The sequence below is a fragment of the Pseudoalteromonas sp. DL-6 genome (assembly GCF_004328665.1).
In the GTDB taxonomy this organism is placed as follows: Bacteria; Pseudomonadota; Gammaproteobacteria; order Enterobacterales; family Alteromonadaceae; genus Pseudoalteromonas.
Map to the genome: position 1 here is coordinate 2,998,917 of NZ_CP019770.1, position 57,671 is coordinate 3,056,587.

Annotated in this window: 58 protein-coding genes and 2 rRNA genes (2 of these 60 cut by a window edge); 17 read left to right on the plus strand and 43 right to left on the minus strand. The window is 41.4% G+C overall.

What is annotated here, in order from left to right:
• From B1F84_RS14000 to B1F84_RS14095, 20 genes are all read right to left on the minus strand, one after another.
• Positions 1-2,004: ribosomal RNA gene (locus B1F84_RS14000) — 23S ribosomal RNA — on the minus strand (it extends 883 nt beyond the left edge of the window).
• Between the two features lie 285 nt (positions 2,005-2,289).
• Positions 2,290-3,825, minus strand: a 16S ribosomal RNA gene (locus B1F84_RS14005).
• Together the 16S and 23S rRNA genes form the textbook arrangement of a ribosomal RNA operon.
• Before the next feature lie 967 nt (positions 3,826-4,792).
• The gene (gene rplQ, locus B1F84_RS14010) at positions 4,793-5,194 is read right to left on the minus strand and encodes a 50S ribosomal protein L17 (protein WP_008115370.1); all 402 of its coding nucleotides are present in this window, start codon (positions 5,192-5,194) and stop codon (positions 4,793-4,795) included.
• 39 nt (positions 5,195-5,233) lie between these two features.
• A complete protein-coding gene (rpoA, locus tag B1F84_RS14015; RefSeq protein WP_008115371.1) occupies positions 5,234-6,220 on the minus strand; it encodes a DNA-directed RNA polymerase subunit alpha in 987 nt (328 codons plus the stop codon).
• Between the two features lie 24 nt (positions 6,221-6,244).
• On the minus strand, positions 6,245-6,865 hold the full coding sequence (gene rpsD, locus B1F84_RS14020) for a 30S ribosomal protein S4 (protein WP_002959461.1): 621 nt from the start codon (positions 6,863-6,865) through the stop codon (positions 6,245-6,247).
• 21 nt (positions 6,866-6,886) lie between these two features.
• Positions 6,887-7,273, minus strand: coding sequence for a 30S ribosomal protein S11 (rpsK, locus tag B1F84_RS14025; protein WP_002959471.1), 387 nt, complete (start codon positions 7,271-7,273; stop codon positions 6,887-6,889).
• A gap of 12 nt (positions 7,274-7,285) precedes the next feature.
• The gene (rpsM, locus tag B1F84_RS14030) at positions 7,286-7,642 is read right to left on the minus strand and encodes a 30S ribosomal protein S13 (RefSeq protein WP_008115377.1); all 357 of its coding nucleotides are present in this window, start codon (positions 7,640-7,642) and stop codon (positions 7,286-7,288) included.
• A 125-nt stretch (positions 7,643-7,767) separates the two neighbouring features.
• On the minus strand, positions 7,768-7,881 hold the full coding sequence (gene rpmJ, locus B1F84_RS14035; protein ID WP_002959476.1) for a 50S ribosomal protein L36: 114 nt from the start codon (positions 7,879-7,881) through the stop codon (positions 7,768-7,770).
• 22 nt (positions 7,882-7,903) lie between these two features.
• Positions 7,904-9,232, minus strand: coding sequence for a preprotein translocase subunit SecY (gene secY, locus B1F84_RS14040; RefSeq protein ID WP_008115380.1), 1,329 nt, complete (start codon positions 9,230-9,232; stop codon positions 7,904-7,906).
• Positions 9,233-9,242: 10 nt separating this feature from the next.
• Positions 9,243-9,677, minus strand: a complete 435-nt coding sequence (gene rplO, locus B1F84_RS14045; protein ID WP_008115382.1) for a 50S ribosomal protein L15 — start codon at positions 9,675-9,677, stop codon at positions 9,243-9,245.
• A gap of 4 nt (positions 9,678-9,681) precedes the next feature.
• Positions 9,682-9,864 carry a 50S ribosomal protein L30 gene (rpmD, locus tag B1F84_RS14050; RefSeq protein WP_008115384.1) on the minus strand — a complete coding sequence of 61 codons (183 nt, stop codon included), beginning with the start codon at positions 9,862-9,864 and terminating at the stop codon, positions 9,682-9,684.
• A gap of 3 nt (positions 9,865-9,867) precedes the next feature.
• Positions 9,868-10,374, minus strand: coding sequence for a 30S ribosomal protein S5 (gene rpsE / locus B1F84_RS14055; protein WP_008115387.1), 507 nt, complete (start codon positions 10,372-10,374; stop codon positions 9,868-9,870).
• A 9-nt stretch (positions 10,375-10,383) separates the two neighbouring features.
• Positions 10,384-10,734 carry a 50S ribosomal protein L18 gene (gene rplR, locus B1F84_RS14060; protein WP_008115388.1) on the minus strand — a complete coding sequence of 117 codons (351 nt, stop codon included), beginning with the start codon at positions 10,732-10,734 and terminating at the stop codon, positions 10,384-10,386.
• 9 nt (positions 10,735-10,743) lie between these two features.
• Entirely contained in the window at positions 10,744-11,277 is a 534-nt protein-coding gene (gene rplF / locus B1F84_RS14065) for a 50S ribosomal protein L6 (RefSeq protein WP_008115390.1), read from the minus strand.
• Between the two features lie 13 nt (positions 11,278-11,290).
• Positions 11,291-11,683: a 30S ribosomal protein S8 gene (rpsH, locus tag B1F84_RS14070; protein ID WP_008115392.1), complete on the minus strand. Its 393-nt coding sequence runs from the start codon at positions 11,681-11,683 to the stop codon at positions 11,291-11,293.
• A 21-nt stretch (positions 11,684-11,704) separates the two neighbouring features.
• The gene (gene rpsN / locus B1F84_RS14075; protein WP_006794245.1) at positions 11,705-12,010 is read right to left on the minus strand and encodes a 30S ribosomal protein S14; all 306 of its coding nucleotides are present in this window, start codon (positions 12,008-12,010) and stop codon (positions 11,705-11,707) included.
• Between the two features lie 10 nt (positions 12,011-12,020).
• Entirely contained in the window at positions 12,021-12,560 is a 540-nt protein-coding gene (rplE, locus tag B1F84_RS14080) for a 50S ribosomal protein L5 (RefSeq protein WP_010392500.1), read from the minus strand.
• A 16-nt stretch (positions 12,561-12,576) separates the two neighbouring features.
• Positions 12,577-12,891 (minus strand): 50S ribosomal protein L24, encoded by a 315-nt coding sequence (gene rplX / locus B1F84_RS14085; RefSeq protein WP_004589210.1) that lies wholly within the window; start codon positions 12,889-12,891, stop codon positions 12,577-12,579.
• Positions 12,892-12,901: 10 nt separating this feature from the next.
• Complete coding sequence (gene rplN / locus B1F84_RS14090) at positions 12,902-13,270, minus strand: 50S ribosomal protein L14 (protein ID WP_008115397.1); 369 nt, start codon at positions 13,268-13,270, stop codon at positions 12,902-12,904.
• A gap of 274 nt (positions 13,271-13,544) precedes the next feature.
• A complete protein-coding gene (locus B1F84_RS14095) occupies positions 13,545-15,482 on the minus strand; it encodes an AsmA family protein (RefSeq protein WP_131691765.1) in 1,938 nt (645 codons plus the stop codon).
• Between the two features lie 215 nt (positions 15,483-15,697).
• Between B1F84_RS14095 and B1F84_RS14100 the strand changes: the two genes are divergently transcribed.
• From B1F84_RS14100 to B1F84_RS14115, 4 genes are all read left to right on the plus strand, one after another.
• Positions 15,698-16,117: a hypothetical protein gene (locus B1F84_RS14100; protein ID WP_008115399.1), complete on the plus strand. Its 420-nt coding sequence runs from the start codon at positions 15,698-15,700 to the stop codon at positions 16,115-16,117.
• A gap of 8 nt (positions 16,118-16,125) precedes the next feature.
• Positions 16,126-16,326: a helix-turn-helix transcriptional regulator gene (locus tag B1F84_RS14105; protein WP_008115400.1), complete on the plus strand. Its 201-nt coding sequence runs from the start codon at positions 16,126-16,128 to the stop codon at positions 16,324-16,326.
• A gap of 148 nt (positions 16,327-16,474) precedes the next feature.
• A complete protein-coding gene (locus B1F84_RS14110) occupies positions 16,475-17,638 on the plus strand; it encodes a hypothetical protein (RefSeq protein WP_131691766.1) in 1,164 nt (387 codons plus the stop codon).
• Positions 17,639-17,930: 292 nt separating this feature from the next.
• The gene (locus B1F84_RS14115) at positions 17,931-18,608 is read left to right on the plus strand and encodes a TorF family putative porin (protein WP_008115403.1); all 678 of its coding nucleotides are present in this window, start codon (positions 17,931-17,933) and stop codon (positions 18,606-18,608) included.
• 808 nt (positions 18,609-19,416) lie between these two features.
• Here B1F84_RS14115 and B1F84_RS14125 read toward each other — a convergent pair.
• Together B1F84_RS14125 and B1F84_RS14130 are read right to left on the minus strand one after the other, a co-directional pair.
• Positions 19,417-22,992: a M1 family aminopeptidase gene (locus tag B1F84_RS14125; RefSeq protein ID WP_131691767.1), complete on the minus strand. Its 3,576-nt coding sequence runs from the start codon at positions 22,990-22,992 to the stop codon at positions 19,417-19,419.
• A gap of 11 nt (positions 22,993-23,003) precedes the next feature.
• The gene (locus B1F84_RS14130) at positions 23,004-23,882 is read right to left on the minus strand and encodes an ABC transporter ATP-binding protein (RefSeq protein ID WP_131691768.1); all 879 of its coding nucleotides are present in this window, start codon (positions 23,880-23,882) and stop codon (positions 23,004-23,006) included.
• Positions 23,883-24,071: 189 nt separating this feature from the next.
• On the opposite strand from B1F84_RS14130, the gene B1F84_RS14135 reads away from it, so the two are divergent.
• Positions 24,072-24,749, plus strand: a complete 678-nt coding sequence (locus B1F84_RS14135) for a nitroreductase family protein (RefSeq protein WP_131691769.1) — start codon at positions 24,072-24,074, stop codon at positions 24,747-24,749.
• 137 nt (positions 24,750-24,886) lie between these two features.
• Here the strand turns inward: B1F84_RS14135 and B1F84_RS14140 are convergent, their stop codons facing one another.
• From B1F84_RS14140 to B1F84_RS14150, 3 genes are read right to left on the minus strand one after another with little or no spacing between them, the layout of a single operon-like run.
• On the minus strand, positions 24,887-25,954 hold the full coding sequence (locus B1F84_RS14140) for an efflux RND transporter periplasmic adaptor subunit (RefSeq protein ID WP_131691770.1): 1,068 nt from the start codon (positions 25,952-25,954) through the stop codon (positions 24,887-24,889).
• Positions 25,944-29,219, minus strand: a complete 3,276-nt coding sequence (locus B1F84_RS14145) for an efflux RND transporter permease subunit (RefSeq protein WP_131691771.1) — start codon at positions 29,217-29,219, stop codon at positions 25,944-25,946. Before B1F84_RS14145 ends, B1F84_RS14140 begins: the two co-directional genes overlap by 11 nt.
• Before the next feature lie 5 nt (positions 29,220-29,224).
• Entirely contained in the window at positions 29,225-29,527 is a 303-nt protein-coding gene (locus B1F84_RS14150; RefSeq protein WP_010392476.1) for a metalloregulator ArsR/SmtB family transcription factor, read from the minus strand.
• A gap of 129 nt (positions 29,528-29,656) precedes the next feature.
• Between B1F84_RS14150 and B1F84_RS14155 the strand changes: the two genes are divergently transcribed.
• The 3 genes from B1F84_RS14155 (at position 29,657) to B1F84_RS14165 (ending at position 31,251) form a co-directional block, all read left to right on the plus strand.
• The gene (locus tag B1F84_RS14155) at positions 29,657-29,845 is read left to right on the plus strand and encodes a DUF2892 domain-containing protein (protein WP_010392474.1); all 189 of its coding nucleotides are present in this window, start codon (positions 29,657-29,659) and stop codon (positions 29,843-29,845) included.
• Between the two features lie 5 nt (positions 29,846-29,850).
• The gene (locus B1F84_RS14160; RefSeq protein ID WP_076919633.1) at positions 29,851-30,195 is read left to right on the plus strand and encodes a rhodanese-like domain-containing protein; all 345 of its coding nucleotides are present in this window, start codon (positions 29,851-29,853) and stop codon (positions 30,193-30,195) included.
• Between the two features lie 159 nt (positions 30,196-30,354).
• Entirely contained in the window at positions 30,355-31,251 is an 897-nt protein-coding gene (locus tag B1F84_RS14165; protein WP_131691772.1) for a hypothetical protein, read from the plus strand.
• A 104-nt stretch (positions 31,252-31,355) separates the two neighbouring features.
• Here B1F84_RS14165 and B1F84_RS14170 read toward each other — a convergent pair whose 3' ends face one another.
• From B1F84_RS14170 to B1F84_RS14185, 4 genes are all read right to left on the minus strand, one after another.
• Positions 31,356-31,898, minus strand: a complete 543-nt coding sequence (locus B1F84_RS14170) for a PH domain-containing protein (protein WP_131691773.1) — start codon at positions 31,896-31,898, stop codon at positions 31,356-31,358.
• Positions 31,899-31,975: 77 nt separating this feature from the next.
• On the minus strand, positions 31,976-32,593 hold the full coding sequence (locus B1F84_RS14175) for a LysE family translocator (RefSeq protein WP_131691774.1): 618 nt from the start codon (positions 32,591-32,593) through the stop codon (positions 31,976-31,978).
• 9 nt (positions 32,594-32,602) lie between these two features.
• A complete protein-coding gene (locus B1F84_RS14180; RefSeq protein WP_010392465.1) occupies positions 32,603-32,785 on the minus strand; it encodes a hypothetical protein in 183 nt (60 codons plus the stop codon).
• A gap of 14 nt (positions 32,786-32,799) precedes the next feature.
• The gene (locus B1F84_RS14185; RefSeq protein WP_131691775.1) at positions 32,800-33,198 is read right to left on the minus strand and encodes a DUF3224 domain-containing protein; all 399 of its coding nucleotides are present in this window, start codon (positions 33,196-33,198) and stop codon (positions 32,800-32,802) included.
• An 88-nt stretch (positions 33,199-33,286) separates the two neighbouring features.
• On the opposite strand from B1F84_RS14185, the gene B1F84_RS14190 reads away from it, so the two are divergent.
• Positions 33,287-35,065 (plus strand): ABC transporter transmembrane domain-containing protein, encoded by a 1,779-nt coding sequence (locus tag B1F84_RS14190; RefSeq protein ID WP_131691776.1) that lies wholly within the window; start codon positions 33,287-33,289, stop codon positions 35,063-35,065.
• A gap of 14 nt (positions 35,066-35,079) precedes the next feature.
• Here B1F84_RS14190 and B1F84_RS14195 read toward each other — a convergent pair whose 3' ends face one another.
• Both B1F84_RS14195 and B1F84_RS14200 read right to left on the minus strand, forming a co-directional pair.
• Positions 35,080-35,739 carry a hypothetical protein gene (locus B1F84_RS14195; RefSeq protein ID WP_131691777.1) on the minus strand — a complete coding sequence of 220 codons (660 nt, stop codon included), beginning with the start codon at positions 35,737-35,739 and terminating at the stop codon, positions 35,080-35,082.
• A gap of 95 nt (positions 35,740-35,834) precedes the next feature.
• Positions 35,835-36,467 carry an OmpA family protein gene (locus tag B1F84_RS14200; protein ID WP_008467299.1) on the minus strand — a complete coding sequence of 211 codons (633 nt, stop codon included), beginning with the start codon at positions 36,465-36,467 and terminating at the stop codon, positions 35,835-35,837.
• 185 nt (positions 36,468-36,652) lie between these two features.
• On the opposite strand from B1F84_RS14200, the gene chrA reads away from it, so the two are divergent.
• A complete protein-coding gene (chrA, locus tag B1F84_RS14205; protein ID WP_131691778.1) occupies positions 36,653-37,804 on the plus strand; it encodes a chromate efflux transporter in 1,152 nt (383 codons plus the stop codon).
• On the opposite strand, the gene B1F84_RS14210 is transcribed toward chrA, so the two are convergent.
• The 4 genes from B1F84_RS14210 to speA all read right to left on the minus strand — a co-directional run bounded on the left by B1F84_RS14210 (position 37,767) and on the right by speA (position 42,772).
• Entirely contained in the window at positions 37,767-39,023 is a 1,257-nt protein-coding gene (locus B1F84_RS14210; RefSeq protein ID WP_131691779.1) for a mechanosensitive ion channel family protein, read from the minus strand. The two genes, chrA and B1F84_RS14210, sit on opposite strands and share 38 nt — an antisense overlap.
• Entirely contained in the window at positions 39,020-39,940 is a 921-nt protein-coding gene (locus tag B1F84_RS14215) for an acetyltransferase (protein ID WP_131691780.1), read from the minus strand. The genes B1F84_RS14210 and B1F84_RS14215 overlap by 4 nt, the downstream gene beginning before the upstream one ends.
• A gap of 17 nt (positions 39,941-39,957) precedes the next feature.
• Entirely contained in the window at positions 39,958-40,830 is an 873-nt protein-coding gene (locus B1F84_RS14220) for an acyltransferase (protein WP_131691781.1), read from the minus strand.
• A gap of 61 nt (positions 40,831-40,891) precedes the next feature.
• On the minus strand, positions 40,892-42,772 hold the full coding sequence (gene speA, locus B1F84_RS14225; RefSeq protein ID WP_131691782.1) for a biosynthetic arginine decarboxylase: 1,881 nt from the start codon (positions 42,770-42,772) through the stop codon (positions 40,892-40,894).
• A gap of 198 nt (positions 42,773-42,970) precedes the next feature.
• On the opposite strand from speA, the gene speE reads away from it, so the two are divergent.
• Positions 42,971-43,834, plus strand: a complete 864-nt coding sequence (speE, locus tag B1F84_RS14230; protein ID WP_131691783.1) for a polyamine aminopropyltransferase — start codon at positions 42,971-42,973, stop codon at positions 43,832-43,834.
• Positions 43,835-43,899: 65 nt separating this feature from the next.
• On the opposite strand, the gene B1F84_RS14235 is transcribed toward speE, so the two are convergent.
• Both B1F84_RS14235 and B1F84_RS14240 read right to left on the minus strand, forming a co-directional pair.
• The gene (locus B1F84_RS14235; RefSeq protein WP_131691784.1) at positions 43,900-45,138 is read right to left on the minus strand and encodes a hypothetical protein; all 1,239 of its coding nucleotides are present in this window, start codon (positions 45,136-45,138) and stop codon (positions 43,900-43,902) included.
• Positions 45,116-45,742 (minus strand): methylamine utilization protein, encoded by a 627-nt coding sequence (locus tag B1F84_RS14240; protein WP_131691785.1) that lies wholly within the window; start codon positions 45,740-45,742, stop codon positions 45,116-45,118. The genes B1F84_RS14235 and B1F84_RS14240 overlap by 23 nt, the downstream gene beginning before the upstream one ends.
• Before the next feature lie 174 nt (positions 45,743-45,916).
• Between B1F84_RS14240 and B1F84_RS14245 the strand changes: the two genes are divergently transcribed.
• Positions 45,917-47,959 (plus strand): glycoside hydrolase family 97 protein, encoded by a 2,043-nt coding sequence (locus tag B1F84_RS14245; protein WP_131691786.1) that lies wholly within the window; start codon positions 45,917-45,919, stop codon positions 47,957-47,959.
• Between the two features lie 60 nt (positions 47,960-48,019).
• On the opposite strand, the gene envZ is transcribed toward B1F84_RS14245, so the two are convergent.
• Both envZ and ompR read right to left on the minus strand, forming a co-directional pair.
• The gene (gene envZ, locus B1F84_RS14250) at positions 48,020-49,333 is read right to left on the minus strand and encodes a two-component system sensor histidine kinase EnvZ (protein ID WP_131691787.1); all 1,314 of its coding nucleotides are present in this window, start codon (positions 49,331-49,333) and stop codon (positions 48,020-48,022) included.
• Between the two features lie 5 nt (positions 49,334-49,338).
• The gene (gene ompR / locus B1F84_RS14255) at positions 49,339-50,058 is read right to left on the minus strand and encodes a two-component system response regulator OmpR (protein ID WP_008466692.1); all 720 of its coding nucleotides are present in this window, start codon (positions 50,056-50,058) and stop codon (positions 49,339-49,341) included.
• 183 nt (positions 50,059-50,241) lie between these two features.
• Here ompR and greB point away from each other — a divergent pair, with 183 nt between their 5' ends.
• The 4 genes from greB (at position 50,242) to B1F84_RS14275 (ending at position 54,278) form a co-directional block, all read left to right on the plus strand.
• Positions 50,242-50,715 carry a transcription elongation factor GreB gene (gene greB / locus B1F84_RS14260; RefSeq protein ID WP_131691788.1) on the plus strand — a complete coding sequence of 158 codons (474 nt, stop codon included), beginning with the start codon at positions 50,242-50,244 and terminating at the stop codon, positions 50,713-50,715.
• Positions 50,716-50,839: 124 nt separating this feature from the next.
• On the plus strand, positions 50,840-51,145 hold the full coding sequence (locus B1F84_RS14265; protein WP_008465842.1) for a hypothetical protein: 306 nt from the start codon (positions 50,840-50,842) through the stop codon (positions 51,143-51,145).
• Between the two features lie 61 nt (positions 51,146-51,206).
• Positions 51,207-51,785 carry a CBS domain-containing protein gene (locus tag B1F84_RS14270; protein WP_131691789.1) on the plus strand — a complete coding sequence of 193 codons (579 nt, stop codon included), beginning with the start codon at positions 51,207-51,209 and terminating at the stop codon, positions 51,783-51,785.
• A gap of 168 nt (positions 51,786-51,953) precedes the next feature.
• Positions 51,954-54,278 carry a Tex family protein gene (locus B1F84_RS14275; protein WP_131691790.1) on the plus strand — a complete coding sequence of 775 codons (2,325 nt, stop codon included), beginning with the start codon at positions 51,954-51,956 and terminating at the stop codon, positions 54,276-54,278.
• 62 nt (positions 54,279-54,340) lie between these two features.
• On the opposite strand, the gene B1F84_RS14280 is transcribed toward B1F84_RS14275, so the two are convergent.
• From B1F84_RS14280 to bioH, 3 genes are all read right to left on the minus strand, one after another.
• On the minus strand, positions 54,341-55,198 hold the full coding sequence (locus B1F84_RS14280; protein ID WP_008112878.1) for a putative metalloprotease CJM1_0395 family protein: 858 nt from the start codon (positions 55,196-55,198) through the stop codon (positions 54,341-54,343).
• Positions 55,199-55,204: 6 nt separating this feature from the next.
• Positions 55,205-55,513, minus strand: a complete 309-nt coding sequence (locus B1F84_RS14285; protein WP_008112879.1) for a hypothetical protein — start codon at positions 55,511-55,513, stop codon at positions 55,205-55,207.
• Between the two features lie 92 nt (positions 55,514-55,605).
• Positions 55,606-56,343: a pimeloyl-ACP methyl ester esterase BioH gene (gene bioH / locus B1F84_RS14290; RefSeq protein WP_131691791.1), complete on the minus strand. Its 738-nt coding sequence runs from the start codon at positions 56,341-56,343 to the stop codon at positions 55,606-55,608.
• Positions 56,344-56,418: 75 nt separating this feature from the next.
• Here bioH and B1F84_RS14295 point away from each other — a divergent pair, with 75 nt between their 5' ends.
• Positions 56,419-57,096, plus strand: a complete 678-nt coding sequence (locus tag B1F84_RS14295) for a phosphoribosyltransferase family protein (RefSeq protein ID WP_131691792.1) — start codon at positions 56,419-56,421, stop codon at positions 57,094-57,096.
• A 6-nt stretch (positions 57,097-57,102) separates the two neighbouring features.
• Here B1F84_RS14295 and B1F84_RS14300 read toward each other — a convergent pair whose 3' ends face one another.
• Positions 57,103-57,671 carry the 3' end of a M14 metallopeptidase family protein gene (locus tag B1F84_RS14300; protein ID WP_205988828.1) on the minus strand. The gene runs 1,981 nt beyond the window's last position, so 569 of the gene's 2,550 nt are visible here — the last part of the coding sequence; its start codon lies off the right edge, out of view; its stop codon occupies positions 57,103-57,105.

The window sequence follows — 57,671 nt, forward strand, 5'->3', positions numbered from 1 at the left end:
ATTTCAATTTCACTGAGTCTCGGGTGGAGACAGCGTGGCCATGGTTACACCATTCGTGCAGGTCGGAACTTACCCGACAAGGAATTTCGCTACCTTAGGACCGTTATAGTTACGGCCGCCGTTTACCGGGGCTTCGATCAAGAGCTTCTCCGAAGATAACCCCATCAATTAACCTTCCGGCACCGGGCAGGTGTCACACCGTATACGTCATCTTGCGATTTTGCACAGTGCTGTGTTTTTAATAAACAGTCCCAGCCACCTGGTCACTGCGGCTCCAATCAGCTTAGAGAGCAAGTCTCATCACCAATCGGAGCGTACCTTCTCCCGAAGTTACGGTACGATTTTGCCTAGTTCCTTCACCCGAGTTCTCTCAAGCGCCTTAGTATTCTCTACCTGACCACCTGTGTCGGTTTGGGGTACGATTCGGTATAATCTGAAGCTTAGAGGCTTTTCCTGGAAGTATGGCATCAGCAACTTCATCACCTTGGTGACTCGTCTCGTGTCTCAGCCTAACAGTAACCCGGATTTACCTAAGTCACTAGCCTACACACTTTCACATGGACTACCATCGCCATGCTTGCTTAGCCTGCTCCGTCCCCCCATCGCAATTATACCAAGTACGGAAATATTAATCCGTTTCCCATCGACTACGCCTTTCGGCCTCGCCTTAGGGGTCGACTTACCCTACCCTGATTAACATGGGATAGGAACCCTTGGTCTTCCGGCGTGCGGGTTTTTCACCCGCATTATCGTTACTCATGTCAGCATTCGCACTTCTGATACGTCCAGCATACCTCCCGGTACACCTTCAACCGCTTACAGAACGCTCCCCTACCACTCAGAATAAATTCTGAATCCGCAGCTTCGGTGCATAGTTTAGCCCCGTTACATCTTCCGCGCAGACCGACTCGACCAGTGAGCTATTACGCTTTCTTTAAAGGATGGCTGCTTCTAAGCCAACCTCCTGGCTGTCTGGGCCTTTCCACATCGTTTCCCACTTAACTATGACTTTGGGACCTTAGCTGGCGGTCTGGGTTGTTTCCCTCTTCACGACGGACGTTAGCACCCGCCGTGTGTCTCCCGGATATTACTTTACGGTATTCGGAGTTTGCAAAGGGTTGGTAAGTCGGGATGACCCCCTAGCCTTAACAGTGCTCTACCCCCGTAAGTATTCGTCCGAGGCTCTACCTAAATAGATTTCGGGGAGAACCAGCTATCTCCCGGTTTGATTAGCCTTTCACTCCTAACCACAGGTCATCCCCTAACTTTTCAACGTTAGTGGGTTCGGTCCTCCAGTTGATGTTACTCAACCTTCAACCTGCCCATGGCTAGATCACCGGGTTTCGGGTCTATACCTTGCAACTATTCGCCCAGTTAAGACTCGGTTTCCCTACGGCTACCCTAATCGGTTAACCTCGCTACAAAATATAAGTCGCTGACCCATTATACAAAAGGTACGCAGTCACCTAACAAGTAGGCTCCTACTGCTTGTACGTACACGGTTTCAGGTTCTATTTCACTCCCCTCACAGGGGTTCTTTTCGCCTTTCCCTCACGGTACTGGTTCACTATCGGTCAGTTGGGAGTATTTAGCCTTAGATGATGGTCCACCTATATTCAGTCAAAGTTTCACGTGCTCCGACCTACTCGATTTCACTTAAAATGCATTTTCATGTACGGGACTATCACCCTGTATCGTGGCACTTTCCAGAGCCTTCCATTAACACATAATAAGCTTAAGGGCTGTTCCGATTTCGCTCGCCGCTACTTTCGGAATCTCGGTTGATTTCTTTTCCTACGGGTACTTAGATGTTTCAGTTCTCCGCGTTCGCCTCGTTAACCTATGTATTCAGTTAACGATACCTGCAAGCAGGTGGGTTTCCCCATTCGGAAATCCTAGTCTCAAGTGCTTTTTACTAGCTTGACTAGGCTTATCGCAAGTTAATACGTCCTTCATCGCCTCCAACTGCCAAGGCATCCACCGTGTACGCTTAGTCACTTAACCATACAACCCAAACGGGTCTTTGTTTTGTGACAGTTTAACTTCGCCAGAAGTTAATATTGAATACTAAAGTAGATACCAATTAATCCGAGGATTAAATTGGCACTGAATGATACTGCTATCATTTTTTTTACTTTTGAAAACTCTGTACAAATACAATGTATTCATACGAATTTTATTATCAGCTTTTCCAAATTTTTAAAGAGCATATTAATTAGTTAACTCAAAGAGCAAACTAACTAACAATCATCTGTGTGGACACTACGAACAAATAAGTTCTAAATCGTATAAGGAGGTGATCCAGCCCCAGGTTCCCCTAGGGCTACCTTGTTACGACTTCACCCCAGTCATGAATCACTCCGTGGTAAACGTCCTCCCGAGGGTTAGACTATCTACTTCTGGAGCAACCCACTCCCATGGTGTGACGGGCGGTGTGTACAAGGCCCGGGAACGTATTCACCGCGTCATTCTGATACGCGATTACTAGCGATTCCGACTTCATGGAGTCGAGTTGCAGACTCCAATCCGGACTACGACGCACTTTAAGTGATTCGCTTACTCTCGCGAGTTCGCAGCACTCTGTATGCGCCATTGTAGCACGTGTGTAGCCCTACACGTAAGGGCCATGATGACTTGACGTCGTCCCCACCTTCCTCCGGTTTATCACCGGCAGTCTCCTTAGAGTTCTCAGCATTACCTGCTAGCAACTAAGGATAGGGGTTGCGCTCGTTGCGGGACTTAACCCAACATCTCACAACACGAGCTGACGACAGCCATGCAGCACCTGTATCAGAGTTCCCGAAGGCACCAAACCATCTCTGGTAAGTTCTCTGTATGTCAAGTGTAGGTAAGGTTCTTCGCGTTGCATCGAATTAAACCACATGCTCCACCGCTTGTGCGGGCCCCCGTCAATTCATTTGAGTTTTAACCTTGCGGCCGTACTCCCCAGGCGGTCTACTTAATGCGTTAGCTTTGAAAAACAGAACCGAGGTTCCGAGCTTCTAGTAGACATCGTTTACGGCGTGGACTACCAGGGTATCTAATCCTGTTTGCTCCCCACGCTTTCGTACATGAGCGTCAGTGTTGACCCAGGTGGCTGCCTTCGCCATCGGTATTCCTTCAGATCTCTACGCATTTCACCGCTACACCTGAAATTCTACCACCCTCTATCACACTCTAGTTTGCCAGTTCGAAATGCAGTTCCCAGGTTGAGCCCGGGGCTTTCACATCTCGCTTAACAAACCGCCTGCGTACGCTTTACGCCCAGTAATTCCGATTAACGCTCGCACCCTCCGTATTACCGCGGCTGCTGGCACGGAGTTAGCCGGTGCTTCTTCTGTCAGTAACGTCACAGCTAGCAGGTATTAACTACTAACCTTTCCTCCTGACTGAAAGTGCTTTACAACCCGAAGGCCTTCTTCACACACGCGGCATGGCTGCATCAGGCTTGCGCCCATTGTGCAATATTCCCCACTGCTGCCTCCCGTAGGAGTCTGGGCCGTGTCTCAGTCCCAGTGTGGCTGATCATCCTCTCAAACCAGCTAGGGATCGTCGCCTTGGTGAGCCATTACCTCACCAACTAGCTAATCCCACTTGGGCCAATCTAAAGGCGAGAGCCGAAGCCCCCTTTGGTCCGTAGACATTATGCGGTATTAGCAGTCGTTTCCAACTGTTGTCCCCCACCTCAAGGCATGTTCCCAAGCATTACTCACCCGTCCGCCGCTCGTCAGCAAAGGTGCAAGCACCTCTCTGTTACCGCTCGACTTGCATGTGTTAGGCCTGCCGCCAGCGTTCAATCTGAGCCATGATCAAACTCTTCAATTAAAAAGTTTTATGTCTTTCGACAGCTCAATGAATTCTGAATTTATTTAATATCTTTCGATATTGAATTGACTGTGCTGCAATTCTTTTCTTAAGCAAAACCTAAGTAAGTCATTGCTGTTGGTCACTCAGTTTAAATTGAGACTCTAAATTTGTTTGCCTCACTACCTAAGTAGCTTGGCTGTTAGAACTCAATCTGTACGAGTGCCCACACAGATGATTGCTTTATATTGTTAAAGAACGTTGCGACGTTGTCGCTAGGGATGCGTATAATACATCCTTTATTTTTCGAGTCAACACTTAATTTTGTTAAACTTGAAAGTTTTCAAAACTAAGTTTTACTCGACTCACTGAGTAGCTCGTGCCCCGCTATGCGTTGCGCTCTGCCGTCTCAGTGGGGTCGCATTATAGGGAGATCCGAAAACAGATCAACCCTTTTTTGCAGAAAACTTGAAATAAATGACTGTTCGTTGGATATTTAGACTAAACGCTTAAAAAGACAACTAAATCTAATCATATTTCGCCTTTAAAGCTATAAAAACTTATTTTTTGGAAAATCTTTTCATAGTTATTGTAGCTATTACCAAGAAAACAAATTGTTTAGCTTTATATGGCCATTTAGATTAGTGGCGAATAAGTACATCAGACAAGGGCTCTACTATATAAAGTTAATGAGCTATTAGTGGTATCAACTATTACGAACTTTTTTATATTAATAACTATAAACTGTAAAAGCCGTTACATAGTCATGTGTTTATTAGTCTAAATAGCTTTGCTTATAAATAGAAAGATAGCAGTCCTAAACGCTCGCATTATGATTCGTCGATTCTAGTTAGGCTATTTTATTAGATGAAAGGAATGAGAATAAATTTGCTATTAATAATAGAGCTAAAAGCTTTATTCATTTTGTGTGGATTTTAGATATTAAAAAGCCGAGCATAAGCTCGGCTTTTTGGTGTCTCTTTAAGACTTACTCTGCAGACTGCGCGTCTTCTTGAACTTCTTCGCTCGCCGCTGGGCGACCAACTAGTTCAATATAAGCCATTGGTGCATTATCACCAGCACGGAAGCCACACTTAAGAATACGAGTGTAACCACCTGGACGATCCGCATTACGAGGACCGATTTCACTGAATAACTTACCAACTACTTCATTATCACGCGTGCGAGCAAACGCTAAACGGCGATTTGCTACACTGTCAGTCTTAGCCAGTGTGATTAAAGGTTCAATTACACGGCGTAACTCTTTCGCTTTAGGCAAAGTAGTTTTGATGATTTCATGTTTCACCAAAGAACCTGCCATATTGCTGAACATCGCTTTACGATGGCTACTGTTACGGTTTAATTGACGACCACTCTTACGATGGCGCATGACCCTATCCTTCTAACTAAACTAATATAGTGATTTAGATTATTCAGCTAGGCTTGCAGGCGGCCAATTTTCTAGGCGCATGCCTAGAGAAAGACCACGTGAAGCTAGCACGTCTTTTATTTCAGTTAGAGACTTCTTACCTAGATTAGGCGTTTTAAGAAGCTCAACTTCAGTGCGCTGAACTAAATCACCGATATATTGAATTTGCTCGGCTTTCAAACAGTTTGCTGAACGTACTGTTAATTCAAGATCATCAACTGGACGAAGTAGAATAGGATCGAATTCTGGCTTCTCTTCTTTCTCTTCTGGCTCAGTTACATCACGTAAATCTACGAATGCATCTAATTGCTCAGCTAAGATAGTAGACGCACGGCGGATCGCTTCTTCAGGATCTAAAGTGCCGTTTGTTTCCATATCAATGATTAACTTGTCTAAGTCTGTACGTTGCTCAACACGGGCTGATTCAACCGAGTACGCAATACGTTCAACTGGGCTGAATGATGCATCAAGCAGCAATCGACCAATTGGACGCTCATCGTCATCAGAGGATAAACGACTAGATGCCGGCACATAACCACGACCACGCTCAACACGAATACGCATGCTGATCTCGCTGTTATTTGTTGTTAAATTACAAATAACATGATCTGGGTTAGCAATTGTTACATCGCCATCGTGCTGAATATCTGCCGCAGTCACAGGGCCTACACCAGATTTAGTCAGGGTCAGAAAAACTTCATCTTTGCCTTCTAACGTTACCGCTAGACCTTTAAGGTTTAGTAGTATTTCAATGATGTCTTCTTGTACGCCTTCTTTCGCGCTGTACTCATGCAATACACCGTCGATTTCAACTTCAGTTACTGCACATCCAGGCATAGATGATAACAGTATACGGCGTAAGGCATTACCCAAAGTGTGACCAAAGCCACGCTCGAGTGGTTCTAAAACTACTTTAGAACGCGTTGGGTTGATAGCGTCGATATCGACTAACCTTGGTTTTAGAAATTCTGTAACAGAACCCTGCATTTTATCCTCTCTTAACTCTTAACTTTACTTAGAGTAAAGTTCGACGATTAGTTGTTCATTAATGTCCGCAGACAGATCTGAACGCTCAGGTAGGCGCTTGAAGCTACCTTCCAATTTCTTACCGTCAACTTCAACCCAAGTCGGCTTTTCACGTTGCTCAGCCAACTCTAGAGCAGCGATGATACGTGCTTGTGTTTTAGACTTCTCACGGATTACAACAGTATCTTCTGGAGTAATTACGTATGAAGGAATGTTCACAACACGACCATTAACTAGAATCGCTTTGTGGCTTACTAACTGACGTGCTTCAGCGCGTGTGCTAGCAAAACCCATGCGATATACAACATTGTCTAAACGTTGCTCTAAAAGCTGTAACAAGTTTTCACCTGTATTACCTTTAAGGCGAGCAGCTTCTTTGTAGTAGTTACGGAATTGCTTTTCTAATACACCGTAGATACGACGTACTTTTTGCTTTTCACGTAATTGTAAACCGTAATCAGATAAGCGTCCTTTACGAGCGCCGTGCTGACCAGGTGCAGTCTCAAGTTTACACTTAGAGTCGATAGCTCTTACGCCGCTCTTAAGGAACAGGTCAGTACCTTCACGACGACTCAGCTTGAGCTTAGGGCCCAAATATCTTGCCATGTTATTTCTCCTAACCTATTGTTAAACGCGACGTTTCTTCGGTGGACGACAACCATTATGTGGTATTGGCGTCACGTCAGTAATGTTGGTGATACGGTAACCAGCAGCATTCAAAGCACGTACAGCAGATTCACGACCTGGACCTGGACCTTTGATGAAAACTTCTAGATTTTTTAAACCGTATTCTTGAGCAGCAGTACCTGCACGCTCTGCAGCAACCTGAGCAGCGAATGGAGTAGATTTACGTGAACCACGGAAACCTGAACCACCGGCAGTAGCCCATGATAGTGCATTACCTTGACGGTCGGTAATCGTTACAATAGTGTTGTTGAAAGACGCATGAACATGAGCCATACCATCAGCAACTTGCTTTTTAACCTTTTTACGACGAATTGGTGTCTTAGCCATTTTACTATCCCCTTATCGCTTAATAGGCTTACGAGGACCCTTACGGGTACGCGCGTTAGTCTTTGTTCTTTGACCACGAAGTGGTAAAGAGCGACGGTGACGTAGGCCACGGAAACAACCAAGGTCCATAAGGCGCTTGATATTCAAAGTAACTTCACGACGAAGGTCACCTTCTACAGTGTACTTGCCAACTGCTTCACGCAGTACGTCAAGTGTTTCGTCTGAAAGTTCACCGATTTTTGTGGTCTCGGCGATACCAGTCGCTTCTAAGATAGCCTTAGAGCGAGTCTTACCTATGCCATAAATAGCTGTTAAACCAATAACTGCATGTTTATGATCAGGGACGTTAATGCCAGCGATACGGGCCACTAACACATCTCCTATATTTGAATTTGGTAATCATCTGTTTGAAAAGCCCGTAAGGATACTCAAACGAAGACCAAATCACAACTAAAAACACAGGCCGAGAAACCTCAGCCTGCACGACTGTTTACTTAGCCTTGCCTTTGCTTATGCTTAGGCTCACTGCAAATTACGCGTACTACACCAGCACGTTTAATAACTTTACAGTTACGGCATATTTTCTTAACGGAAGCACGTACTTTCATTGCTCAACTCCGTAAACTGACCTTATCGACCGTAGCCTTTAAGGTTCGCTTTTTTCAGCACAGAATCATACTGATGTGACATCAGATGCGTCTGTACTTGTGCCATAAAGTCCATGATTACAACAACGATAATCAAAATTGATGTACCGCCGAAATAGAATGGCGTTTGCCATGCCATAGTCATGAATTCGGGCACCAGACAGATAAAGGTTATATACAAAGCACCTGCCAATGTCAGGCGTGTCATCACTTTATCAATGTATTTAGATGTCTGCTCACCTGGACGAATACCTGGGATAAATGCGCCAGATTTTTTCAGGTTGTCTGCTGTTTCACGCGGGTTAAAAACCAACGCTGTGTAGAAAAAGCAGAAGAAGATGATAGCCGCAGCTAAAACCATTGCATACAAAGGCTGACCTGGAGTCAACGTTGTAGCAATTGCTTGTAGCACATCAGCAACCGGACCTTCACCCTGGCCGAACCAGCTTGCAATTGTACCAGGGAACAGAATTATACTGCTAGCGAAGATTGGTGGAATAACACCCGCCATATTTACTTTCAGAGGCAAATGCGTGCTTTGAGCAGCAAATACTTGACGACCTTGTTGACGTTTGGCGTAGTTAACAACAATACGTCGTTGACCACGTTCAAAGAATACAACAAGATAAGTAACAGCGAATACTATAACCGCAACCATCAACAGTACAAAAACATTCAAATCACCTTGGCGCGCCATTTCGGCTGTCGAACCAATAGCAGACGGCAGGTTAGCTACAATACCAACAAATATTAGAACTGAGATACCGTTACCGATACCACGTTCTGTTATCTGTTCGCCCAACCACATAAGGAACATAGTACCGGTTACTAAACTCACCACTGCGGTGAAATAGAATCCCATACCTGGGTTAACAACTAACCCGTTCATCATGCCCGGTAAGCTTGTGGCAATACCGATTGATTGGATAGTAGCAAGCACAAGCGTGCCGTAGCGTGTGTACTGGCTTATCTTTTTACGCCCTTGCTCACCTTCTTTCTTAAGCTCTATAAACGGCGGATACATATGCGTTAATAGTTGCGTAATAATCGAAGCCGAGATATACGGCATGATACCCAGTGCTAACACTGAAGCTCGCTCAAGCGCACCACCGCTAAACATGTTGAACATCTCAACAATGGTGCCCTTTTGTTGCTCGAAGAAATCGGCAAGTACAGCGGCGTCAATCCCAGGGATCGGCACAAATGAACCTAGACGGTAAATTATGATAGCACCCAATACGAAGAGTAATCGGCGCTTCAATTCCGAAAGTCCACCTTGTGCACTTTGTGTATCTTGACCTGGTTTAGCCATTAGTACTTCCTTAGTCTTCTACCTTGCCTCCGGCAGCTTCGATAGCTTCGCGTGCACCTTTAGAAGCCTTAAGGCCTTTAACGGTAACAGCGCGTGAAACTTCGCCAGATTTAACAACTTTAACGAACTGAACGTTCTTTTTAACTAGACCAGCTGCTTGTAACGCGCTTAGGTCTACCACATCGCCTTCAACTTTAGCGATTTCGTATAGGTTAATTTCTGCAGATACTAAAGATTTGCGAGAAGTGAAACCGAACTTAGGTAGACGACGTTGCATAGGCATTTGACCGCCTTCGAAACCAACGCGTACTTTACCGCCAGAACGTGATTTTTGACCTTTGTGACCACGGCCACCAGTCTTACCAAGACCAGAACCGATACCACGACCAACACGTTTTGGAGCAGTTTTTGAACCTGCAGCAGGTGAAAGTGTATTCAAATGCATCGAATTACCCCTCTACCTTAACCATGTAATAAACCTGGTTAATCATACCACGCACACATGCTGTGTCTTCTAACTCAACAGTGTGATTGATACGACGTAAACCAAGACCGCGTAATGTAGCTTTATGCTTCGGTAAACGACCGATAGAGCTTTTTACTTGTGTTACTTTTACAGTTTTATTAGCCATGGTTTACCCCAAAATCTCATCTACTCGAAGACCACGTTTTGCAGCGATCGACTGAGGAGAATTCATGTTCTCAAGAGCTGAGATCGTTGCACGTACAACGTTGATCGGGTTAGTAGAACCGTAACATTTAGAAAGTACGTTCTGCACACCAGTCACTTCAAGTACTGCACGCATAGCACCACCTGCAATGATACCAGTACCTTCAGATGCTGGTTTCATAAACACTTGTGAGCCAGCATGACGTCCTTTAACAGGATGCTGTAATGTGTTGCCATTTAGGTCTACGTTGATCATGTTACGACGTGCTTTTTCCATTGCTTTTTGAATAGCAGCTGGAACTTCACGTGCTTTACCATAACCGAAACCTACTTTACCTGCGCCATCACCAACTACAGTTAGTGCAGTAAAGCTAAAGATACGACCACCTTTAACTACTTTAGACACACGGTTCACCGCGATTAGCTTTTCAGCTAAATCAGGCTGTTGTTGCTTTGCTTCTACGTTAGCCATTGTCTACTCCTAGAATTGCAAACCGGCTTCACGCGCAGCATCAGCTAGCGCCTTCACACGGCCGTGATATTTAAAGCCACTGCGATCAAAAGCAATCTTTTCGATGCCTTTGTCAGCCGCACGTTCAGCAACCGCTTTACCAACTGCTTGTGCAGCTGCAACGTTGCCTGTGCCTTTAACTGTTTCGCTAATAGCTTTCTCAACAGTAGAAGCAGCAGCCAGTACATTACCCTCAGCGTTTACAACTTGAGCGTAAATGTGACGTGGCGTGCGGTGGATAACAAGACGCGTTGTGCCTTGTTCAATATAATTTCTACGAGTGCGTTTAGCACGACGTAGACGAGCTGTTTTTTTATCCATCGTCTTACCTTACTTCTTCTTAGCCTCTTTACGGCGTACATTCTCATCTGAATAACGAACACCTTTACCTTTATAAGGCTCAGGTTTACGGTATGCACGAATGTTAGCAGCTGTTTGACCAACTAACTGCTTGTCTACGCCCTTAACTAGAACTTCTGTTTGGCTTGGAGTTTCAATCGTAATTCCTTCAGGAACTGCGAAATTAACTGGGTGCGAGAAACCAAGAGTTAAGTCTAAAACTTTGCCCTTAGCTGCAGCACGGTAACCAACACCTACTAACTGAAGTTTCTTCTCGTAACCTTCATGCGTACCAACAACCATGTTGTTGATTAGAGCGCGAGCAGTACCTGCTTGTGCCCATGCATTGGCTACGCCTTCACGAGGTAAAGTTGTAATAACGTTGTCGTTAACTTGTACTTCAACAGCATTGTTGATAGTACGAGTAAGTTCACCGTTTTTGCCTTTAACTGTGATTTCCTGGCCTTTTAATGTAACTTCTACACCGGCAGGAACGTTTATTGGTGCCTTTGCTATGCGAGACATAGTTCCCCTCCGATTAAGCTACAAAACCAATGATTTCACCACCAACGCCTGCACTACGTGCTGCGCGGTCTGTCATTAGGCCTTTAGAAGTTGATACGATAGCGATACCTAAACCACCCATTACCTTCGGTAATTCGTCACGTCTCTTATAGATACGTAGACCAGGGCGACTTACACGCTGGATATTTTCAATAACAGCTTTGCCTTCGAAGTACTTTAACTCGATAGAAAGCTCAGGTTTAACATCACCACTTACTGCGAAGTCTGCGATGTAACCTTCATTTTTTAATACATTAGCTACTGCTACTTTCAGTTTCGAATTAGGCATCGTTACAGATACTTTCTTCGCTGACTGACCGTTACGGATTCGTGTAAATAAATCCGCGATAGGATCTTGCAAGCTCATAGTCTTACTCCCATGATTCTATTACCAGCTAGCCTTTTTAAGGCCAGGAATTTCACCGCGCATAGCTGCTTCGCGAACTTTAATACGGCTCATGCCGAATTTGCGAAGGAAACCATGTGGGCGGCCCGTAATGTTACAACGATTACGTTGACGTGCAGGGCTAGAATCACGAGGTAAAGCTTGTAGCTTAAGTACCGCGTCCCAACGATCATCTTCAGATGTATTAACATCACTGATGATAGCTTTTAGTGCTGCACGCTTTTCAGCGTACTGAGCAACTAGTTTAGTGCGCTTTGCTTCGCGCGCTTTCATAGAATTCTTTGCCATAACCCTACCCTTATTTCTTGAATGGGAAGTTAAACGCTTCTAACAACGCACGGCCTTCCTCATCTGATTTCGCAGATGTAGTGATTGTGATATCCATACCGCGTACACGGTCTACTTTATCATAATCAATTTCTGGGAAGATGATTTGTTCACGTACGCCCATGCTGTAGTTACCGCGTCCATCAAAAGACTTAGCACTCACACCACGGAAGTCACGGATACGTGGGATAGCGATTGAAACCAAACGCTCAAAAAAGTCCCACATACGCTCGCCGCGTAGGGTTACTTTACAACCAATCGGGTAACCTTCACGCACTTTGAAGCCAGCAACAGATTTGCGTGCTTTAGTGATTAAAGGTTTCTGACCAGAAATAGCTTCTAGATCCGCAACAGCGTTATCTAAAATCTTCTTGTCAGCTAAGGCTTCGCCCACACCCATATTTAATGTGATCTTCTCGATCTGAGGGACTTGCATGACAGAGCTGAAACCAAACTTCTCTTGAAGTTCAGCAACTACTTTGTCTTTATATACTTCATGCAGTTTCGCCATCATTCTACTCCAACTATTAGATAGTTTTACCAGTAGATTTAAAGATACGTAATTTCTTACCATCTTCAATCTTGAAACCTACACGATCTGCTTTGCTCGTTTCCGAGTTGTAGATCGCAACGTTTGATACGTCGATAGACGCTTCTTTCTCAACAATACCGCCAGCTTGGTTCAACTGTGGAACCGGCTTTTGGTGTTTTTTGATTAAGTTAATGCCTTCGACAAATACTCGACCAGACTCGGTTACAACTGAAAGCACTTTGCCGCGCTTACCTTTGTCTTTACCTGCTAGTACGATTACTTCGTCATCACGACGGATTTTTGCTGCCATGATAGACTCCTTACAGTACTTCTGGGGCTAGTGAAACGATTTTCATGAACTTTTCATTACGAAGTTCGCGAGTCACAGGGCCGAAAATACGAGTACCAATAGGCTGCAAGTTATCATTTAAGATAACAGCCGCATTGCTGTCGAAACGGATCAATGAACCGTCTGGACGACGAACGCCTTTTTTGGTACGCACAACTACCGCGTTTTTAACATCACCTTTCTTCACTTTACCGCGAGGAATCGCTTCTTTTACAGAAACTTTAATGATATCGCCAATCGCTGCATAGCGACGGTGTGAACCACCAAGGACTTTTATACACTGCACTTTGCGAGCGCCGCTGTTATCAGCAACTTCCAGCTGAGTTTGCATTTGGATCATGTTAATGACCTCCGGTGTAGTAATTACAACTTGTCTTAAATTTGTTTAAAATCAAGACATTTCGATTGAATTCCACTCAAAAAACATACTAGATGTCTCTTAAGGGCGGGCAATTGTATCAGCATTGAGGGGGGAGTGGTAGGTTATTTTTTAATTAATTTAATGCGGATGCTAAATTAGCAACCGGTAATTTATGCTATCTACCTAAATTACAGATGGTTATAAAACAAACAAGGCACCGTAGCGGTGCCTTGTTTTTTATCAGTAATTAAAATTAGCCAAACAAACCTTTTAATTTATCTTTAATCTTGTCTTTGGCTTTTTCTTTTGCTTCATCTTTAACCGCACTGCCTATATCTAATTTTATGCCAACATCATGGAATGGGCCTTTTATTCTCAGAGGAATTTTAAAGCCAGTGCTATCATCGGTAGTACCTTGACCTTCAATAGAATCAACTAAACCTGTTACTAGGCGGTAGTTAACCAGAGTTTGCGGTAAATCAACGTCTCCTTCACCTGAAATCCGTATTAAAGGGCTGTTCAGGGATAAATCAGTATTTTTACCTACGCCATTGGTAAAGTTAAAACTACCCGAAAGTGCAGAGAAGTCAGTTTTCTCAGATTCTTCAAATCCTGAATCTAGTCCCTCAGATGCGGCATTAAAGTTACCTTTAACTAACTCTTTCCCCTTACGTACCATTTCCGCTACGTTCGCACCTTTAACCGCACCATCTGCGAACTTAAATCCTAGTTTACCATTAAGCGCATTAATAAATGTTTTTTGGCTTTGCCCAGCTGTAGTTAAATTCCAATTTAGCGACCCTTTGCCCATTAACTTATCAAAGCCTGCAGCATCGCTAAGTAATGGCTGTGCGTCTATTTTATCTAAATCGAAGTTGGTTGCTATTTTATAAGGGGTATTTTGAGCATTTACGGTCACTACCCCTTTACCTGTTCCTTCGTAAGCGGCAAAGCTGTCTAGGCTTAATTTAGCAATGCTATTTTTAAGTGCTACTGTAAACTGGTTGGCGCCGAGTTTAATGTCGTTCGCTTTTAAGCCACTTGAACGGACAATCACATTTGCATCTAATGCATTTAAGCCACTTAAATCAATTTTAGTATCATCCCACACTATTGGCTCTGCAGGCTTAGAGTCGTCTTTTGCTGGGACTTCTTTTTTAGCTACGGTTTCAGGTAAGTAAGGATTTAAATCAAGCATGCCTAAGTCAATATCCGCATTAACAGCTAAGCGACTGCCTAAATTTAACTTACTTTTACCTTTAATCTCGAGTGCATCGAGCGTTGCTACTAATTCAGTTAAGTTAAACTCTTCACCGAGTAAGTGCATTTCGGCATTGATGCTAAAGGCGTTAAACGCATTGTTTTTAGCGTTTAAGTCAACTCCTTGCCAGTTAGCAATATTTTTAACCGAATCACCGTTAAGTGTTAAAAGTCCTTTAATGTCTTGGCCTTGTTTGGCTATGCTGCCATCAAACATTAGATCTACTAAACGTGAGTTAAGCGTTTGCTTTACATTAAATGTGGCGCCTTCAATCGCTTTTGCTGGTGTGTCGAGTTTTACATCAAGCTCAAAGCGCTCTTGCATGTAAGTAATAGCTCCTTTGACTTCGAGCTGTTTGCGCAGTGAAGGCAGTAATATAGCCAGTTCTAAATCGCTAATTTGCTGTTTAGCGCTCGTTTGACCATCTAAATAAGTAAACGACCCGCCATAAATAGCGACCTCGCCTAACTGAATATCAAAGTTTTCAGGTAATTTGCCTGCCTCACCCGATTGAGTTTGCTGCTCTGATTGTTTAGCTACTGCATCAAATAACTGCCAGTTAGCTTTGCCGCTTTTATCGGTTTCTAGCAAGATATCAGGCTCATTAATAACAAACTTTTCTAGTTTTAACTCGCCACCGAGTAATGAAAGCCAAGGAATATGAACAGCAAGTTGCTGCATACTCGCCATATCAGCGCGAGAGCCGCTAGGCATATTGGCAAAATGCACATCATTAAGTTCTAACTTTAATGCAGGAAATACACTGAGGGTTTTATCGCCCTTTATGGTTAATGTGCGCCCGGTTGTTTTTTCAACCTGCTCAGACACTTTATTAAAAATGGTATCAGTAGGAATTAAAAAAGGTGCAGCAACAATTAGCGCTATGCATAGCAATAATAAAACACCAATAACTTTAAATAAGGTCTTCATGATCATCCTTTCAAACGTGCAAATAATGCTCTTATCATAGCGGGAGTTAGCGCGAAAAGCATTGTCCAGTAACGAAAAATCTACTTTCCTAAATTCTTATGTAGGTATATAAATCGTGATTGAAACATTTTGATACCTTTAGGTTACAAAAAACAATTGACCCGATGATACCCTTAGGTTACATTGAATATTAATATTTTCACAGGATGGATTTTATGAAACAACAAGATATTAAAACTGAAGAAAAACTTATGAGTCAGAACGCATGGTTTTCGGTGTTTATGGGTATCACTTTACTAATAATCAGTGGCTACCCAATTATCGGAAACACGTCAGCGCCGTTGCTGATTTTAGGAAGCGCCGCATTTCTTGGTTCTTTCCTTATGTTTGTAATTAGAGGTGGCTTTACATGGAGAATGAAATATCACCTTACTTATAAAGATGAATACTTAAATACTATAGATACTATTGCTTATAAACATGTTGTATTAGCATTGTTATTTAGTATGGGCACGGTTTATTTATTCTCTGAAGGCCTAACTTTACACATATCTCATAGCATGATGGCTACTTTTTACCTTGCTATTATGTGTTTGGCATACGGAATTTCTATTTTTTGGCAAAGCCGTGATTAGGAGTTAATGTGCAAAATCATATAGCTGAATTTCGTAAAAAGGCAGGGCTTTCACAGCAAGAGCTTGCTGATGCTATTAATGTATCACGCAAAACCATTAGCACGGTAGAAACGTCACGCTTTACTCCTTCAGTGACCATTGCTTTGAAAATAGCTCGGCAGTTTAATACTACTGTGGAGCTATTATTTACACTGGAAGAAGTAGATTAAAGCCTTTAAATGCAATCTTGTGTTAATTAACTTACCAAGATTGCATCCCCTGTATTCTCCGGTATGATGCACGCCCCTGTTGCTGCTGGCTTATTTAAGCTAAAATGAAGCGACTAAAAAGTATATCTAACCGGAGAGTCTACAAGGCATGAAGAAACTGCTAATTTCACCGTCAAAAATGGCATTAGGCGAGCAAGAAAGTCAAATTTATCAAAACATTCTGAAGCAATCTTCAGAGCTAAGCCTAAACCTGATGGCTGTGAAAGTGGAAAACCATCCAGAAGACTTTTTAGGTTGGTGTTACGAGCTATTAAATGCAAGCCGCGACCGTATTAATTACGACTTACTCGAAACCCAACAATTACCACTATTAAAAAAGCTGCATGACCAACTTATTTCAGCCATTAGCTTTTTACAGTTAAAAACATTACGGGTAGCACCTTGGCCAGTAGTGAGTATGTTTGTAGAGCAACATAAAGAACTGGTAGCACTTGATGAGCAATTACGTTTAACTACTTATATTGCAGGCCTACGCGAAAAGCCGTTAAAAGAGATGATCCCTGAAGACTTACTCGCTTTTAGCGGTAAGCATATGGCATCACTGGATCCGAGTACTTATAACTTTGATGTAGAATGGTTTGCCTCTACCAAAAGCGCCAAAGGTTTTCACCAGATGCTGGCTGATCTGCCAGGTGCCTTCGACGATGCACTCAGCAACATTCCACTTGAGGGTGATGTAGCGCAAAGTGATTACCAACAATTTGTAATTGCTTATTTGAGTGCATTTAATGGTAGTGATGAAAAACCAACTCTGGCGCCTGCAACCCGCTTATTAGCAATGCGTCGCCCTGATGTGTTTACTCCAATTAGTAACAGTCGCTTAGATGCACTTTGCTCCGCACTTGGTATCACCAAATTAAATAACCGTGACTTTGAGCGTTACTGGCAAGATGTAGTACAAAGCATTCACGCCATGTCATGGTTTAAAATGGCCAATGCTGGTAATGAACTAGAAACACAGTTGGTGGATATTAAAGCGCTTATACCTTGCTTTTTCTATTATGCAGATACTAATACTGCAGATAACTCTAACTACATTAAGCTACTTAATAAACCTACACGTAGCACTTCTAGCAGCAGTAAAGCGCCACGTCGAGGCAAAGAATCTGCTGAGATTTTAGTGGATCGCGCGCTCGCTGCTGATGATGTTCCAGAGCATATTCGTGCTAAACGTGACTCCATTATTAGCGAAGTACAAAAAGGCCGCGGTGTTAACGAAACAATTACCTTAATGCGTGCCATTTTTGGTTAATTAACCCACAAGAAAAATAAAATAGCCTAGCAGCGCTTTGATGGTGCAGTTAGGCTATTTTTTGCACCAGCAAAGTGAACCTGCTAAATAATTACTTTTCTATCCCTACCTCATATTATTTTCAATACATTGTTTTAAATAATAAAAATAATTTATAAACGAATAAGTTTAATTTGGCACACACAGTGCAAATACCCCATTAGTAACATAATAAAATGCCGCCAAACAAAAGGTTGTAGTCGTTCATAATAAAAAGCCTTGGCGTGCAAAATCATACAATGGGAAATGAGACATGCTAAAACTACAAAAAACAATATTGATCAGTGCATTGGCATTAACAGGAATGACATCAACTACTGCATTTGCTGAAGTAACAGCAAATGCAGCAGCCACTTCAAACTACTTATGGCGCGGACAAGAGCAAACTGGTGGCGATGCTGCTGTATCTGGCGGTATTGATTACGCTAATGAATCTGGCTTTTATGCTGGTACTTGGGCGTCAAATGCGTCTTGGGCCGATGAAATGACCTACGAACTAGACTTATACGCCGGTTTTGGCGGCGCAATTAATGAAAGTGTGAGTTATGACGTAGGGTATATCTATTATGCGTACCCTGATGCGGCATCAGGTGCCGATGCTGATTTTTCAGAAGTTTATGGCAGCATTAGTGTGCAAGGTTTTACATTTGGTGCAGCCGTACTTGCAACATCTGCAGCCAGTGGTGATGGTACTGATTTTGGTGATTCATTGTATTTAAATGCCGATTACAGCTTCGCTGTTGGTAGCAATGGCACAGAAATGGCGCTACACATAGGGCATTACTCAGGCGATTTCATCGGTGATGATAATATTATTGATTATGGTGTATCGGTGTCTAAAGATGGTTTTACTTTTGGCCTATCAGATAACGACATGGACGGCTCAGATGTAAAAGCTTATGTAGCCTACGCTGTCGACTTTAACCTATAAAAAGAATGTGTTACTTGCTGCAACACTAAGGGCCGAAAGGCCCTTTCTCGTTTAAGGCCACCTTTTAAATTAACCATAAATATAAAAACGACTGTTTATTCAGCTTTAAACTCGTTCTTGTTGCAATCAATTGCAACTGATTCAGAATGCTAAAATGGACCAACTTGATTGATATCTAACTATCCTAAGCCATTAGTAAAAGATTTATAAGCATGCACACTTTGCCATTGCGAGCTTGTATGTGATTGGTTACTTACTTCAGTCCACCCCTCGCTAAAAAATAAAATAAAAATTTGTGCAACCAGTTAATACCGCGAACTCACAATAATTAATTTAAAGTTCATACTGACTTTCCTGCCAACTGCATTTGAGCAACCTGAGTATCCTTACAAATTTGCTCTACATCTTCACGCTGCTCAAATACTTATCCCTATAAATAAAATGGATGGCTATCTTCAACACTTGCCTTACTTGTTATTTTTGCGCTGGCTTGCGGCTAAATTTTTACCTCATAGTAAGCACTAAAATCAAGTAAAGCAGCACCCATTATTAATGATTGGATAATCATCCTGATTAGCTCACTATTAGTAATTAACTTTATAAGAGGACAAAAAGCGTTGAGTAAAAAATTGTTTAACAAATATCATATGACTAAAAATCTTATAAATTATTCATATAAAAGGCCGCATGAATGCGGCCTTTTAAGTTTATGTTTATAAAGATAAATTTAACTCGCTCGTCTTTATCTATTAAATATAAGGTTTATCGCCAGTCTATAAAAAAACTGGCATTTTGGTCCAAGTTAACATTATAGCGCCTTGATATTATCGCCACTTTTCTTATCAATTAACTTAATGAAAGGGTCAACACCAGCAAATTTAGGTAACTCAGTTACCTTTAATGTAATGGTATTTTCACCTGTTTTTATCTCGTGCTTTTGCATGTAGATAACAGTATCCCCTTCCTGAATTTCATTTGGATCTGCGCTAAACAAAGCGACATCTATCATTTGCGCTAATGGAATATCCTCTTCATTTCCTTCACCATCTGCATGTTTTTTTGCTGCAGAAATAGTTAGCGTAACGGTATGCTCGCCATCAACAGATTCAGCCTCTTGAATATCAACATCACTGAGCTTTAACTCATACAATGTAATGGCATTAAACTGATCTTCAATGAATGCTTGCTCTTGCTCACTCGCCCCTTGCTTTAAATAAGCAATAAAGTCTAACGTGGTTGGGTAACGCTCTTGCGCATATTGGTGATCTTGTAAAAACGCTCGTAAAACGGCATTTAAACGTTGCTCACCTAACAGATCATGAATGGCCATCATAACTACAGACCCTTTGTTATAATGGATATATTGCTGCCCTACTGTACGCGCTAGAGTCCTCTCATCATAAGGCTCAGCCGTTCGCCCTAACAAATAACGATCTAGCTCATACTTTAAGAATTTACGAAGATTGTTTTCACCGTATCTCTCTTTCATCACCATGATTGCTGCATATTGCGAGAGCATTTCAGATAAAATATTCGATCCCTCAACGTTCGCACCAATCACCTGATGTGCCCACCACTGGTGTGCTAGTTCATGGGCGGTAACGTAGTAAGGAAGGTTAATATTATCAGGATCGCGTATATCGGTAATAAATCCCAAATTTTCAGAGAATGGGACTGTATTAGCAAAACTCTGCGCAAAACCACGATAGCGAGGATACTCTATAATACGCATTTGCTTATGCTGATAAGGAGCAAACTCTTTGGAAAAGTAATCTAAAGAATCTTTAGTAGATTGAATCATCGAATCTACGTTCCAAGCATGATCTTTGTGATGGTACACCTCAATATTTACACCATTGTACTGCTCTTTTTTCACCTCAAGTTCCATTGAGAGCAAGGTGTAAAAGTGCAGCATAGGTGCATCCATTTCGTATACAAACGTAGTACGGCCATCTTTAGTACTTTGTGATTGCAAGTAACCTGGAACCATCGCAACTTGCGACTCATCGGTAGTAATTGTGGCAGCAAAGCTGACATAATTATCCGCAAATAAAGGCTGAGCATGGTATTGCGTTTCTTCAATTTTATTGCCGCGTTTTAACTCTGGTAAACCTCTTTGACGACGCTCATTTTTATCTTGCAATTGTTTATCAAAGGAATAACCAAAGGTTGGAAACAGTGCAGTGTTATCTATAAATGTACCGTTATATAAAAGTTGTTCATCACTACCTCTATCTACGAAACCTTTACTATAGCGCTCTACGCTCATCACAATTTCGCGGCTTTCATTTGGTTGCATTGGCTCTGTAAACTCTAACCATGCATGACGATACTGCTCATTTAACTCGCCCAGTTGCGCACCATCTGCCACAACACTCCAGTTATGAGTATGATAAGGCTTATTCACCAGTACACGTGTAATCGGATGTTGCGACTTATTTTCTACTTGCATAACTACGCTTGCATTAATACGTCGCTCTTGAGGGTAGATATCTGCAGTAACAACAACATCTGCTGGTATAGGCACAGCCGCATCAACAAATTGACCAAACTCTCGTTCATATTGCTCTTTCAAGTCTTCACGCTGATCACTAGTAATAAATGGATTAATCACTGTTGTGTTGTAGTAAATATAACTGCCTGCGCCTACAAAAATAAGTGCACCGCACACTATAATCACTTTACCTGAGTTACCTAGCTGATAGCCAATTAGCTTTACGCGCGCTTTTAAACCCTGCCCAGCCCCACGCGGCCAAAGTGCATAGCTAAGTGCGGCAATGATCACACTAAAGCCAAGCCAGTATAAGTTATACCAATGCACTGCCGTTAAAAAGTGGCCGTATCCATTAATATCTGAATAAGGCGCATATGGAGTGGCACCTATTTTAAACATTTTATGCTCAAAGCCATAGTTACTCATAACCTGAGTAGTAATAAAGTACAGTACATATAACCCCATACCGACGTATTTATTAGGGCTAATTACTTGTAATAAAAAAGCAAAGCCGCCTTGAAAAATAAGCATGAGTACAAATAAATAACCGAGCCTGATTACATATTGTGCAATATCAAAGTTCTCCATGCCCATAATCATTTGATAAAACAGTGTCACCAAAGAGCCAAATGCACATAACAATAATAAAACAGCACTCAGCGCTACATATTTAGAGCCCCAGAACACCCAATTTACAACAGGGTAAGCATCAACAATGTCTGCCATACGTGATTCACGATCATGCCATACAAGTTCACCACAATAATAAACCAGTACAATAATCATCAATACGCTAAAGCTTTCTTGAATTAGCTCAACCATTCTAAAAGTAACTGGCCAAACATCAGTTCCGTATGCACCCATTGAACCTACTAACGCAGGAATTAATGTCGCTAAAGATAAAATAAGCAAAATACCAAACGAATAGCTTTTTATAACTTGTTTGACTTCAAAAACAGTCCGCGTTAAAAACTGCGACCATGCATTACTTCCCGTCGCCTTTGCCTTTATATTAAAACCAAGAGCAGTTGCAGAATTAGTATTACTATCTTTATTGACCTTGCCTTTCACTTTTTGCTTTTGCATTAAGTGGTGGGATGTATTTAGCACTGTGGTTGCTAATGCCACCAAAGCAACACCGACCCAAATTAGCCTATTGTGTAATAGCTGATCAGTTAACGTAATTTCCATCACGTTGCGATCAGCTATTGTCCAATATTCCATTTGGATTCCCATAGCAGACAGAGCAAACATATCTAAATAAGCTGAGATTTCGCGATATTGAATATCAGAGAAGATATTCGATCCAACCAAATAACTAATAAGTAAGGCAACGGCGACTAGATACAGTGCCACCATGCTGCGAAAGCGCATTGCGACAACATTAATTAGCGATGAGACAACAAATAAAGAAGGAACAGCAATATAAAAGAAAGGCACTAAATAATAGCTTAGTTTATTTTCACCAACCATTTCACTATCTAACCAGCCCATTAAACTACCAAAACCACTGCCAATCCACACTCCCAACATCGTAGTTGAAAATACCAATAGAGTGACCAAATAAGCCCCGATAAATCTGCCCGCCCTATATTGGGCGATATTTAGTGGCTTACTCAAAACTAATTCATTGAGTTTACTCACGTCATCACGAATAGCTGAACTGCCGACAAAATTGACCACTAAGAAAATAGCAAACACCGACATAATCGCAATAACTTGCAAAATTGCGTAAGGAGAATTTACATTCACATTGCTGCTTCCTCCTATTTGCACCGTGTCAGAAACAGACGCCATAAAAGTGAGAAAGAACAAAATAAGTGACGTTATATAGAAAGAGGGCTGACGCATAAAATAGCGCAGCTCAAATTGCATCATTTTAAACAACATAATCTGTATCCTTATGCTGCTTTATTGCGATGTTTATGCAATGTTGAAAAATAAACATCTTCTAAATCAGCGGGCTTTGCCTCAAAGCCTTGCGGGGCGTCGTCAGCAAATACGCTGAGTAATGTTTTTCCGGCAAACAAACGCTTCGCGATCACAGGTAATGACTGTTCTAGTTCGACAGCTTCAGCCTGACTCATCGCCTTGTGCCATATTTTGCCCTGTAGCGTATTAGTCAGTTCAATTGGGTTACCTTCAAGTAAAATTTGACCGCTTGCTAATACAGCCATATTTGGGCAAAGCTCAGATACATCTTCAACTATATGGGTTGATAAAATCACCACTTTACTTTCGCCTAAACCAACCAATAAATTATGAAAACGATTGCGCTCTTCAGGATCCAGCCCTGCCGTAGGTTCATCAACAATGAGTAAATCAGGGTCGCCTAATAAAGCTTGTGCAATACCAAAACGCTGACGCATACCGCCCGAAAAACCACTCACCGCATTTTTTCTATGGTCGTATAAATTAGTTTGCGCGAGTAATCCTTCAACGGCCTCTTTACGCTCAGCTTTATTGTTTAAGCCTTTTAAAACTGCCATATGATCTAATAAGTCATAAGCACTCACGCGTTGGTATACACCAAAATCTTGCGGTAAATAGCCTAAACGCTCACGTAAACTTTTGGGTTGTGCTAAGACATCAATCCCATCAAACTTTATGCTGCCGCTATCTGCTGATTGTAACGTTGCAATTGTACGCATCAATGAAGATTTACCAGCCCCATTAGGACCGAGTAATCCAAACATACCTTTAGGAATATTTAAGTCGACACCTTGTAGAGCGTGGACACCGTTGTCGTAGGTTTTTGATAACCCTGTTATTGATAGCATTTTTTACTTCCTTGAATTGTAAGTATTATTTTTATGCTGCTTTATACCACATTAAAAACAGGAACATAAGTTAGTAACTAGTTAACTTTGTAACAATAAATAAACAGAAATTCATTCTAATAACACTTGCTTAGAAATGAGCCTCTCGGTATAAAAACAAAACACTCTAAAAATAAGAAGCGAACAGCCATGCAAGATCACAAAAGCCAACCATTAACCGATTTTATAGAATACCCGTCAGAGGCAATGCTCTCGCGCGCAAAGGAGTTTTTACAAACGAGCCAGCGCCGTCATAGTATTCGCAGTTTTAGTAACCGCCAGGTGCCAAAAGAAATCATTGAAACCTGTATAAAAGCAGCAGGTACAGCGCCTAGTGGCGCAAACCACCAGCCATGGCATTTTGTAGCCATTAATAGCGCAGATGTTAAAAAGCAAATACGAGAAGCCGCTGAAAAATTAGAACGCTCATTTTATGAAGGTCGCGCAGGAGAGGAATGGCTTGATGCATTAAAACCTTTAGGCACCGATGCTAATAAACCCTATTTAGAACACGCACCATGGTTGATTGCAGTGTTTAGTCAAAAAAAGGGGGGTGTAAATACGGACGATAAAAACACTAATTACTATGTGCATGAATCAGTAGGGCTGGCCACTGGTTTTTTAATTCAAGCACTACACCGAGCAGGCCTTGCAACCTTGACCCACACGCCAAAACCAATGAGCTTTTTAACCGATATTTGTGGCCGTGATAAAGACAACGAACGTCCTTATATGCTATTAATTGCAGGCTACCCCGATGAGCATGCAACGGTGCCACTGCATGCACTTGATAAAAAGTCGCTGGATGAAATAGCCACATTTATTTAACCTGAACTCTGGTTGAGAGATTTCCAGAGAAAACAAAGCGAAATTACGCGTCAATAGCTAACCCTATTGCAAGTAAATTCAACGCAGTTAGCGCTGAAAATAGCTGCTTGAGATAGATTTATTATCCAGAGTTCAGGTTATTTAGTTATTGGTTGATAATCGACAGCTATTTTATCGCCAGCTTTAAGGCCCGTAATAATATGTTGCTGATTATCAATCTGCTCACCTAAGCGTACAAAACGACGCTCAATTTTGTCTGCATTAATGACATACATCATACTAAGCTGTCCAAAGTCATGTACCCAACGAGGATCTACCATTACGCCTTGGGTGTTTTCAAACGGTAAATGCAATTGTGCATATAACCCAGGGATCATCCCTGGCTGTGGCTCAATTTCTAGCCGGATCAGTAAGCTACGTGCAGCGTTATCAACGACTGGTACAATTTCACTGATATTTGCAAACGTTGTTAGATCGAGCGAAGGTAAACTCACGTTTAAACGATCGCCTAACTTAAGCTTTACTGCTTGTTGCTCTCGTACATTAAAAGCAAGTTGAAGTTGTTTTGGATTATAAAGCGTTAACAACGGTATGCCAGGCGAGGCTGTATCGCCAGGTTCGGCTAAACGCTCAACAACTACACCTGAGATTGGGGCTTTAATTTGCGTGTAATTAAGTGATACCTGCGCCTGGGTTTGCTGCTGTTTTGCTCCAGCTAAGTTGGCAGTTAAGTTATCAAATTTTGCTTTAGCATCATCAAGGTCACTCACTGGTACTAGCCCTTTTCCCTGTAACTCAGTTATTCTAATGAGTTGCTTTTTAGCTTGGTTTAATGAGGCTTGCACCGCATTAATATTTGCCTCACTTTGTGCCAGCATCGCTTTAAAGTCATCTTGCTTAAGGGTGATTAATAAGTCACCTTGATTAACTTTATCACCGGCACGTACTTTGAATTGCTTTACTTGTGCCATTACATTTGACGAAATTTGGGTGTTTTGTTTCGCAATTACACTCCCCGGTACATGCTCTGTTCGCGAAATAGTTTGCAGCTCAACAGTGACCACCTCACCTTGATATTGAGTAAATGGAATCTCTTTTAACCCTGCAGGCTGTTTATCACTAAAGCTACCGGCCATGTATAGCACTGCTACAATAACCACAACCAATGCACTGATTGCGCCTAAAACTTTTGATTTACCCTGCATGTGCTTCTTCCTCTGGGTTTGTAAACACTAAATAATAAACAAGCGGTACAACAAATAACGAAAACACGGTAGACGCCACGATGCCAAAAATAATTGCTATGGCTAATCCGCTAAATACGGGGTCAAGTGTGATCACTAAGTTACCTAATAAAGTAGTTCCGGCGGTTAACAATACTGGGCGCATTCGTACAGACCCTGCAGCAATAAGTGCCTCTTTTATTGCCATCCCCTGAGCTCGTGCTTGGTTAATAAATTCGACTAAAATAAGTGAGTTACGAACGACAATACCTGCTAAGGCAATCATGCCTATCATCGCAGTCGCGGTAAATAATACTGGCTCAGGAGCACCCGCTATAGTGCGCTCACCAAATTGATTGAGTAACCAAAACCCAGGCATAATACCAATCACTGTTAATGGAATGGCCGACATAATAATCAGCGACAAACTAACAGATTGAGTTTGAATGCGTAAAATAATAAATATAGCACTGAGCGCAAAGGCAAAAGCAATGCCCATATCCCTGAACACATCAATGGTGATGCGCCACTCACCTTCACCACTAAAGTTAACATCAGTTCCTTGCGGTAATTGCCATGGCGCGGTTCCGCCATTATTAAAAAAGTGTCGCGTTAACCATACGCTTTTTTCAAACCCATGATCACTTGCGTTTAAATCCGCATTTACATCCGCAATAATCTCTGCAGGCGTGCGTCCATTTAGTTCCGCCATCACATAAATAACGTCACGCTGATCTTTACGCATTAGTGTGTCGGCCACGTTTAATGGTTTAAACTCTCCCAGCTCTGAAAGCGATACTAAAGGCCTTGGTGCACTTGTTATACCTAACTCATTACTGGTTTTAGCTAAGTCCCTATCCCCTCTTACTTGCAGCGCAAGTAATTGTGAAAGCTGATTACGTTCGCTATAAGGCAATTGTAATTGTATTGGGACTGGCTGAGTTTCATTGCTTACATACAACACACCAACCTGTTGTCCCTGCGAAGCAATACTGAGTGTTTGTGCAATATTTTGGGTAGCAACAGCACTGAGCGCTGCTTTGGTTTTATCCGTAATAAAGCGCTGTAATGGGGCTGGGGCAACTAAAGATGTGTCAACCTCAACAACATGAGGCTCTTGGCGCAAACGTGCAGCAACATTTTGAGCAGCCTGCCTATGGGTATGCTTATCAACAAAGGGATCACGATACACTTCAGCGACTAAAGTGCTCAACACCGGTGGCCCAGGTGGTACCTCGACCACTTTAATAACAATGCCATTTTTTGCTAAAGGAGCAAGTTGTTCGCGTAACCGCATAACCACACCATGAGATTGATGATCTCGTGCTGATTTATCCACCAGCAATACTCTGAGCTCTGCTAAGTTAGCAGCTTCACGGCGATAATAACCACGCACCATGCCATTAAAATCCATGCTTGAGGGCTGCCCAACATATGCGGCTATTTCACTGACTTCATTTAACTGCCATGTCAGGGTTTGAACCTGCTTAGTAAATGCAGCCGTGCTCTCTAGATTAGTATCCTCTGGCATATCTATAAGTACTTGCAGCTCATTTTTATTGTCAAAAGGCAGGAGTTTTAATGGTACCAAGCGCATCACGGGTAACATGGCGCTGATAATAAACAATCCTAACGTTATCCATAGCACCCATTTAGCTCGCACTTTTGAGGCAAGTAGTGGACTAAGTAATCTTTGGTATAAACCCGCTTTAGGCTCAAGCTCAGGTTGTTCTAGGGTGTTTGGTTTAAGCAATTTCATTGCCAACCATGGGGTGACAAAAAAAGCTACCAAAGTAGACACCATGACACTAATGGGCACGTTAAACGCCATGGGTGCCATGTATGGCCCCATCATTCCGGTAATAAACGCCAGTGGAATAAACGCCACCATAATGGTGAGTGTAGACATAAGTAAGGCATTTCGAATTTCGCTCATTGCGCCAACAACATGCTGCTTTTTATCGCCTTTGTTATTTATAAAGCGACTAATATTATCAATACCCGTGATTGGGTCGTCTACCAGTAAGCCTAATGATAAAATAAGCGCAAATAAGGTCACCCGATTAATGGTGTAACCAAATGCAAAATCTAATGAGAGTGTAATGCCATAACAAATAGGAACCGCCAGCCCAACCACCACGGCAGGACGCCAGCCTAAAAACACGCCAACAAAAATTACCACAGTAAACACCGCAAACACTAAACTTGATGTGAGGTTATTTACTTTTTCATTCGCAGTTTGGCCATAATCTCTGAGCACTGTATAGCTAACTTCTGGTGGCAGTAAGGTATTTGCAAGTTCATTCATCATGGTATGAACATCATTTGCAACAGCAACCGCATTAGTCCCTGTTTGCTTGGCTACGCTTAAAGTAACCATAGGCAACTGCTGCTGATCAGTAGATTGCGCTAACCATTGGTAATGCTCAGTTTCACTAGGGCCATCGCTGACTGTTGCAATGTCCATCAAGTAAACACTTTTACCATTAACCACATTAACAACTAATTGTTCTACCGCTGATTGTGTTCTTAGTACATCACCTGCCTGAATAGCAATTTGCTGCTGATTATCAACCACATTTCCCACTTGGGTGAGTTGATTTGATACATTTAATGCGTAAAAAACATCGTTTACCGTGGTTTGATGGGCAGCCAGTGCGCTGGCATTTAAATTGATGGTAAGAGTACGCGTACGCCCAGAAATTACTTTAACTTCACTGGTATGCTCAATGCGTTGTAAACTATTAGCAATTTCGTTAGCAAAACGGGTTAGTTCATAATCACCATAGAGTTGCGGGTCTTTACTGTAGAGGGCTAACATCACAATAGGCACGTCATCTACTTCTATTGGACGAATTTGCCAACTTTTGATCACCGATGCCATTGTATGCTGATAACTATTTAGTTTTGCATAGGTATCTAAAATTGCTTGTTCGCGGTTGTGCCCTACTTCAAAGCGCAGCGTAACCACTGTACTGTTAGTTTGTGTGGTTGAGTAAATATGCTTCACTCCCCCCAACTGAGCCAGTAACTTTTCGAGCGGTTGTGTTACTAACCTAGCGACTTCAGGCGCCTCAACGTTAGGTGCTGATACATAAATATCGAGCATGGGCACAGTAATTTGCGGCTCTTCTTCTCGAGGTGTTTGATTTAGTGCAAATACCCCAAGTAACAAAGACATCACAAAAATAACAATCGGAATGCGACCACTTAAACTACTTTTTACCGCATTGTCTATTAAGCTCATCGCACTTAGCCCTTACAAAATAACCCATACAAGGTACCAAGCAAAACGACTGCATTTTCATCAATGACACGATAATAAATTGTTTGGCTCTCGCGGCGCGTAGCCACAATGTTTGCTTTACGTAGCGCTGCTAGGTGCTGAGATAACGCAGACTGCGCTAATGGCACGGCTTCATTAAGCTGTGATACGCTCATTTCGGAATCTTGCAAAGAACATAAAATCATTAAGCGATTTTTATTGGCTAAAATTTTTAATAACTGCTCAGCTTGTTCTACATTGCCGGCCATGGCAGTAAAGTCAATATTCATATTATGCTCTTATTCTAAAATAGAGCCTGAGTATAGGACGTTAGATTAGAAAAGTCTAATATTAGATTTTACTAATATAGATATATCTAATATAGTGGCTGTACTGAACTAAATAACTGGCCTACTATAATGAAACTAAACAATGCACTCAGACTAATCGCTGGCATAATGATTATTGTGTCGCTCTTATTACAAACTTATCATGATCCTAAGTGGATTTACTTTACAGCTTTTATCGCAGTAAACTTAATTCAATCAGCTTTTACTAGCTGGTGCCCAATGATCACTCTATTACGCAAACTTGGCTTTAAGGAATAAACACCATGCTAACCCCTATTCCCGATTTACTAAAAATTATTACCCCTAATCAGCGCCGTATTGATGCCGAACAAGCAAAGAAAGAACTTGAGCAAAATAAAGGCTTACTGATTGATGTGCGTGAACCCGCTGAACATGCCACCAAAGCAGCTACTGGCGCAATTAACATTCCACGCGGGTTACTTGAAATGAAACTTATGGAAATAGAAAAAGACGCAGCCCGTCCTATTTACTTACATTGCGCTAGTGGCGCGCGTGCAACATTAAGTGCTGAAGCGCTGACCCGAGTAGGCTACGAAAACGTGACAGTTATTACCTGTAAAGCAGAAGATGTTTGTCAGGCATTTTAAATGCTAAAAATTAAATTACTCGGCGATCAACCGATCGCTGAGCTTTGTAACATAATCCAAATTAGAGAATTACAATGCTCAATTAAAATCAAAGATTGAAATTAATAAACTTCAACGCTATTGTATATAAAAAAGGAACACTCGTCTAAGGAAGACTTTATGAAAAAAGTTGCAGCTTTATTATTTTTACTCGGCATTGCTCACTCTGTAAATGCTGATGACAGCATTACCTTAATGGTATGTGAAGATTGTAATAATGACAGAGCCTCTGAACTAGCAAAAAGCAATACACCTTTAACTCAATGCCACACTACACTCTCTAATCAAAAAGCAGCGATTGCTGATCAAACATGTGATTCCAATCCGCATAAAGTTATTATTGTGGATGTCTCTGGTAACAACCATTTTGCATTTTTTGTAGGAAATCATAGTAAAAATGGGTCAGGTAAATATACAAAAGCTACGATATTAAATAAAAATGATCTTATTGCTATATCTAAACAAAAAGCAATTGATGAGCGTTTCTCAACATTTAAACACACTCTTCAGACTGAACTAGGCCTAATGTCATTTCATCAAATAAGTCAGCCTTCTCCTCTAGATAGACAAAAAAACTGCCCCTCCCATATAAATAGTGCAGTAAAGGCTGTATTTGAAGAATATACATCATCACGAATTCAAAACTGGGTAAATCATAAAGTTGAACAGAATATTAAAAATCCTGATAGCTTTTTTACATCAAAACCGATCATAGTTGGTGAAACCTTGTATCGGAATCCATGGAGTGAAATAAGTAAGAATTTAAATTTAGAAGTTAACCTTAACAACGGGAGCGACACGCAATATCGTGTTATTTTTTTAGCAAAGTGGATAAAAGAGCTAGGTGCGTTCAGTTTATCGGTAAATCCTTATTTAACTTATTTAGACGGTATTGCATTAAATCACTTTAAAATATCGGCACCATCAGTCTCCCATTGCTTAGAAAGTGCTTTAGATAAAAACCTGTCATCATCAATATCTTCATATATTTCGAATACTAATACTGAAGATACCTAGGGTTAGCGTGTTGTAGGCATCATCGGATGATACCTACAAAAAACAAGCCAAAAAGTAATCTCTACTTAACCATATTCCATTAACTCCCTATTTAAATGACCTAATCATCTTTTTTCTTCAAGGAGTGTGACTAGCATTTGCTCGATATTTTTTACACTGTAGGTCAATGAGCGAATCAGTTCGACTTGGCTTTGTGATTCATCTTGCTTGGCTTTAGCAGGTTGTTCTGCTGTGAGGTTATCTTTTTGAGTTAAAATGGCTTCACGAAATTCACTGGCATCAACTACCCCCAATAAAGATACCAATGCGCCTTGCCCCGACTGCCCTGCGGTTTCAAAGCTTAAACGGTATAAGCCAAATAGTCGCATAAGCGGCCCTTGGCTTAATCCGACATCAGTGATTTTTTCAAGCGGGATGGACTTTTCTTCTTTAAACAAAATACCACGTTTAACCACTAGCTTGCGCTCTAGTAAATCGGCCGACATAGCTGCTAATACTCGCCCTGCGACTAGCCACACCAAAAGCAATACAACGGGTAAAAGCACAATAGTTACAACTGGAAAAAGGCTAAATATTGCAGCTAAACACAGCCAATACTGTTTTACTTTGTTATCAAAAGTGGCACTTTTTAAAGTTATATGAGACATAGTTTTATTACTTTTAAATTATAGTATTTTTAAGTTACATTAATTATCAGCTGCACACAATTCAACCACTTTGATAGTTACAATCCAATAACCACTTTAATTGCCAGCGCAATAAATACCGCACCTAACAGCCTATCTAACCATATATTTTGCTTAGTAAAACCAAAGCGTTTTTTAGACACCTCAGTTAGTAAGGCTACCAATAAATACCAGCCAGTATCTATTACAAAAACCGTTAAGCACATAATAATGCCAATACTTAAAGTAAGACTCTCTGGGTCAATAAATTGTGAAAATAACGCCAGAAAGAAAATTGCTAGCTTGGGGTTTAAAAATGCAATGGCAAAGCCATCTTGTAACGCCTTAGAGCTGCTCATGTCGCTTTGCTGAATGTTTAGCTCGCTGTCGTTGGGCTTTGAAAATAGTATTTTCAAACCTAAATACGCTAAATAGGCTGCCCCTAAGTACACTAAAAATTGGTACACAGTAGGAAACTGCAACATCAATGCGCCTAACCCCAACAATGAAGCCGCTGCATATAAGCCCACTCCAAAACCATGACTTAACGCTGCCAGCATGCCATTTTTCATGCCACCGCTTAAGCTATGCTTTAATACCACAGCTAAACTGGGACCAGGCGACATTGCGCCCATCATGCACACCAATGCTAAGCTCAACCATAATGATAACGCCATTAGTAACCCTTATATCTCTTCATTTTCAATAAGTAATGTATAACCATGCACTTGGCCATAAAAGCCTGTTAATGGCACTGCGTTTATTACTTTCCAGCCGTCTTGGTTTAATTCCTGTATGCGATCATTTAGTGCGACTATATCTACCCCACCCAAAAAACGGGCCTTTCTGAATTCGATTACTTTTTGCATTATAAATACCTGCTTTATAGGCTGTATTCAAAATCATAATGGTGAATACCCTGCTCTATTCGTATCGCCATACTGCCTGTTAATCCTGCGAGCTCATTGGTACCAGAGTCGGGTACGACTTTTAAAATCAAGCTATCTTGGCCTTTGTCCATCAGCCCAAAATGCTGTAATACAAAACCACCTTGCAAACCATCAAGTTCGCCTATTACTTGCTCAATAGCCACGTAACCGGCACTGCCTTGAGTGGGGGTCATGGCGCTGAGCATTTCGCCTTGGCTAGTGGCCGTTAAGCTGCCAGTAAATTGTTTATCAATCGACATCCGACCTAAATTAACGCCTTGCTGCCCGTGTGCATACCCTTCTATAGGCGCTAAGGTCACGGTAAACTCGCCTGTTATCTGTTTAGTTGTCATAATTTTTCCCTATTGATGATTTTTAATACTATTGATTTTTAATCTATTGATGCCATATCTATACATTAATCACCAATAAGAATCTACTATGCCAACAGACAAGCCTGCTTCAGATAAAGCCGCTTTTAGCGCTTTATTCCCCATATTTAATTTTATTAAGCCCTATAAGTGGGTAGTTTTAGGGGCTCTAGTGGCATTACTTGCCACCGCAGGGGTTAATTTATCGCTAGGCCAAGGCGTTAAGTTTGTGATTGACCATGGCTTTATTGCCGGCTCGCAAGCGCAATTACAACAAGCTGTTTTGGTATTAATTGGTTTGATCAGTTTATTGGCGCTGGGTACATTCAGCCGATTTTATTTAATGTCGTGGATTGGCGAGCGAGTCAGTAATGACATTCGAAAAGCTGTATTCAATCGTATTGTTACTTTGCATCCGAGTTACTTTGAAGAAAATCGCAGCGGCGAGCTGATGTCGCGACTCACCACCGACACCACATTACTACAATCTATTATCGGCTCATCATTCTCTATGGCGCTGCGAAGTGCGTTGATGTTAGTCGGTGGCTTAATTATGCTGCTTGTTACTAATTTAAAGCTTACCTTGGTCGTTGTGGCCTGCGTCCCTTTAGTACTGGTGCCTATGTTGGTTTTTGGAAAAAAAGTACGCAAACTAGCAAGCTCCAGCCAAGATGCGATTGCAGATATCAGCACCTACGCGGGTGAGATCATTCAAAATATAAAAGTGGTACAGAGTTATAGCCATGAACAGCAAGAGCAATCTGCTTTTGCTAATGAAACTGAAAAGGCCTTTAACGTTGCCAAAAGCCGCATTAAACAACGTTCGTTTTTAATTGCAGCAGTTATTTTTCTTACCTTTAGCGCTATTAGTGCCATGCTCTGGGTAGGCGGTAGTGATGTGCTCGCAGGCACTATGACGGGCGGTGAACTTGGCGCGTTTGTGTTCTATGCCATTATGGTGGCCATGTCGGTAGCGACCGTTGCAGAAGTTTACGGTGAACTACAACGCGCAGCAGGAGCAGCAGCAAGGTTACTCGAGCTACTTGCGGTTGAAAGTAAAATACAAAATCCCGAAATTCCAAAAGATGATCAGTTACATGCAACAACCAGCAACAGTGCAATTTCACTTGAAGGTATTAGTTTTAATTACCCTTCTCGCCCAGATGTAAGCGCATTAAATAATATCAGCTTAAATATTGAAACAGGTAAAACTGTGGCTATTGTTGGCCCTTCCGGTGCCGGTAAAACCACCTTGTTTGAACTGTTACAGCGTTTTTATGACCCTGCCAGCGGAGCGATTAAGTTTCATAATATAAATATTAAACTGTTGTCGTTAAACACCTTACGCAACAAAATGGGCATGGTGGCACAAAACCCGATTTTATTTAGCTCTGATGTAATGCATAACATTCGCTATGGCAACCCAAGCGCTAGTGACGAGCAAGTTTATGCGGCCGCCAAACATGCCCATGCTGATGAATTTATAAAACAGTTACCACAAGGCTATAACAGCTTCTTAGGTGAGCAAGGTGTAAGGCTATCGGGTGGGCAAAAGCAGCGTATTGTTCTTGCTCGCGCCATTTTAAAAGACCCAGAAATACTGCTACTTGATGAGGCTACCAGCGCGCTTGATGCGCAAAGCGAGCATCATGTTCAGGCTGCACTTGAGCACTTAATGCAAAATAGAACAACGCTGATTATTGCCCATAGACTGGCCACGGTAAAACATGCCGATATGATTGTGGTAATGGAAAATGGCGAAATAAAAGCCACAGGCACTCATCAGCAATTAATGGCAAGTAATCCCTTGTATCAAAAGCTATGTGAATTACAGTTTAATTTAGATTGATTGCGCTTTAGTAGTTACTTTTTATCAAGCCATTTATTCATTGCGGTATCGTAAGCCTCAGTTAGCTTAGTTTTATCGCACTGTACACCAACAATATAACTATCTGGCAAGTCATTTTTTGGCATAACTCCAGCACCAACGGATACCTTTCTAAAACAGCTATCACCTCGTTGATAAGTGGTAAATTGCATATTTTGCCGCTCTATTTTTAATAGTGGCTTTACCTTGCCTGCATGCGCTTTTGGGACTGTAATACGCATTTTCTGAGGGTCATTCTTTGCAGTATAAGAATAGCCAGTTTGTTGCTGTAAAATACTGTTGAGTCCTTTGTTTAAATCGATCTTTTTGTAAGGCTTTAAAATTACAGGCTGAGTATTATTCGTGGTGGTATTTAGCTTCTCAGTCGATTTCTCTGTTTTTCTATAATTAATATTTAGTGGTTTTGATTGGGTGCCATTAACAGACTCAATAGATTTGATTTCTGTATTTGTATGAGCGCGTTGTTGGGGGATTTGTTGTGTTGCTTTAATTCTAGCCGGCACACATACCATATAAGCTTTAATTGGGGTTGATTGCTGTGGTTTTATGTTAGGTGCTTTTAATGTGGCAACAAAAAGCAAAACTAATCCGTGTAAACATACTGATAAAATAATTGCCGTGCGCCACGCTGCCATAAATATGTCCTTATCGAAGAACTATTTGTGACAGCTAACGCAGGCAAAAGTGCCATTAGAATAAACCAAACCACGCATTTTCGCGGCTTTAGCTATTAACCTTGTGTATTAGGCACTATTTGAATTTCGACGCGGCGATTTTGCGCACGACCATTCGCTGAATCGTTAGTGGCAATTGGACGTGACTCGCCATAGCCACTCGTGCTTACTCGTGCAGCCATAATTTGCTGGTTTACCAAGTAGTTTTTTACACTTTGCGCACGCTGCTCTGAAAGAGTCATGTTGTAACTGTCTTTGCCAGTGCTATCTGTATGACCTTCAACACTTAAGTAGGTTTTTTCGTATTTATTCATTACACTTGCAATCGCATTTAGAGTGTCATGAAAGCCCGATGAAATATAAGATTGATCAGTCGCAAACGTAATATTAGAGGGCATCACTAAACGTAAGTTATCACCTTCACGTACCACTTCAACTCCCGAACCTGCTAGTTCATCACGAAAAGCAGCTTCTTGCTTATCCATGTAATCACCTACAGCAGCACCCGCTAGCGCACCAATAGCCGCACCAATAAAAATACGTTTATCTTTATGGTTGCCCGTTGCTTTACCTAAAATCCCCCCTGCTGCAGCACCAATAGCGGCGCCTTTACCTGTGTTATTCATTTCACAGCCAGAAAGTAATACAGCAACTACAGTGACACTTAAAAGTGATTTAGTTAACGTCATGGTGATTTCCTATTCATTTAGAGTTTATTAATTTAATTATGCAAACATATGTATGAACCAACAATGAAGAGTAACGTAAAACAGCTATTATTGCCTATTAAATACCGAACTAATGATAGCGTTTCATAAAAATGTCATACTTATTTGTGACACTTTAATGATTTATAAAAAAGGCGATGGCCACTATGTTAATTGCGATTTTTAGGCAGTTTTTTTTGCTTGGCTGCATGAGTTTTGGCGGCCCTGCTGCGCATTTAGGTTACTTTAAACACCACTTTGTTGATTCGCTGCGCTGGTTGAGTATCAGTCGCTATTCACAACTAATTAGCCTAAGCCAAGCTCTGCCAGGCCCTGGCTCTAGTCAGGTTAGCTTTGCAATCGGGGTAGAACGTGCAGGTGTACTCGGTGGTATCACCGCATTTATTGGTTTTACTCTGCCTTCTTTTTTAATTATGACACTGCTTGCTATTAGTGCTCACCAATTTGACGCCGTTTATTTTGCTGTGATTACCGGATTAAAGCTCTTTGCCGTAGTCATTGTTGCCGATGCAACCCTTAGTATGGCCAAAAGCTTTTGCAGTAACCTAATCCTTAAGCTAATTGCAGTTATAAGCACCCTAGCTCTTATTCTACTGCCGATGTTAGGTACACAAATTATTATTTTACTTATTGCGGCCGCAGTCGGCGCTATTTGGCCACTCTTACAATTAAGTGATTTATCACAGCAAACTAACAGTGATCAGGGAAAAGTTAACTGGGTAGCACTTAGCTTATTTGCACTACTGCTTGGAGTTAGCTTTATTCCAATAGGGCAAGAATTTGCGTTATTTGCGCCTTTTTACCAAGCCGGTGCTATGGTATTTGGTGGCGGACATGTTGTGTTGCCAGTACTTCAAGCGGGTGTGCCAACCTTAAGTGATGATCAGTTTTTAACGGCTTACGCCAGTGCTCAGGCTATACCTGGGCCTATGTTTACAATAGCCACCTACTTAGGCGCGCAGCTAAACACCGCGCAACCAATAATAGGCGCAATCATAGCTACATTATTGATATTTACCCCTGGGTTTTTACTGATGTTGGCCTTTCAAAAAAGCTGGATTAATTTAGCTAGTAAACCCCGTTTTGCCAGCTCAATTGCTGCGCTTAATGCCGCCGTGGTTGGTTTTTTAGCTGCTGCATTGTTTTCGCCCATTTGGACTTCAGCTATCAATAATGTGTGGCATATTGCGTTAGTGATTACTGCATTTGCGTGGCTACGTATGAAAAAGCCACCTATTTGGTGGCTATTATTGCTCTTTATTAGCGTTGGCCTTGGACAGCATTATTGGGTACTTTAATACTAGGTTTGCCCGCCATATTCACCCCGTCAGCTGGGCTTAACTGCCCACTGACGCTTTGATAAGCGCGCAGCCCAAACACCGGTAATACAGCTAGTAAATGGTCCATAATTTCAGCTTGTAAGTGCTCGTACGATATCCAACGTTTGTCTTCACTGAAGCAGTAAAACTCAATCGGCAAGCCATGATTAAGTGGTTGTAGCTCACGCACCATAAGTGTGAGCGAGGTATTGATTTTACTGTGCTGTTTTAAGTAACCCTCTGCATAGCGACGAAACAACCCTAAGTTCGACACAGGATCGGGAAGCGTGCCTAGTCGAATATATTCTTGCAGTGGAATAGCCGCTTCTATTTGCGCTTTAAAATCATCATCAACTAAAAAGATGCTGTTCATATCAATGTTTAAAGAACGTTTAATACGTCGCCCACCAGACTCTTGCATACCGCGCCAGTTTTTAAATGAACCAGCCACTAGCATATAAGTAGGGATGGTCGTTATGGTGTTATCCCAGTTACGCACTTTTACGGTATTTAGCCCTAAATCAATCACTTCGCCATCGGCACCATAGTTGTCTACTTGTATCCAATCACCATAGGTCACTAAGCGGTTAGCAGCAATTTGAATGCTGGCGACAAAGCCTAATATGGTGTCTTTAAATACTAATAGCGTTACCGCTGCAATCGCACCAAAGCCCGATAGTATATAAGTAGGCGACTTTTCAAGCACAATACTAACTATTAATATTGAACAGACAATAAAGGTGATCAGTTTAACCACCTGAATTAACCCTTGAATAGGCACTTCCCGGGCAAAATCTAATTGGTTATAAATACCACCGGCAACACTAACAATACTGCTAATAATAAAACCAATATAGATAATTAATAATGCTTGGCCAATGGTTTTAAGGATCTCTTGGGCAATTGCATTAACGGGATAAACGCTATCAAATGTGGCTAAAAAAAGGACACAACATAGCAAACAAGCAATTCGTTTATTGAGCTTGGTCAACATAGGTGACAATGAACCAATACGCTCAGGCGAGAGTTTAGTCACCACCTTTTGAATACCTGGTAACATTAAGCGGCGAGTAAATAAGTAAACAAATAATAGCGAGAGAATGCCTATCGATGAGGCGGTGATGGCACTGAGAAAAAAAGCATCGGGGACTTTTTCAAACCAAGGAGTAATTAGCTCCTGTAGGTGTGTTTTGGTCATGGTATTTCAATTTCCTTACTGGGAGTTAATTCAGTACTAGCTTGCTGAATATGAATAGCGCTTAATTGCTTATCTTTTATTGTCCATAAGTTATTTAAGTATTGCTGAAACTCGGCTCTAAATACTTGATCTGTTTGGTAACTGCCAATCATCTGTGTATTTATTGGCATCACCTCAATGGTAATATTAATAGACTCCAACTCGCCTTTTAAAATATTACGACACACATGATCTGATTTACCGCTATACACTAAACTGGTGTTAAGCATAGCGTCAAACTGCTCATTTAAAACTTCTAAGGCAAAAGCAGTTCCACCAGCCTTAGGCTTTAATAAATGCTGAAAAGGACTTTGTTGATGCTGGTGCTTTTGCGCTGTAAAACGCGTACCTTCTACAAAGTTCACTATGGTTGTAGGGTGATGACGAAAATTACGGCAACTGCGCTTAGTACGCTCGACATCTAGGCCTTTTAAATTGGGATTTTTTGCCAATTGTGCTTTGCTCACCCGCTTCATAAAGGGCATACCCATTGCCCACGCACCAGTGCCTATAAATGGCACGTACTTAAGCTCATCTTTTAAAAAAAACTTAGGAGCTGGTAATGCATTTAACGAGCTTAATACCGCAATATCAAGCCAGCTAATATGATTACTGATTAGCAAATACCAACTGTTGGCATTCACCTCCCCACTAATATTAACCTTAATGTCATTACAGCCTAGCCACAACCCTAAGCGGTTACCTTTGCACCACCCCTTGTACGCGCTGTGTAATAATTTACTTACTATGGGTATGGGAAAAACTAATTTAACTAATCCTAGGGTAAGTACTAATGCGCCAAATATTATTAAATTAGCAAATAAAACACAGCCAACAATTAAGCCATTTAACCAATTAGGTAACCATTTTTTTAGCATAACTGTTAGCTCATTTTTTATTTTTGTTTGAAATTAATGAGCGTCTGGTTTTTTTCTTCCCACACGCGATTTAATTCAGTTTGAAAACGTACTCTAAAGTCAGGATCATTAGTGTAATCACCAATTAAGCCATCACTAACGCCTTTGACTTCAACATGTACATCAATGTGTTTTACTTTACCGGCTGCAAAATCCATAAAAGTAGGAATGCCCTCAGGGTAATGAATAGTGACATTTACCACCTTAGAAATTTGCTCACCCATGGCTTGCATTACAAACGCCACACCACCTGCCTTAGGTTTAAGTAAATGAGGAAACGGGCTATTTTGACGCGCATGCTTTTGCGCTGTAAAACGCGTACCTTCGACAAAGTTAACCACACTGACTGGCATTTCTTTAAATTTTTCACAGGCTTTACGGGTCGTTTCTAAATCTTTGCCGCGCAACTTAGGGTTCTTTTTTAATTGGCTTTTACTGGTGCGGGTCATAAAAGGAAAGTCGAGTGCCCACCAGCATAGGCCTAGAATAGGCACATAAATAAGCTCTTTTTTCAAAAAGAAGTTTAAAAAAGGTATTTTGCGGTTAAATACTCGCTGTAACACTAAAATATCCACCCAGCTTTGGTGGTTCGCAATAACTAAGTACCAATCTTTTAATTTAAGCTCTTCAAGGCCAGTCACATTTAGCTTTGTTGGCGTTAGTAACACTTGATTTAAGGTGTTAAACGTCACCCAAATAGAGGCACATTGCTTGGCCGTCCAGCTCATTAATTTTTGCAGCCCCTTAATTGGGATTAGCTTAACGATGCCACAAATAAAAATAGGCACAAACCAAAAAAGAGTGTTTATTGTGTAAAAGAAAATACTAAATACACTGCGAATAACTGACATTACTTCTATTCCTTTAAACATCGCGCAGCCACGAATGACCGCGCTTAACTATGCAACTAAATTAATCTTCAAAATAGGTGTAGCCTTCAAGCCCTGCATTGAGCTCGGCTAAGTAACCTTCTTTACAGTTCGCTGATACATCAAGTTTATTAATTTGAGTGGCAAAGTTATCAGCTAATAACTCGCTATCATAATCAACAAATTTTAATACATCCTTAACGCTGTCACCTTTAATGGCATTGGTTAATACATATCCTTGCTCATTAAGCTCAACATGAACTGAATCGGTATCACCAAATAAGTTATGTAAGTCACCTAAAATCTCTTGGTATGCCCCTACCATAAACATCGCAATATGATACTGCTGACCTTGTGTATATTCAGGAATAGGTAAACTGGTTTCAATTCCTGCACCTTCAACGTACTCACGTATTTGCCCGTCAGAATCACAAGTAATGTCCTGGATAATAGCGCGCTGAGTTAGCGGCTGCGTTAGGTTTTCGATGGGCATAACCGGAAATAACTGCTGAATGCCCCACACATCGGGTAACGACTGAAATAATGAAAAATTCACAAACAGTTTATCGGCTAGTTTTTCGTTTAAATCATCCAGCACTTCGCGGTGAGCTCGTGCATTAGAGCTTAATGAAGCACGAACGCGATGTAAAATAGTAAAGTAAAGCTGCTCTATTTTCGCCCACTCTAGCATGCTCACTAAACCATGTACGTATTGATCGTGTGCTTCACTAAATAAATGCATTGCATCATGATAAATCTCTAATGCCATACGCGGGTTCAAACGTTGTAAACACTGCCACATTTCATCCAATACTAAGGCACTGTTTTCAACCGGTGGTTCTGGGTTTAAATGATTTGGCGCTTTTTCAACATCAATTACATCGGTAATAAGCACCGCATGATGTGCAGTAAGAGCACGGCCAGATTCGGTAATAATTGCAGGGTGAGCTAAGTTATGTTGGTCGCACACCTCGGCAAATGCATTTACCACATTACGCGCATATTCTTCGACTGTGTAGTTCATTGAGCAAGCACTTCGCGAGCCTGAACCTTCGTAGTCAACGCCGAGCCCGCCACCCACATCAACCGTATTCAGCGGTACACCGTACTGAGTTAATTCAGCAAAATGGCGAGCACATTCGCGTAAAGCACGATGAATATCGCGAATATTGGCAATTTGTGAACCAATATGAAAATGTACCATTTGCATTAAATGCAACTTATTATGTTGCTTAAGCACTTCCACTGCACTAAGTACTTGGCCTGCAGTTAAGCCAAATTTGCCTTTTTCACCACCGGTATTTTGCCATTTACCTTTACCAACCGAATTTAAGCGAATGCGAATACCAATAGCAGGCTCAATACCTAAATTATCAATTTCTTCAAGCAGTGTGGTTAGCTCAGAGAGTTTTTCAACCACAATTTTAACGTTGTGCCCCATTGCTTGACCAATACAGGCTAAACGTAAGAATTCACTGTCTTTGTAGCCATTACATACAATAGTAATAGGCTCTTTTGCCACACCTAAAATTGCCATTAGTTCAGGTTTAGAACCGGCTTCAAGCCCCACTAAACCACTTGGGTGTGCTAAAAGCTTACTTACTACAGAACGCTGTTGATTTACTTTTATAGGGTAAACACAGGTGTATTTACCATTATATTCACGGTTGCTACGCGCTTGAGTAAACGCATTGGTGAGCGTATCTACACGGTTTTTTAAAATATCGGTAAAGCGCACCAATACTGGTAAGGTTAATCCTTGCTGTTTAAATTGCTCGGTAAGCTGGCTTAAAGAAATGGCAGGTTTTGTTTGGTCGCCATCCGGATAGGCTATCAATTCACCTTGTGCGTTAATATCAAAATAACCATCGCTCCAATGAGCAACATTGTATGTAGCACGTGCTGTTTCTAAACCCCAAGTCATGGCAACTCTTCTTTATTAAATTAGGTGTAAAGGGGCATTTTAATACGTCACTATCTGCTAAGCTAACAAAAATTGAACTTTCCCCTCTTTATAGCTAACTTTATTCGCTAAAGAGCGTAAAATTTGATTGAGCAATAGCGCAAGCACTGGCAGAATTGCCTCCTTTTTTCATACTCAACCAAAAGTGTAACAACAACTATGGCAAATTTAGATCAAAGTAAGTGGTTTACTGAAATTAGCGACCGCGATGGCAGCGCATTTTCATTACGTATTAACAAAAAGTTAGATGAAAAACAGTCTCCTTTTCAAAAAGTAGAAATGTTTGAAACCACAGACTTTGGTAATTTAATGATCATTGATGGTTGCACTATGGTGAGTAGCCGTGAAAACTTTTTTTATCATGAAATGATCAGCCACCCAGCATTACTAGCACACCCAAACCCTAAAAATGTGGTTATTATTGGCGGCGGCGATTGCGGTACATTACGTGAAGTGCTTAAGCACCCAAGTGTAGAAACTGTAACCCAAATCGATATTGACGAAGTAGTTACCCAAATGTCGTTAAAGTACTTCCCAGAGTTATGTGAATCAAATAACGATCCACGTGCTACTGTAATGTTTGACGATGGCATTAAATACATGCGCGAAGCAGCTGCTGAGTCTATTGATGTAGTGATTGTTGATGGAACTGATCCGGTAGGCCCTGGTGAGGGTTTATTTAACCATGCGTTTTATACTAGCTGTTTAAACGCACTTCGCCCTGGTGGAATACTCGTACAACAAAGTGAATCGCCATTAATGCATATGCCACTTCTGGTTGAAATGCGCGAAGCTATGCTAAGTGTTGGTTTTAAAGACTTGCAAACTCTTCCATTCCCACAACCTATTTATCCAAGTGGGTTGTGGTCGGTGACGCTAGCTCGCAAATCTGAAGCATTTAACGGTTTTAGAGAAGACGGCGCAGCCATAATTGCTGAGCATAGTGAATACTACAATGGCGGCATTCATCACGGTGCACTCGCAACACCTAATTACATGAAACGCGCTTTTGACAAAAAATAAAAAGCCATAAATAAACAGCTGGGCTCACAAGAGCCCTTATCTGTTTCAATTTGTTATTCTTCCAACTAAAACCGAAACTGAGCATTTAATGCTATTTGCTGCTGCGATATTCTCGATGCTTTATTCATAGCTACTCGGTTATCTGCTTGGCTATGAAGCGCTGACCCCTCAACACCTATTTGCCATTGTGGTGTAAGCTGATAACGCCAAGTTGCTGTTAGTCCCTCGCCATGACTAGCATTAGGGTCAAACTTCCAATCGTCTTTGTCTGTCACCTCAAAATAATCGTAACGTACTGAGAAACGGTGGCGTTTTATTTTATGACTCAATAATGCAAAATGACTATAAAATCGAGTATCAACGCCGCGGTTTTGACCCATAGCCGTACCACCCGACATTATTTGGATAATTAATCGTGTTTTCGGTGTAAATTTATTTAGCCATGCGACACTTAAAAATCGAGTATCCCAGGCATATTGACCCGTATTATAATTAAGAGCGCCAGGGTCACCATTGTTATCATAGTAATACACTCGCAACTGAGATTTTTTTAAATAATCCCAATGCCCACCAACGTAATAACCAAATCGCCCATCGACCTCTTCAAACGGTAAAACTTGGTTTGCTTGAAATTGTAACTGTGGAGTATTTAAAGACGCTACAGGCGCAAAAGCGAGAGCCTCATTAAGTGTTGTTTGGCGATCATGCAAAGCAAAGCCTCGCCAAGCGAGTAATGTCCCCGCAGGGTCGTTACCTTTAAATGTCGCACCAACCAAACTAAAACTATGGGCACTATTAAAATTACGGGCTGGGCGTTTAATTGTTGCTTCAACACCTAGTGTTCGCAGCTCTTCACCTACCCATGAATTAATTGCCGAATTGGTATAGTTATATACAGATAACCAGCCCATATCAGGATTTTCTAATGACAATTGTGGATAAAAGCCACCCACTTTAATATGCCATTTATAATCACTGCGAACTAAAGGTTTATATTGCAGGTAAGCCTGACTAACCCCCAAAGTACTTTTTGGATCTTGATATAAATTAACTACAGCATGGGCAGACCAACTAGAACTTATATCTGCACTTAAATCAATAATTCCCTGAGATAAAACCACACCTTGATTAGCCGCATCATGGCGATATAAACCAATTCCACCCTCTTGCCAGCTTAGTTGTGAATCAGCTTGCACAGCCCTTACTTGCAGCAAACCTTTAACTTGTGCATTGACAGTAAAAACACTCAACAAGCAAATAACAACAGCTAAGTGCAATAGACTATTCATAATCGTCAAACTCATCAACTTCAACCCTAATAGGCAAAGTTAGTTTTTGTTTTAATTGATAACTTAATTTATTGTTAGTTATAACAACTTTCTGCGACTCTATGTTGCTAATATCTCTAAAGCCTTCATGCCAAACATTTAGTTTATAGGCTCCATTTTGGATGTCGAACGATGCAACTCCTTGCTCATTGGTGATTGCATAATATGGGCTATCCACAACAACAATGTAACCCAACATCCAGTCATGAATATTACATCCAAGCTCCACAACTCCTGTTTGCTCAAATGTAATTGGATTTTGTGGTTGTTCTCGGTAAAGTTTTAATTCAAATGTTTTGCTTTTAGAAAATGAATACACGTGATGCATTATCGAGTCAGCGTTAGGAAATTCAACTTGGCTGTTTTTTTCAACGACTAAGATATGTGGCGTAAATTGGCGATTTTTTTGTGTCATAGTGAACAGTGATTGATTTAAGTTCACCTCAGAGGCTTGCTCTGGAGCTAACCACACAACAGCATTCTCTTGAGTTTTTTGGTTATTATCATAAACAGTAACCGTTACTGCACTGCTCTTAAAAACAATTATAAAACCTAAAATAGCGAGTGAAATTTTCAGCATATTTTCTTCTTGTTAAATTATTTTTATTTATTATAGAACTAATTACATAAAGTTTTGCGGATTAATTAATACACTCTTTTTTAGCTAATTAATTGAATACGTATGCAGCTACCTCGTAATAGTGGGTTCATCACTTTATGCTCATAACCTACGGTTTGACATCAAGGACACACAATGAGACTACCTTTACTATTAGTTGCTTTACTTGCAAGCAGTGCTTTTGCAAAAGAAGCCACGCTGAAATCACCTGATCAAAAAATTAAAATTACCATTTCTGATCAATCATCATCCCCTCATTACTCTATTAGCTTTAATGGTAAGCCTGTTATTGAGCAGTCACGCTTAGGTTTTAGGTTTAAAAGCCAAGCACCATTTGATGACGGCTTTGTTATTAGTGAAGTAACTCGTTCACAAACCGATAGCCAATGGCAGCAACCTTGGGGAGAGCGTCAAACCGTTATTGATAAGCACAATGAAATTGCCGTTACCTTCAATAAACCTGCGCCCCACGCTGGCACATACACTGTACGATTTAAAGCCTTTGATAGTGGTGTAGGTTTTCGCTATGAAGTCCCTAAGCAAGCCGATTTTGAAAAAACTGAAATTACTAAAGAACTGACCGAATTTGCTATTGCCGCAAAAGATAAAACCACCGCATGGTGGATACCTGCTCGCGGTTGGAACCGTTATGAATATGTCTATAACACTACAGACTTACAAAATGCTGCACTTGTTCATACCCCTTTTACCTTTAAAAATGGTAACGGTGTACATGTCAGCATTCATGAAGCAGCTCTGGTAGATTATGCAGGGATGGTGCTTAACCAGCGTCGCCCTGGTACGTTTAGTGCCGATTTAACGCCATGGTCTGATGGCATTGCCGTTAAGAAGCAAGGCGCATTCAACACTCCTTGGCGCACCATTCAAATAGGTGAGCGAGCGATAGACTTAGTTAATTCAGATATTATTTTAAACCTGAATGAGCCAAATAAACTCGGTGATGTGTCGTGGGTTAAACCAGGTAAATATGTAGGTATTTGGTGGGGAATGCACATCAATGAAACAACTTGGGGCAGTGGAGAAAAACACGGTGCCACCACAAAAAATACTAAATACTATATGGACTTTGCCGCTGAGTATGGCTTTGACGGCGTATTAGTTGAAGGTTGGAACACAGGTTGGGATGGCGACTGGTTTTATAATGGTGATGTATTTAGCTTTACTCAGCCTTATGACGATTTCGATATTGCAGCGCTTACACAGTACGGTAAAGAAAAAGGGGTACAGTTAATTGGTCACCATGAAACCTCTGGCAATGTCAGCAATTATCGCGACCAAATGGAAGATGCTTTTGCGCTTTACGAAAAATCAAATGTAAGCCAAATAAAAACCGGTTATGTGGCCGATGGTGGCAATATAAAACGCATAGATGAAAACGGCATTGCCCGCTTTGAATGGCACGACGGCCAATTTATGGTAAATGAATACTTACATAACATTAAACTTGCCGCTAAATATAAGCTAAGCATCAACACCCATGAACCAATTAAAGACACAGGTCTGCGCCGTACTTACCCCAACTGGATTGCCCGTGAAGGTGCGCGTGGACAAGAGTTTAACGCATGGGGTACGCCACCTAATCCACCAGAGCACATTCCAATGCTTGCTTTTACCCGTATGCTTGCAGGGCCAATGGACTTTACCCCAGGTATTTTTGATATGAGCTTTAATGGCTTAGGGGACGATACAAATCGCCCACAAACAACACTGGCAAAGCAATTAGCATTGTATGTGGTGATGTATAGCCCAATTCAAATGGCGGCGGATTTACCGCGTAATTATTTAGCTAAACCCGATGCTTTTCAGTTTATTCAAGACGTACCAACCGATTGGCAGCAAAGTATCGCGCTTGATGGCGAAGTAGGCGACTTTATTGTATTTGCACGCAAAGAGCGCAAGCGCGATAACTACTCAGGAAACGATTGGTACTTAGGTGCAGTGACTGACGAAAATGCCCGCACCATTGAAGTTAAACTCGACTTTTTAGATAAAGATAAACAGTTTGAAGCGCAAATTTATCGTGATGGTGATAAGGCAGAGTGGAAGAACAATCCTTATGATTTAAGCATTGAAAAACGCATTGTTACCGCAAGCGATAAGCTAACACTAGAACTGGCTACCAGTGGCGGCACCGCTATTCGTTTTAAAGCACTTTAGTAGTTAACCTGAACCCTAGATAATAAATTAACGCTATCTGCAACCATGCAGATAGCGTTATTAGCCTGGATTAGTAACCTTTATTGGTAGGTATATTTGCGCACTTAAACCACCTTCAGGGCGATTCGAGAGCACCACCTTGCCGCCATGCATATCGATAATACGTTTAATAATTGCAAGGCCTAGGCCGCTACCTTCACTACCGCGAGCTGCATCACCTTGTTTAAACGGCTCAAATACTGACTCTAGCTCACTCTCAGGAATACCCGGACCACTATCGTTGACCGCAATAACCACATACTTTTTATTGGAATTGAAGTAACTGAGTACTTCAATATCGCCCTCTGAATATCGCAGTGCATTTTCAATCATATTAGTCACCACTCGCTTAATCGCAACACTGCTTATGGGAATTTTTCCAACATTAGGGTTCGGTTTAAACGTGATCACCCGTTGATGCTTAAGCTCACTTTGTACAACTTCACCAACCAGTGCATTAATATCTTCGCAGGTTTGTTCTTCCCGTTTATGATGGCGTAAATATTCGATAAATTGATCGATAATGCCATTCATATCTTCAATATCGTAAATAATGCCTTCACGTAAATAATCATCTTCATCAACCATCATTTCTGTGGCTAAACGAATACGCGTAAGCGGTGTGCGTAAATCATGAGAAACACCGGCCATAAGTAATCGACGGTCGTTTTCAAGGGCAGCAATACCTCGCGACATTTGATTAAAGGCGCGTGTTACCTCAATAACCTCACTCGACCCTTGCTCTTGTAACTTGGTACTAAAGTCGCCCACCCCTACTTTTATCGCAGCTTGTTGTAATGCTTTTAGCGGTCGGTTCAAGTGCCTTGCAAATAGCCAGCCTCCTAATACACTTAAAAAGCCGATGCTTGAAAGATAAAAGGTTAAAAACTCAAGGTTACTTTCTTTAAATCCGGTGAGCGGCACTTTGACCCAATAACCCGGCGCCTGCGGGGCTTCTACCCAATAAATAAGCGGATCAGTTTGACTAATGCGTACCCGAGAAAAGCCATTTAATTGCTCAGACATACTACGCGATAGCCCAGAATATTCACGACTTTGGCCTAAACCATTTCGCATAGCTTCACGCTGAGTCATTACTTCAATGCCAGTTATTTCAAAAAACTTCTCAGAGACTTCATCGGTAACTTCAACACCATCTTCCCAATCAATAAACACAGTTTTAATTTGCTTAGCCAGCATTAAATTAACTTGTTCAATGGTGGGTTTAACTACATATAAACTTACCGTGACGTAGGAGACAATTTGGTTAATAAGCAACAAAGCGGCAACCAAAAATACGGTTTGTCCAAACGCACTACGCGGAAACATTCCCATAATGATTACTTTTCACCGTCAGGAACAAATACGTAACCTAAACCCCATACCGTTTGAATATAGCGAGGGTTAGCGGCATCAACTTCAATCATTCTACGAAGGCGTGATACTTGAACATCAATACTGCGCTCAAGCGCACTATAGTCTCGCCCTCGAGCTAAATTCATTAATTTATCTCGACTTAATGGCTCACGCGGGTGAGACACTAACGCTTTTAACACCGCAAATTCACCACTGGTGAGCGACACCGTGTTATCGCCTTCACTCATTTCCCGGGTGGCTAAATTTAGGGTGAATTTACCAAACTCAATTAAATTCTCTTCTGCTGAGGGCGCTCCTGGCACTTCTTTTGATTGACGACGTAAAATGGCTTTTATGCGCGCTAATAGCTCGCGAGGATTAAACGGTTTCGGAATATAGTCGTCAGCGCCGAGTTCTAGGCCAATAATACGATCGACTTCATCGCCTTTGGCGGTCAGCATAACAATAGGGATTTGGTTTTCTTTTTGGCGTAAACGTCTGCAAATAGAGAGCCCATCTTCGCCGGGCAGCATTAGATCAAGCACCATTAGGTGAAAATTTTCACGCTCAATTAGCCTATCCATTTGCTCTGAATCGGCAGCTGTTCTGACAATAAATCCTTGCTCTACCAAATAGCGTTCCAGCAAACTGCGTAAACGTTTATCATCATCCACCACCAATACTTTTACTGTCTCTTGTCCCATAATCTGTTGCTTATTTTTATAATTTATTAATAGTTAATATAAATGAAAAACTTAAGAATAAAAAACTAATTAAGCGCTTAGATTGTTACTGAACATTTCAAACCCATTGATAGCGGTTTTATCTCGACAAGCAGCCTTTATTTTAATACCTTGCCACTCATGAAGATTAAACAAGAACTCAGCGTGAAAACAAACTTAATTACTCGCGAAGGTTATTTACAATTGCAGCAAGAGCATGATCATCTTTGGAATGAAAAACGTCCAGAAGTAACTAAAATTGTGAGTTGGGCTGCCAGCCTAGGTGATCGCTCTGAAAACGCAGACTATCAGTACAACAAGCGTTTGCTTCGCCAAATTGACCGTCGTATACGCTATTTACGAAAACGCATCCCCGATCTAAAAATTGTTGACTACTCCCCCGTACAAGACGGCAAAGTTTTTTTTGGTGCTTGGGTGGAAATAGAAAACGAGGCCGGTGAGTGTAAAAAATTTAGAATTGTCGGTCCCGATGAAATTTATGATCGCAACGATTATATTTCTATCGATTCACCAATGGCGCGAGCGTTATTAAAAAAACAAGTAGACGATGATTTTGAGGTAATGACTCCCCAAGGCGCTAAGCAATGGTACGTAAATAACATCACTTACCAAAAATAGCATCGCTTAGTTTTGATTCAGATCACATTAACTTTTTATTGTTTATATTTTATGAGTAAGCTATAACTAAGGTTACTCAAGTAATGTTGTATTAACTTGAGAGTAGTTAATTAAGGTCACCACCATGTCAAACATAACAGCGCGCATATTACAAAATGCCCTCGTGTTTGCACTCTTCATGAGTGTGAGTTTGACATTGCATGGCGCACCTAAAAATAACAAACTTGATGCTGGTTTTGCCCCAGCTGAATTTATTGTTTGTGACTCCCCTGACCAAGCAAACCTCGACACCGATATAGATTCTCTTGATGGTGTTATTGCGCTTAGAGAAATTCAACCACTTCCTTTAGCGTTTTTCTTTCATTATGAAAGTCAATTTTTAGCCACTGCCTACAATCACGCAAACCCGCGAGCGCCACCTGTTATTTAATTTAGTAACTTACTTTTAAACATTATTAAATTTTTATAACTAATTTATTTAGGTGGATATTATGTCTAACTTTAAAGAACTCCGTACCCAAGACATTTCGCATGGCACTATTGCTGATACTTTTACTAATGAGCCTGTAATTGATTTAACTTCTCCTGCAACACGCATAGTAACTAGCTTTACGCATACCAGTCCTATGCGTGCAGCGTTTGATACAACCATTGAACAAGCATCGAAACAGTTAAATACTCAGCGCTCTGATTTTATTTTAGTGACTGACGAGCATCAAAAATTAATTGGAATTGTCGCAAGTGCAGATTTACAAAGCTCAAAAATCATGATTTTAGCGCAGCGTTTAGGCTTGCCTCGTAGTGAAATTAGCTTACGCTATTTAATGACACCGCTGAGTAATTTAATGGGTGTAAGTATGAAAAGCTTAAGCTACTCATGCATTGGTGATGCACTGCAAACTATGGAACATCATGGCGCTATGTTTTTATTAGTCACTGCGGCTAACTATGAAATCAGCGGCTTAATTTCAGCACGCGATATAGCACGTAAGCTGCAAATTCCTGTTCATATTAGCCCAATAGCACACACATTTAGTGAAGTACTCGAAAGTATAGAGCACCCTCACTAAATCCGCTTTTTATTAGTATAGTTCCAACCCCGGTAATGGCATCTTAAGGCAAGTAAAATAGCTTGCTTTAAGAGCTTTTTATTACCCTCCCCTGTGATATTATTCAAGACATTGACGCATCAGTTAACTTCTTAGCTGGTCTTATTTTTTGTATTAAAAGGTTTTTGCATGAGCGATATCTCTGCACGTTTAGCAACTGAGCTAAATGCACAGCAGCAACAAGTGGTTGCAGCAACAAAGTTACTTGATGAAGGCGCAACCGTCCCCTTTATTGCCCGTTACAGAAAAGAAGTGACCGGTGGATTAGATGACACCCAACTACGCCTTCTAGAACAACGTTTATCTTATTTACGTGAACTTGAAGAGCGTCGTGGCTTTATCCTGTCGACGATAGAATCTCAAAATAAACTTACCGGTGAATTAGCGGCTGATATTAAAGCAGCACAAAGTAAAACCGAACTAGAAGACTTATATTTGCCTTATAAAGCAAAACGCCGCACTAAAGGTCAAATAGCTATTGAAGCAGGTTTAGAACAGCTAGCTGATGCATTATTTAACGATCCAATGCTTGACCCAGAAGCTGAGGCTGTAAAATTTATTAATAGCGAAAAAGCGATTGTCGATACTAAAGCAGCGCTTGATGGTGCTAAGTTTATTTTGATGGAGCGCTTTGCTGAAGACGCTAAATTACTCGCTAAATTTAGAACTCATATTAGTCAGAATGGGGCGATTGAAAGCAAACTTATTGATGGCCAAGAACAAGCGGGGGCTAAATACCGAGACTACTTTGAACATCAAGAACCGTTAAAAAAAGTCCCCTCGCACCGTGCACTAGCCATGCTAAGAGCGCGTAATGAAGGCGTTTTACAGTTAACTATTAATCCTGAGCCGAGCGCTGAAAACCCAGCGCAATTATGTGCACAGATGATTAGCGATCATTACCGCCTAGATATTAAAAACAAACCTGCCAGCGCTTGGTTATTAACCGTGGTGCAATGGGCGTGGAAAATTAAGCTTGGATTACACTTAGAAAATGAATTTTTAGCCTCAATGCGTGAAAAAGCCGAAACCGGTGCCATTGATGTATTTGCTAAAAACTTAAAAGACTTATTAATGGCAGCTCCTGCAGGTCCTCGCACTACGTTAGGTTTAGATCCTGGTTTACGTACCGGTTGTAAAATTGCCGTGGTTGATAGCACAGGTAAGCTGCTTGCTACCCAAACGATTTTCCCACATGCACCACAAAATCATTGGGATAAATCATTACGCACGCTCGAGCAGCTATGTCGTCAACATAAGGTAGAGCTTATTGCAATTGGTAACGGCACCGCTTCTCGCGAATCAGATAAACTAGTTGGCGAACTTATCAAAGCCAATACCGAGCTTAAACTGAATAAAATCATGGTCAGTGAGGCCGGCGCTTCGGTGTACTCTGCGTCTGAGTTTGCCGCTAATGAATTTCCAGATTTAGATGTATCTTTACGCGGTGCCGTATCTATTGCACGCCGCCTCCAAGATCCATTGGCTGAGCTGGTTAAAATAGAGCCTAAGTCTATTGGTGTAGGTCAATACCAACATGATGTATCGCAAAGCCAACTGGGGCAAAGCCTAATTTCGGTGGTAGAAGACTGTGTAAACAGTGTCGGTGTTGATTTAAATATGGCTTCTGTGCCTTTGCTTGCACGTGTTTCTGGCTTAAACAAAACCTTAGCGCAAAACATTGTAAACTACCGTGATACAAACGGTTCATTTACAAAACGCAGTCAGTTGAAAAAAGTAGAGCGCTTGGGGCCAAAAGCATTTGAACAAGCAGCCGGCTTTTTACGCATTAACAATGGCAGCGATCCACTAGACAACTCATCAGTTCACCCTGAAGCATACCCTATCGTTAAGCGTATTTGTGAGCACAATCAGGTAGACGTAAATCACCTCATTGGTAATAAGGAGTTTTTAAATAAGCTCGCTGCAAATGATTATATTGACGATAAATTTGGCCTGCCTACCGTGACCGATATTATTAGCGAGCTTGATAAACCGGGTCGCGATCCGCGCCCTGAATTTAAAACTGCTGAGTTTAAAGCCGGTGTTGAAAAAATTAGTGACCTTAAGCCCGGTATGATTTTAGAAGGCGTGGTATCGAACGTTGCTAATTTTGGTGCATTTGTTGATGTGGGTGTTCATCAAGATGGACTCGTGCATATTTCAGCCATTACTAACAAGTTTATTTCAGACCCACGAGAAGTAGTTAAAGCAGGTGACATTGTTAAAGTCAAAGTGGTTGAAGTCGACGCTGCCCGTAAACGTATTAGTTTTACTATGCGCCTAGATGACGAGATAGACACTAGCAATAAAGCTGCCCCTGCGGCGCCGCAAAAGCCGCGCAGCAACAATGCAAACCAAACGCGAGCGCCTAAGCCTAAGCGCGACACAGGCAATGCCATGATGGGTAATGCGTTTGCTGATGCCTTTGCCAATGCGAAAGTGAAAAAATAAAATGACCCAATAAAAAAACCGCTTAGGCGGTTTTTTTATGGCTATTAAATATAAGCTTTAATTTAAATTTGTGCTGAGAATTGGCTTTGAGTCGCAGGAGAAGTGGCCAGTTGGTAAAAGCTAGCAATGCGACCAGCACGTGCTTCTACTTCAACATCACGCGTTTGCTCTTCGCTTTTAGCGGTTTTTACTTCTGAACTTTCACTATTAGAAAACGATGCACTGACTCTACTTTGACCTTCGCTGCTGTCTTCGTCATCCGCTGATGCTAACTCAGCTTGTGCTGCGGCTATTTTTTGAGTGGCATCTGCTGCAATTGCCCTGTCGGCACCTGAAGGCTCTGCTGGCGCTAGTGCTGCAGCACGTACCGTTTGCATTTTATCAATGGTTGCTTGAGGGTCACCATTGATAACCCCAACATCTATCGGTACTTCACCACCTACGGCATAGTTAGTACCGTCAGGGCCTCTTTGGTATTCATAGCTAGGAGAGCCCGCATATTGTCCACCCACAGCGGCATGCGCTTGCTCATGTGTTCGCACTTCAGTGTCGCGTGCTTTAAGCTCTTTAATTTGTTGAAGTTCTTGCTCAAGTTGCAGCTCTTCTTGCTCACTAACTTCTTCTGCAGCTTGTTGTTTTTCTTGCTCGGCATCATCTTGATCGCTATCTGCATTGCCTTCGCGTTGCGCAATCGTTTTATCGTCTGCAATTTTGCCACTCGCATTGTAGGTTGAGCTGTCGCTATTTCCTGGCAGTTTGGCTTTTTCTGCATCACTTTGGGCTTTGTTTTCTGTGCTACCGGCAGTGTTTGCAGCGGCTGGGGGAATGACTTCACGTAGCTGGTTGTCACGCCGAGCAGTCTCTGTATAAACATTTGCGGTGTTTATATTGATAGACGGAAATGGCGTGACAATATTCATGAGAAATTACACTTTAATATCAACTAAAGTGCCTAATACGTCATCTGCAGTTTGGATAGATTGCGTGTTTGCCTTAGCATTAAACTCTTCAACTTTTAAGTTTACTAATGCATCATCAATTCGTGCAGGTTGAGATACTGGCGCGGTGACTGCTTCTTCAGGACGAGCGGCCGTTAATTGACGTTGCTGCGCTAGTTGAGAGTCGTCTTGCTGCTCTATGCTGGCACGATTAATCTCAGCGCTGGCTTTTTCAATTCCTTGGCTGGCTCTATTAAACCCTTCAACACCACTATTGAATACAGATCCTATTGGCATAATAATAAACCTCCAGCAAATAAATATTGTTTAATTATCGCTCAAAAATCACGCAAAATAAAGCTTTAAACCGCAGTAATCATGGCTTTGCTTCAAAGCATTGATTTAACGGCAGATAAAAATTCACTTTTATGAGAAATAAAAGGCGCATGCGATGCTTTGTCTAACACTTCGTACTCAAAGTCAGCATTAAGTGCCACCATTTTCTCAATGGCCCGATAAGGAACGAGAGAGTCTAAGCGTCCAAAAATGCCGCGAATAGTCACTGGACATTGAGCAAATAATTCGCGTAAATCTTCATTTTGCAGTATGTCTAGCCCTGCACTTAAAGCCTCGTTATACGGAGGCGGTGACTGACTCAATAACTGCTTTAACTGTTTTACATCATCGCGAGCCGACTCACTGCCCATTGCCTGAATTGCCAAAAAGCGCTCTATCGTTTTTGAACGCTCTTGCAACAACTGCTCTTTGAACTGTTTTAATACTTTAGGCTTAATGCCAGCCCATGGCAATTGCTCTGCAAAAAAGGGCGTTGAGGCAACTAAAATGACTTTTGATACTTTTTCTGGCCAATGTTTGGCAATATAAATAGCAAACAACCCACCTAAAGACCACCCCATTAGTACCGATTGTGGCTTTAACTGCTCACTCACCTGCTTTGCAGCATCGTGTAATGTATATGGGCTTAAAGAGGCGTTATTATCACCATAACCGGGTAAATCCAAACAACGCACTTTACCTGAATATAAAAACTCTAATTCTGGTTTTATTAACTGCCACACACCTTGGTTCATTCCCCAACCATGTAACAACACACATTCATTTTGCATATTTACCTAACCTTAACCAAACTTAAGATCTATGATAGCGCTTTAAAAGGAGTTTGTAATGAGGATCATCAGCGAATGAAACTCAGCCTAGGTGATTGGCTATTTCCCTCTTACTGTGTGTTATGTCAAAGTCAAATTCATAGCTCAATGGGACTGTGTCAATTTTGTTTAGATGACTTGCCATTGCTAGATTTGGCCGAGCATGACAATTTATTTTACCGCCCTGATATTGTAGAAATGTTTCCTAACTGCAGCTTTGAAAAGCTGTTTGCATGTGCCTTTTACCAGCCCCCTTTTGATTTATGGTTAAAACAACTTAAATTTAATAATCAAATCCATTATAAAAAAGCACTGCAGCAAGTCATAAAAAAGCAACTTACTGTTTTTATGACTAAACACCCTATAGCTGTTGATGCATTTATTATTTTACCTTTACATAAAGCGCGCTTTTTAACGCGTGGATTTAATCAGGTAACCCAAGTATGGCAACCCTGTTTGGCGTCAAATAAGGTGTTAAATAATGCGTTACTTCGCCATAAACACACTTCGGCACAATCACAATTAAGCAAAGCTAAAAGGGTCAAAAATTTACAGCAGGCTTTTTCATGCACGATTAATTTAGAGGGAAAAACGGTAGTAATTATCGATGATATTATGACCACAGGAGCAACTCTTAATGCGGCTACATTATCGTTAAAAGAAGCGGGCGCTAAACACGTATGGGCATTCACTACGTGTTTAACACCACTTTAGGGCGTGTTAGTTTCCACTCACGCGAAAGGTGTGGCCGAAAAATAAAGCATTACTTAACAATCGGCTGGTGCCATACCAGTACCCTCTAAATACAGGGTTGTCAGTCATCGCAATAACACTACCTCGCCCATAAGAATGCGCCATTAACGCAGCTCCACCAGCCACTTGCTCTACATTTATTGCATCAGTAAAACCAGCAAGGAGCGGCTGCTGTGTGTAGGTAAGTATATTTACAAACGGTGCTTGCGAGGCTTCCAATAGCCAGGTGCTATTTTTAAATACAGGTAGTGTGTCACGCTTAAATGAAAATGTCAGAGGGTGAGTTGTATCTACCTTGGTATTAAATATCGCACCGGCAATACGCTGGCGACCCGCTAAGTGGTCTTTGTCTGCATATTTTAAACCTTGAGTATCAAATGCCCCAGCCACATCTTTACGCGATAAGTAGCTTGCTTTTAATAGCTGTTGATCGGCTAAAAACTTAGCTCCGCCTTTGTGTCCCCAAATAACACCGCCTTTTCTCACCCAACTTTTAATTGCCACTTTATCGGCATCAGATAACGTCGAATAATCGC

Coding starts and splice junctions, on each gene's coding strand:
- rplQ (WP_008115370.1), bottom strand. CDS start 5,194: ATGCGCCATCGTAAGAGTGGTCGTCAATTAAACCGTAACAGTAGCCAT.
- rpoA (WP_008115371.1), bottom strand. CDS start 6,220: ATGCAGGGTTCTGTTACAGAATTTCTAAAACCAAGGTTAGTCGATATC.
- rpsD (WP_002959461.1), bottom strand. CDS start 6,865: ATGGCAAGATATTTGGGCCCTAAGCTCAAGCTGAGTCGTCGTGAAGGT.
- rpsK (WP_002959471.1), bottom strand. CDS start 7,273: ATGGCTAAGACACCAATTCGTCGTAAAAAGGTTAAAAAGCAAGTTGCT.
- rpmJ (WP_002959476.1), bottom strand. CDS start 7,881: ATGAAAGTACGTGCTTCCGTTAAGAAAATATGCCGTAACTGTAAAGTT.
- secY (WP_008115380.1), bottom strand. CDS start 9,232: ATGGCTAAACCAGGTCAAGATACACAAAGTGCACAAGGTGGACTTTCG.
- rplO (WP_008115382.1), bottom strand. CDS start 9,677: ATGCATTTGAATACACTTTCACCTGCTGCAGGTTCAAAAACTGCTCCA.
- rpmD (WP_008115384.1), bottom strand. CDS start 9,864: ATGGCTAATAAAACTGTAAAAGTAACACAAGTAAAAAGCTCTATCGGT.
- rpsE (WP_008115387.1), bottom strand. CDS start 10,374: ATGGCTAACGTAGAAGCAAAGCAACAACAGCCTGATTTAGCTGAAAAG.
- rplR (WP_008115388.1), bottom strand. CDS start 10,734: ATGGATAAAAAAACAGCTCGTCTACGTCGTGCTAAACGCACTCGTAGA.
- rplF (WP_008115390.1), bottom strand. CDS start 11,277: ATGTCTCGCATAGCAAAGGCACCAATAAACGTTCCTGCCGGTGTAGAA.
- rpsH (WP_008115392.1), bottom strand. CDS start 11,683: ATGAGCTTGCAAGATCCTATCGCGGATTTATTTACACGAATCCGTAAC.
- rpsN (WP_006794245.1), bottom strand. CDS start 12,010: ATGGCAAAGAATTCTATGAAAGCGCGCGAAGCAAAGCGCACTAAACTA.
- rplE (WP_010392500.1), bottom strand. CDS start 12,560: ATGGCGAAACTGCATGAAGTATATAAAGACAAAGTAGTTGCTGAACTT.
- rplX (WP_004589210.1), bottom strand. CDS start 12,891: ATGGCAGCAAAAATCCGTCGTGATGACGAAGTAATCGTACTAGCAGGT.
- rplN (WP_008115397.1), bottom strand. CDS start 13,270: ATGATCCAAATGCAAACTCAGCTGGAAGTTGCTGATAACAGCGGCGCT.
- B1F84_RS14095 (WP_131691765.1), bottom strand. CDS start 15,482: ATGAAGACCTTATTTAAAGTTATTGGTGTTTTATTATTGCTATGCATA.
- B1F84_RS14100 (WP_008115399.1), top strand. CDS start 15,698: ATGAAACAACAAGATATTAAAACTGAAGAAAAACTTATGAGTCAGAAC.
- B1F84_RS14110 (WP_131691766.1), top strand. CDS start 16,475: ATGAAGAAACTGCTAATTTCACCGTCAAAAATGGCATTAGGCGAGCAA.
- B1F84_RS14115 (WP_008115403.1), top strand. CDS start 17,931: ATGCTAAAACTACAAAAAACAATATTGATCAGTGCATTGGCATTAACA.
- B1F84_RS14125 (WP_131691767.1), bottom strand. CDS start 22,992: ATGTTGTTTAAAATGATGCAATTTGAGCTGCGCTATTTTATGCGTCAG.
- B1F84_RS14130 (WP_131691768.1), bottom strand. CDS start 23,882: ATGCTATCAATAACAGGGTTATCAAAAACCTACGACAACGGTGTCCAC.
- B1F84_RS14135 (WP_131691769.1), top strand. CDS start 24,072: ATGCAAGATCACAAAAGCCAACCATTAACCGATTTTATAGAATACCCG.
- B1F84_RS14140 (WP_131691770.1), bottom strand. CDS start 25,954: ATGCAGGGTAAATCAAAAGTTTTAGGCGCAATCAGTGCATTGGTTGTG.
- B1F84_RS14145 (WP_131691771.1), bottom strand. CDS start 29,219: ATGAGCTTAATAGACAATGCGGTAAAAAGTAGTTTAAGTGGTCGCATT.
- B1F84_RS14150 (WP_010392476.1), bottom strand. CDS start 29,527: ATGAATATTGACTTTACTGCCATGGCCGGCAATGTAGAACAAGCTGAG.
- B1F84_RS14155 (WP_010392474.1), top strand. CDS start 29,657: ATGAAACTAAACAATGCACTCAGACTAATCGCTGGCATAATGATTATT.
- B1F84_RS14160 (WP_076919633.1), top strand. CDS start 29,851: ATGCTAACCCCTATTCCCGATTTACTAAAAATTATTACCCCTAATCAG.
- B1F84_RS14165 (WP_131691772.1), top strand. CDS start 30,355: ATGAAAAAAGTTGCAGCTTTATTATTTTTACTCGGCATTGCTCACTCT.
- B1F84_RS14170 (WP_131691773.1), bottom strand. CDS start 31,898: ATGTCTCATATAACTTTAAAAAGTGCCACTTTTGATAACAAAGTAAAA.
- B1F84_RS14175 (WP_131691774.1), bottom strand. CDS start 32,593: ATGGCGTTATCATTATGGTTGAGCTTAGCATTGGTGTGCATGATGGGC.
- B1F84_RS14180 (WP_010392465.1), bottom strand. CDS start 32,785: ATGCAAAAAGTAATCGAATTCAGAAAGGCCCGTTTTTTGGGTGGGGTA.
- B1F84_RS14185 (WP_131691775.1), bottom strand. CDS start 33,198: ATGACAACTAAACAGATAACAGGCGAGTTTACCGTGACCTTAGCGCCT.
- B1F84_RS14190 (WP_131691776.1), top strand. CDS start 33,287: ATGCCAACAGACAAGCCTGCTTCAGATAAAGCCGCTTTTAGCGCTTTA.
- B1F84_RS14195 (WP_131691777.1), bottom strand. CDS start 35,739: ATGGCAGCGTGGCGCACGGCAATTATTTTATCAGTATGTTTACACGGA.
- B1F84_RS14200 (WP_008467299.1), bottom strand. CDS start 36,467: ATGACGTTAACTAAATCACTTTTAAGTGTCACTGTAGTTGCTGTATTA.
- chrA (WP_131691778.1), top strand. CDS start 36,653: ATGTTAATTGCGATTTTTAGGCAGTTTTTTTTGCTTGGCTGCATGAGT.
- B1F84_RS14210 (WP_131691779.1), bottom strand. CDS start 39,023: ATGACCAAAACACACCTACAGGAGCTAATTACTCCTTGGTTTGAAAAA.
- B1F84_RS14215 (WP_131691780.1), bottom strand. CDS start 39,940: ATGCTAAAAAAATGGTTACCTAATTGGTTAAATGGCTTAATTGTTGGC.
- B1F84_RS14220 (WP_131691781.1), bottom strand. CDS start 40,830: ATGTCAGTTATTCGCAGTGTATTTAGTATTTTCTTTTACACAATAAAC.
- speA (WP_131691782.1), bottom strand. CDS start 42,772: ATGACTTGGGGTTTAGAAACAGCACGTGCTACATACAATGTTGCTCAT.
- speE (WP_131691783.1), top strand. CDS start 42,971: ATGGCAAATTTAGATCAAAGTAAGTGGTTTACTGAAATTAGCGACCGC.
- B1F84_RS14235 (WP_131691784.1), bottom strand. CDS start 45,138: ATGAGTTTGACGATTATGAATAGTCTATTGCACTTAGCTGTTGTTATT.
- B1F84_RS14240 (WP_131691785.1), bottom strand. CDS start 45,742: ATGCTGAAAATTTCACTCGCTATTTTAGGTTTTATAATTGTTTTTAAG.
- B1F84_RS14245 (WP_131691786.1), top strand. CDS start 45,917: ATGAGACTACCTTTACTATTAGTTGCTTTACTTGCAAGCAGTGCTTTT.
- envZ (WP_131691787.1), bottom strand. CDS start 49,333: ATGGGAATGTTTCCGCGTAGTGCGTTTGGACAAACCGTATTTTTGGTT.
- ompR (WP_008466692.1), bottom strand. CDS start 50,058: ATGGGACAAGAGACAGTAAAAGTATTGGTGGTGGATGATGATAAACGT.
- B1F84_RS14265 (WP_008465842.1), top strand. CDS start 50,840: ATGTCAAACATAACAGCGCGCATATTACAAAATGCCCTCGTGTTTGCA.
- B1F84_RS14270 (WP_131691789.1), top strand. CDS start 51,207: ATGTCTAACTTTAAAGAACTCCGTACCCAAGACATTTCGCATGGCACT.
- B1F84_RS14275 (WP_131691790.1), top strand. CDS start 51,954: ATGAGCGATATCTCTGCACGTTTAGCAACTGAGCTAAATGCACAGCAG.
- B1F84_RS14280 (WP_008112878.1), bottom strand. CDS start 55,198: ATGAATATTGTCACGCCATTTCCGTCTATCAATATAAACACCGCAAAT.
- B1F84_RS14285 (WP_008112879.1), bottom strand. CDS start 55,513: ATGCCAATAGGATCTGTATTCAATAGTGGTGTTGAAGGGTTTAATAGA.
- bioH (WP_131691791.1), bottom strand. CDS start 56,343: ATGCAAAATGAATGTGTGTTGTTACATGGTTGGGGAATGAACCAAGGT.
- B1F84_RS14295 (WP_131691792.1), top strand. CDS start 56,419: ATGAAACTCAGCCTAGGTGATTGGCTATTTCCCTCTTACTGTGTGTTA.